The 57,671-nt window shown below is 70.5% G+C and carries 43 protein-coding genes and 2 pseudogenes (1 of these 45 running past the window's edge); 21 read left to right on the top strand and 24 right to left on the bottom strand.

The annotated features are described in order from the left end of the window. From ACFWVP_RS14515 to ACFWVP_RS14475, 9 genes are all read right to left on the bottom strand, one after another. Positions 1 to 744 carry the 5' portion of an ABC transporter permease gene (locus ACFWVP_RS14515; protein WP_384496608.1) on the bottom strand. The gene continues 180 nt to the left of window position 1, outside the view, so the window shows 744 of its 924 coding nt (coding positions 1–744); it begins with the start codon at positions 742 to 744; the stop codon falls past the left edge of the window. 109 nt (positions 745 to 853) lie between these two features. Further along, complete coding sequence (locus ACFWVP_RS14510; RefSeq protein ID WP_384496607.1) at positions 854 to 2,485, bottom strand: ABC transporter substrate-binding protein; 1,632 nt, start codon at positions 2,483 to 2,485, stop codon at positions 854 to 856. Positions 2,486 to 2,644: 159 nt separating this feature from the next. Continuing rightward, a complete protein-coding gene (locus tag ACFWVP_RS14505; RefSeq protein ID WP_384496605.1) occupies positions 2,645 to 3,787 on the bottom strand; it encodes an ABC transporter ATP-binding protein in 1,143 nt (380 codons plus the stop codon). Further along, positions 3,780 to 4,838: an ABC transporter ATP-binding protein gene (locus ACFWVP_RS14500; protein ID WP_384496604.1), complete on the bottom strand. Its 1,059-nt coding sequence runs from the start codon at positions 4,836 to 4,838 to the stop codon at positions 3,780 to 3,782. Before ACFWVP_RS14500 ends, ACFWVP_RS14505 begins: the two co-directional genes overlap by 8 nt. 11 nt (positions 4,839 to 4,849) lie before the next feature. Then, positions 4,850 to 5,794 (bottom strand): ABC transporter permease, encoded by a 945-nt coding sequence (locus tag ACFWVP_RS14495; RefSeq protein ID WP_384496602.1) that lies wholly within the window; start codon positions 5,792 to 5,794, stop codon positions 4,850 to 4,852. Beyond that, positions 5,787 to 6,716: an ABC transporter permease gene (locus tag ACFWVP_RS14490; RefSeq protein ID WP_384496601.1), complete on the bottom strand. Its 930-nt coding sequence runs from the start codon at positions 6,714 to 6,716 to the stop codon at positions 5,787 to 5,789. The genes ACFWVP_RS14495 and ACFWVP_RS14490 overlap by 8 nt, the downstream gene beginning before the upstream one ends. Before the next feature lie 120 nt (positions 6,717 to 6,836). After that, complete coding sequence (locus tag ACFWVP_RS14485) at positions 6,837 to 8,465, bottom strand: ABC transporter substrate-binding protein (protein ID WP_384496599.1); 1,629 nt, start codon at positions 8,463 to 8,465, stop codon at positions 6,837 to 6,839. A 443-nt stretch (positions 8,466 to 8,908) separates the two neighbouring features. Then, complete coding sequence (gene typA / locus ACFWVP_RS14480) at positions 8,909 to 10,783, bottom strand: translational GTPase TypA (RefSeq protein ID WP_384496597.1); 1,875 nt, start codon at positions 10,781 to 10,783, stop codon at positions 8,909 to 8,911. 335 nt (positions 10,784 to 11,118) lie between these two features. Further along, complete coding sequence (locus ACFWVP_RS14475) at positions 11,119 to 13,416, bottom strand: ABC transporter family substrate-binding protein (RefSeq protein WP_384496596.1); 2,298 nt, start codon at positions 13,414 to 13,416, stop codon at positions 11,119 to 11,121. A 321-nt stretch (positions 13,417 to 13,737) separates the two neighbouring features. On the opposite strand from ACFWVP_RS14475, the gene ACFWVP_RS14470 reads away from it, so the two are divergent. Then, positions 13,738 to 14,793, top strand: a complete 1,056-nt coding sequence (locus ACFWVP_RS14470) for a LacI family DNA-binding transcriptional regulator (protein WP_384496594.1) — start codon at positions 13,738 to 13,740, stop codon at positions 14,791 to 14,793. A gap of 18 nt (positions 14,794 to 14,811) precedes the next feature. On the opposite strand, the pseudogene ACFWVP_RS14465 reads toward ACFWVP_RS14470, so the two are convergent. Then, positions 14,812 to 15,768, bottom strand: a pseudogene (locus ACFWVP_RS14465) (acetylxylan esterase); the annotation flags it as partial. On the opposite strand from ACFWVP_RS14465, the pseudogene ACFWVP_RS14460 reads away from it, so the two are divergent. From ACFWVP_RS14460 to ACFWVP_RS14450, 3 genes and pseudogenes are all read left to right on the top strand, one after another. Beyond that, a pseudogene (locus ACFWVP_RS14460) lies at positions 15,681 to 16,118 on the top strand (family 1 glycosylhydrolase); the annotation flags it as partial. The pseudogenes ACFWVP_RS14465 and ACFWVP_RS14460 sit on opposite strands and share 88 nt — an antisense overlap. 406 nt (positions 16,119 to 16,524) lie before the next feature. Further along, positions 16,525 to 18,651: a TPM domain-containing protein gene (locus ACFWVP_RS14455; protein ID WP_384496850.1), complete on the top strand. Its 2,127-nt coding sequence runs from the start codon at positions 16,525 to 16,527 to the stop codon at positions 18,649 to 18,651. A gap of 147 nt (positions 18,652 to 18,798) precedes the next feature. Next, complete coding sequence (locus ACFWVP_RS14450) at positions 18,799 to 19,512, top strand: PspA/IM30 family protein (protein ID WP_384496593.1); 714 nt, start codon at positions 18,799 to 18,801, stop codon at positions 19,510 to 19,512. Between the two features lie 558 nt (positions 19,513 to 20,070). Here ACFWVP_RS14450 and ACFWVP_RS14445 read toward each other — a convergent pair. From ACFWVP_RS14445 to ACFWVP_RS14425, 5 genes are all read right to left on the bottom strand, one after another. After that, on the bottom strand, positions 20,071 to 22,653 hold the full coding sequence (locus tag ACFWVP_RS14445) for a SpoIIE family protein phosphatase (protein WP_384496849.1): 2,583 nt from the start codon (positions 22,651 to 22,653) through the stop codon (positions 20,071 to 20,073). A gap of 192 nt (positions 22,654 to 22,845) precedes the next feature. Then, positions 22,846 to 23,283, bottom strand: coding sequence for an ATP-binding protein (locus ACFWVP_RS14440; RefSeq protein WP_384496591.1), 438 nt, complete (start codon positions 23,281 to 23,283; stop codon positions 22,846 to 22,848). Between the two features lie 122 nt (positions 23,284 to 23,405). Beyond that, positions 23,406 to 23,807: an NUDIX domain-containing protein gene (locus ACFWVP_RS14435; RefSeq protein WP_384496848.1), complete on the bottom strand. Its 402-nt coding sequence runs from the start codon at positions 23,805 to 23,807 to the stop codon at positions 23,406 to 23,408. Positions 23,808 to 24,466: 659 nt separating this feature from the next. Next, positions 24,467 to 24,667 (bottom strand): SPOR domain-containing protein, encoded by a 201-nt coding sequence (locus tag ACFWVP_RS14430; RefSeq protein ID WP_384496589.1) that lies wholly within the window; start codon positions 24,665 to 24,667, stop codon positions 24,467 to 24,469. 381 nt (positions 24,668 to 25,048) lie between these two features. Continuing rightward, the gene (locus tag ACFWVP_RS14425; RefSeq protein WP_384496588.1) at positions 25,049 to 25,801 is read right to left on the bottom strand and encodes a GntR family transcriptional regulator; all 753 of its coding nucleotides are present in this window, start codon (positions 25,799 to 25,801) and stop codon (positions 25,049 to 25,051) included. Between the two features lie 230 nt (positions 25,802 to 26,031). Here ACFWVP_RS14425 and ACFWVP_RS14420 point away from each other — a divergent pair, with 230 nt between their 5' ends. Next, positions 26,032 to 27,438: a glycoside hydrolase family 18 protein gene (locus ACFWVP_RS14420; protein WP_384496587.1), complete on the top strand. Its 1,407-nt coding sequence runs from the start codon at positions 26,032 to 26,034 to the stop codon at positions 27,436 to 27,438. Between the two features lie 76 nt (positions 27,439 to 27,514). Here the strand turns inward: ACFWVP_RS14420 and ACFWVP_RS14415 are convergent, their stop codons facing one another. Further along, the gene (locus ACFWVP_RS14415; RefSeq protein ID WP_384496585.1) at positions 27,515 to 29,098 is read right to left on the bottom strand and encodes a S8 family serine peptidase; all 1,584 of its coding nucleotides are present in this window, start codon (positions 29,096 to 29,098) and stop codon (positions 27,515 to 27,517) included. 552 nt (positions 29,099 to 29,650) lie between these two features. Then, complete coding sequence (locus ACFWVP_RS14410) at positions 29,651 to 30,133, bottom strand: cupin domain-containing protein (RefSeq protein WP_384496583.1); 483 nt, start codon at positions 30,131 to 30,133, stop codon at positions 29,651 to 29,653. Positions 30,134 to 30,214: 81 nt separating this feature from the next. Between ACFWVP_RS14410 and ACFWVP_RS14405 the strand changes: the two genes are divergently transcribed. Next, positions 30,215 to 32,851 (top strand): discoidin domain-containing protein, encoded by a 2,637-nt coding sequence (locus tag ACFWVP_RS14405; protein ID WP_384496581.1) that lies wholly within the window; start codon positions 30,215 to 30,217, stop codon positions 32,849 to 32,851. Here the strand turns inward: ACFWVP_RS14405 and ychF are convergent. Further along, on the bottom strand, positions 32,841 to 33,929 hold the full coding sequence (gene ychF, locus ACFWVP_RS14400) for a redox-regulated ATPase YchF (RefSeq protein WP_384496579.1): 1,089 nt from the start codon (positions 33,927 to 33,929) through the stop codon (positions 32,841 to 32,843). The genes ACFWVP_RS14405 and ychF overlap by 11 nt on opposite strands. Positions 33,930 to 34,158: 229 nt before the next feature. On the opposite strand from ychF, the gene ACFWVP_RS14395 reads away from it, so the two are divergent. Next, complete coding sequence (locus tag ACFWVP_RS14395; RefSeq protein ID WP_384496578.1) at positions 34,159 to 34,767, top strand: DUF6542 domain-containing protein; 609 nt, start codon at positions 34,159 to 34,161, stop codon at positions 34,765 to 34,767. 49 nt (positions 34,768 to 34,816) lie between these two features. Here ACFWVP_RS14395 and ppgK read toward each other — a convergent pair whose 3' ends face one another. Both ppgK and ACFWVP_RS14385 read right to left on the bottom strand, forming a co-directional pair. Next, on the bottom strand, positions 34,817 to 35,554 hold the full coding sequence (ppgK, locus tag ACFWVP_RS14390; protein ID WP_384496576.1) for a polyphosphate--glucose phosphotransferase: 738 nt from the start codon (positions 35,552 to 35,554) through the stop codon (positions 34,817 to 34,819). Between the two features lie 29 nt (positions 35,555 to 35,583). Next, positions 35,584 to 36,591, bottom strand: a complete 1,008-nt coding sequence (locus ACFWVP_RS14385) for a 4-hydroxy-3-methylbut-2-enyl diphosphate reductase (protein ID WP_384496574.1) — start codon at positions 36,589 to 36,591, stop codon at positions 35,584 to 35,586. Between the two features lie 78 nt (positions 36,592 to 36,669). On the opposite strand from ACFWVP_RS14385, the gene ACFWVP_RS14380 reads away from it, so the two are divergent. From ACFWVP_RS14380 to ACFWVP_RS14365, 4 genes are all read left to right on the top strand, one after another. After that, positions 36,670 to 38,013, top strand: a complete 1,344-nt coding sequence (locus tag ACFWVP_RS14380; protein WP_384496572.1) for an APC family permease — start codon at positions 36,670 to 36,672, stop codon at positions 38,011 to 38,013. A 95-nt stretch (positions 38,014 to 38,108) separates the two neighbouring features. Further along, a complete protein-coding gene (gene xseA / locus ACFWVP_RS14375; protein ID WP_384496571.1) occupies positions 38,109 to 39,320 on the top strand; it encodes an exodeoxyribonuclease VII large subunit in 1,212 nt (403 codons plus the stop codon). Positions 39,321 to 39,371: 51 nt separating this feature from the next. Beyond that, the gene (locus ACFWVP_RS14370; RefSeq protein ID WP_384496569.1) at positions 39,372 to 39,623 is read left to right on the top strand and encodes an exodeoxyribonuclease VII small subunit; all 252 of its coding nucleotides are present in this window, start codon (positions 39,372 to 39,374) and stop codon (positions 39,621 to 39,623) included. A gap of 171 nt (positions 39,624 to 39,794) precedes the next feature. Further along, positions 39,795 to 40,385 carry a malonic semialdehyde reductase gene (locus ACFWVP_RS14365; RefSeq protein WP_384496567.1) on the top strand — a complete coding sequence of 197 codons (591 nt, stop codon included), beginning with the start codon at positions 39,795 to 39,797 and terminating at the stop codon, positions 40,383 to 40,385. A gap of 70 nt (positions 40,386 to 40,455) precedes the next feature. Here the strand turns inward: ACFWVP_RS14365 and ACFWVP_RS14360 are convergent, their stop codons facing one another. Then, the gene (locus ACFWVP_RS14360) at positions 40,456 to 40,977 is read right to left on the bottom strand and encodes a DUF4245 domain-containing protein (protein ID WP_384496566.1); all 522 of its coding nucleotides are present in this window, start codon (positions 40,975 to 40,977) and stop codon (positions 40,456 to 40,458) included. A gap of 144 nt (positions 40,978 to 41,121) precedes the next feature. On the opposite strand from ACFWVP_RS14360, the gene glpX reads away from it, so the two are divergent. After that, a complete protein-coding gene (gene glpX / locus ACFWVP_RS14355) occupies positions 41,122 to 42,153 on the top strand; it encodes a class II fructose-bisphosphatase (protein WP_384496565.1) in 1,032 nt (343 codons plus the stop codon). Positions 42,154 to 42,211: 58 nt separating this feature from the next. Here glpX and ACFWVP_RS14350 read toward each other — a convergent pair whose 3' ends face one another. After that, a complete protein-coding gene (locus ACFWVP_RS14350) occupies positions 42,212 to 42,583 on the bottom strand; it encodes a WhiB family transcriptional regulator (protein WP_384496564.1) in 372 nt (123 codons plus the stop codon). A gap of 162 nt (positions 42,584 to 42,745) precedes the next feature. Next, complete coding sequence (locus ACFWVP_RS14345) at positions 42,746 to 43,417, bottom strand: DUF1707 domain-containing protein (protein ID WP_384496562.1); 672 nt, start codon at positions 43,415 to 43,417, stop codon at positions 42,746 to 42,748. A 192-nt stretch (positions 43,418 to 43,609) separates the two neighbouring features. On the opposite strand from ACFWVP_RS14345, the gene ACFWVP_RS14340 reads away from it, so the two are divergent. The 4 genes from ACFWVP_RS14340 to ACFWVP_RS14325 all read left to right on the top strand — a co-directional run bounded on the left by ACFWVP_RS14340 (position 43,610) and on the right by ACFWVP_RS14325 (position 50,012). Beyond that, complete coding sequence (locus ACFWVP_RS14340) at positions 43,610 to 45,277, top strand: fumarate hydratase (RefSeq protein WP_384496560.1); 1,668 nt, start codon at positions 43,610 to 43,612, stop codon at positions 45,275 to 45,277. 287 nt (positions 45,278 to 45,564) lie between these two features. After that, complete coding sequence (locus ACFWVP_RS14335; protein WP_384496559.1) at positions 45,565 to 46,968, top strand: class II fumarate hydratase; 1,404 nt, start codon at positions 45,565 to 45,567, stop codon at positions 46,966 to 46,968. Positions 46,969 to 47,012: 44 nt separating this feature from the next. Beyond that, positions 47,013 to 47,720, top strand: coding sequence for a DUF402 domain-containing protein (locus tag ACFWVP_RS14330; RefSeq protein WP_384496557.1), 708 nt, complete (start codon positions 47,013 to 47,015; stop codon positions 47,718 to 47,720). A 381-nt stretch (positions 47,721 to 48,101) separates the two neighbouring features. Continuing rightward, positions 48,102 to 50,012 (top strand): SpoIIE family protein phosphatase, encoded by a 1,911-nt coding sequence (locus tag ACFWVP_RS14325; RefSeq protein ID WP_384496556.1) that lies wholly within the window; start codon positions 48,102 to 48,104, stop codon positions 50,010 to 50,012. Between the two features lie 188 nt (positions 50,013 to 50,200). On the opposite strand, the gene ACFWVP_RS14320 is transcribed toward ACFWVP_RS14325, so the two are convergent. Beyond that, entirely contained in the window at positions 50,201 to 52,429 is a 2,229-nt protein-coding gene (locus tag ACFWVP_RS14320; protein ID WP_384496554.1) for a transglycosylase domain-containing protein, read from the bottom strand. Between the two features lie 223 nt (positions 52,430 to 52,652). On the opposite strand from ACFWVP_RS14320, the gene ACFWVP_RS14315 reads away from it, so the two are divergent. From ACFWVP_RS14315 to ACFWVP_RS14295, 5 genes are all read left to right on the top strand, one after another. Further along, on the top strand, positions 52,653 to 53,624 hold the full coding sequence (locus ACFWVP_RS14315; RefSeq protein WP_384496846.1) for an SPFH domain-containing protein: 972 nt from the start codon (positions 52,653 to 52,655) through the stop codon (positions 53,622 to 53,624). Continuing rightward, the gene (locus ACFWVP_RS14310) at positions 53,621 to 53,908 is read left to right on the top strand and encodes a hypothetical protein (RefSeq protein WP_384496553.1); all 288 of its coding nucleotides are present in this window, start codon (positions 53,621 to 53,623) and stop codon (positions 53,906 to 53,908) included. The genes ACFWVP_RS14315 and ACFWVP_RS14310 overlap by 4 nt, the downstream gene beginning before the upstream one ends. A gap of 198 nt (positions 53,909 to 54,106) precedes the next feature. After that, positions 54,107 to 54,631: a PadR family transcriptional regulator gene (locus ACFWVP_RS14305; protein WP_384496551.1), complete on the top strand. Its 525-nt coding sequence runs from the start codon at positions 54,107 to 54,109 to the stop codon at positions 54,629 to 54,631. Continuing rightward, positions 54,628 to 55,314 carry an ABC transporter ATP-binding protein gene (locus ACFWVP_RS14300; protein ID WP_384496549.1) on the top strand — a complete coding sequence of 229 codons (687 nt, stop codon included), beginning with the start codon at positions 54,628 to 54,630 and terminating at the stop codon, positions 55,312 to 55,314. Before ACFWVP_RS14305 ends, ACFWVP_RS14300 begins: the two co-directional genes overlap by 4 nt. Next, a complete protein-coding gene (locus ACFWVP_RS14295; RefSeq protein ID WP_384496548.1) occupies positions 55,311 to 57,650 on the top strand; it encodes an ABC transporter permease in 2,340 nt (779 codons plus the stop codon). Before ACFWVP_RS14300 ends, ACFWVP_RS14295 begins: the two co-directional genes overlap by 4 nt. The last annotated feature ends 21 nt before the right edge of the window (positions 57,651 to 57,671 follow it).

The following is a 57,671-nucleotide window of genomic DNA, read 5'->3' as shown; positions in this document are numbered from 1 at the left end:
GATCGCCCCGCCCATCAGGGCGCCCACGTCCGTACCGATGAAGGTGATGACGGGGATGAGGGAGTTGCGCAGCAGGTGCCGTACGACCACCCGGCGCCGGGGAAGTCCTTTGGCCACGGCGGTGCGTACGTAGTCGGCGCGGGCGTTCTCGGCGATCGAGGTCCGGGTGAGCCTGGTGACGTAGGCCAGCGACACGGAGGCCAGCACGAGTCCGGGGACGATGAGCTCGTCGACCGGTGCCTCCGGGGACACGGACGGTTTGATGACGCCCCACTCCACCCCGAGGAGGAGCTGGAGCAGCAGACCGGTGACGAACGTCGGTACGGCGATGACGATCAGGGTCAGGATCAGCACCCCGGTGTCCACGGGCCGCCCCCGGCGGAGTCCGGTGACGACGCCGAGGCTGATGCCGATGACGATCTCGAACACGATCGCGATGACGGTGAGCCTGATGGTGATCGGGAAGGCGGTGGCCATCAGCTCGGTGACCTCCTGCCCGTTGAACGCGGTGCCGAAGTCGCCGGTGAAGATGTTGCCCATGTAGGTCAGGTACTGCTGCCACACGGGCTTGTCGAGGCCGAATTCGGTGCGCAGCCGGGCGGCGGTCGCGGGGTCGCACTGGCGGTCGCCGCAGAGGCCCGCGATGGGGTCGCCCATCACGTTCACCATGAGGAAGATCAGCAGTGTGGTGCCGAAGAAGACGGGGATCATCTGCAGCAGCCGCCGGATCACATAACGTCCCATGAGGAGCTCCGGGGGTCGGGGCGAACGGGCGAACGGCGTGGGTCCTCCGGGGACCGGAAAGCCGGGTGGCCGGTGCGGTACGCCGCACCGGCCACCCGGCCTCAGCGGGTCACTTGACCTTGATCTGGTCGTACACCGGGACGCTGAAGACGTTCAGCGCGACGTTCTCGACGCGGTCCGAGTAGCCGGCGCTGCCGTTCTGGTACCAGAGCGGGATGACGGGCATCTGCTCGGCGAGGACCTTCTCCGCGTCCTGGAAGGTGCTGACGGCGGTGGCCTTGTCGGTCTCGGCGTTGGCCTTGTCGACCAGCTCGTCGAACTTCTCGTCGCTCCACTTCCCGTCGTTGGACGGGGCGTTGGTGTAGTACAGCGGCTGGAGGAAGTTCTGGATCAGCGGGTAGTCCATCTGCCAGCCCGCACGCCATGCGCCGGTCAGCTTCTGGGTGGAGACCTGGTTGCGGAAGTCGGCGAAGGTGCCGACCGGGCTCCCGACGCAGGCCTTGTTGTCGCCCATGACGCTGTTGATGCTGTTGCAGACGGCGTCGACCCACTCCTTGTGGGAGCCGGTGTCGGCGTTGTACGAGATCTTGAGCTGGCCGCCGGGGATGCCGCCGCCCTCGTCGATCAGCTTCTTGGCCTGCGCCTTGTCGTACTCGCACGGGGAGCCGCAGAGGCCCTTCTTGAAGCCGCCCTCTGCGCCGAGGACCGGGGAGGTCCAGTCGGAGGCGGGGGTGCGGGTCTTCTGGAAGATCTGGCCGGTGATCTGCTCGCGGTTGATCGCCATCGACAGCCCCTGCCGGACCTTGACCGCGTCGGGGGTGTCCCACGCCTTCACGAAGAACGGGAAGGCGAGCGTCTGGATGATGCCGGCCGGGGTGTTGATGTACCGGTCGCCCAGGTCGCCCTCGACGTTCTTGAGCTGCGACGCGGGCACGTCGTCCACCAGGTCGAGGTTGCCGGCCGTCAGGTCGGTGTAGGCGGTGTTGTTGTCGGTGTAGACCTTGAGGTCGATGCCGCCGTTCTGCGCCTTGTCCGCACCGGGGTAGTCGTCCCACCTGCGCAGGTTCATCGAGGAGCCCTTGGCGTACTCGTCGATGGTGTACGGGCCGTTGCCGACCGGCTTGGACAGCCAGGCGTCGTGGTCCGAGAAGAAGGTCTCGGGAAGCGGCACGAAGGCCGCGTAGCCGAGGGTGTCGGGCCAGAGCGAGAACTTCTGCGACAGCTTGACCGTGAAGGTCGTGTCGTCGACCACCTTCAGGCCGGAGAGCGTGTCCGCGGTGGCCTTGCCCGAGTCGGGGTGGGCTTTGTCGTAGCCGTCGATATAGGCGAAGAAGTACGCGTTCTTCTGGTTGTTCTTCAGTGCGGCGCCGTAGTTCCAGGCGTCCACGAACGACTTCGCGGTCACCTTCTCGCCGTTGCTGAAGGTCCAGTTGTCCTTGATGGTGATGGTGAAGTTCTGCGAGTCCTTCGACTCGATCTTCTCGGCGATCTCGTTCTTCGCCTCGCCGGTCTTCGGGTCGTAGCGAACGAGCCCGCGGAAGACCATGTCCAGAACCTTGCCGCCCTGCACCTCGTTGGTGTTCGCCGGCTCCAGCGGGTTCTGCGGGTCACCCCAGGAGGAGCTCACGATCCCGTCGGCGCCACCGCTGTCGCCGCCACTGTCCCCGCCGCCGCAGGCCGTCGCCGTCAGAGCGACGGCCACCGCGCATGCGGCCCACCTGGCCTGTGTGGCTCCGCGCATGGAGTGCCTCCTAGGGTTCTTGAGTAGCTCAATGCCTCATATCACCTCATATGACACTTCGTCGCATGTTCACGTCCGCCGTCCGGGGCCGCCGGAACGCGAGGACGCCCGGCCCCCTGGATCAGGGGCCGGGCGTCCTCGTGCGGGCGGTGTGACGGGCTAGGCCGCGTGCACGACATCCTTCTCTTCGGCGAAGTGGCAGGCCGACTCGTGCGCGGCCGGCGTGTCCGAGGCCTTGAAGCGCTCGGGGATCGCCAGCAGCGGCACCTCGGTGGCGCACTTGTCCTGGGCCTTCCAGCACCGCGTACGGAAGCGGCAGCCGGACGGCGGGTTGGCCGGCGACGGGACGTCACCGGAGAGGATGATCCGCTCACGTCCGTCACGGGCGTCCGGGTCCGGGACCGGGACCGCCGACAGCAGCGCCTGGGTGTAGGGGTGCGTCGGGTGGTCGTAGATCTGCGTGTCCGTACCGATCTCGGCCATCTTGCCGAGGTACATGACGCCGACCCGGTCGGAGATGTGCCGGACGATCGACAGGTCGTGCGCGATGAAGAGGTAGGAGAGGTTGAACTCGTCCTGGAGCTTCTCCATCAGGTTGATGACCTGCGCCTGCACCGACACGTCGAGCGCGGAGACCGGCTCGTCGCAGATGATGATCTCCGGGTTGAGCGCGAGGCCGCGGGCGATGCCGATGCGCTGGCGCTGACCGCCGGAGAACTGGTGCGGGTAGCGGTTGATGTACTCCGGGTTCAGGCCCACGACGTCCAGGAGGTCCTGGACCTTGCGGCGCCGCTCGCCCTTGGGGGCCACCTCGGGGTGGATCTCGAAGGTCTCCCCGATGATGTCGCCGACCGTCATGCGCGGGTTCAGCGAGGTGTACGGGTCCTGGAACACCATCTGGATGTTGCGGCGCACGGCCTTCAGCGCACGGCCGGACAGCTTGGTGATGTCCTGGCCCTTGTAGAAGACCTCGCCGGCGGTGGCCCGCTCCAGCGTCATCAGGAGCTTGGCGACCGTGGACTTGCCACAGCCGGACTCGCCCACGATGCCGAGCGTCTCGCCCTGGTAGAGATCGAACGAGATCCCGTCCACGGCCTTGACCGCGCCGACCTGCTTCTTGAACAGGATGCCCTGGGTCAGCGGGAAGTGCTTGACCAGGTTGCGCACCTGGAGGATCGGCTCACCCTGCGGGGCCGGTGCCTCGATGGCCGCGACGGCCTCGGTCTCGGTGCTCGCGTTGACCGTCGCCACTTCGGTGACGTTCGGGGTGGCGTCCACGGACTCCTTCTTGATGTCAGCCATGGATCGTCTCCTTCCAGAAGTGGCAGGCGCTGCCGCGGCCGACCAGCTCGGTACCGTCCTGCTCGGTGACCGGGCGAAGCGCCGGGATCTCCGTACGGCAGATATCCTGCGCCATCCCGCAGCGCGGGTTGAAGGCGCAGCCGGACGGCACGTGCAGCAGGTTGGGCGGCAGGCCCTTGATCGCGTAGAGCTCCTGGCCCTTCTGGTCCAGGCGCGGTATCGACTCCAGCAGGCCCTTGGTGTAGGGGTGCGCGGGGCGCTTGTAGATCTCGTGGACCGGGGCGGTCTCGACGATCCGGCCCGCGTACATCACGGCGATCTTGTCCGCGACGTCGGCCACCACGCCGAGGTCGTGCGTGATCAGGATCAGACCCATGTTGAAGTCGCGCTGGAGCTCCGCGAGCAGGTCCATGACCTGCGCCTGGACCGTCACGTCGAGCGCCGTGGTGGGCTCGTCCGCGATGATCAGGTCGGGCTCCAGGGCCAGCGCCATCGCGATCATGATGCGCTGGCGCATACCGCCGGAGAACTGGTGCGGATAGTCGTTGATCCGCTCCTTCGCCGCCGGGATGCGCACGCGGTCCATCAGCGCGATCGACTTGGCCTTGGCGTCCTTCTTGGAGAGTCCCTGGTGCACACGGAACATCTCGCCGAGCTGGTAGCCCACGGAGAGCACCGGGTTGAGCGAGGAGAGCGCGTCCTGGAAGATCATGGCGATCTTCTGGCCGCGGATCTGCCGGCGCTCCTCGTTGCCCATCTTGAGCATGTCCTGGCCGCGGAAGAGGATCTCGCCCTTCGGGATGCGGCCCGGGGGCATGTCCAGGATGCCCATGATCGCCTGCGCGGTCACGGACTTGCCGGAACCGGACTCGCCGAGCACGGCGAGGGTCTCGCCCGCGCTGACGCTGTAGTTGACCCCGTTGACGGCCTTGGCGACACCGTCCCGGGTGTGGAACTCCACGTGCAGGTCACGGACTTCGAGCAGCGGACCGCTCGAGTCGTTCGAACCACGCGGAGCAGGAACATCCGCCGTCTTGTCGATGATGGTCATGTACGCCTCCCTCAGCGCAGCTTGGGATCGAGGGCGTTGCGTACCGCATCGCCGAGCATGATGAACGCCAGAACGGTGATCGACACCATGACCGACGGGATGATCAGCACGAACGCGGCGTTACGCAGCTGCTCCTGGCCGGAGGAGATGTCGACACCCCACGACACGGTCGGCTCGGCGAGACCGATGCCCAGGAAGGACAGCGTGGCCTCGGCCGAGATGTAGCCGCCGAGCGCGATGGTCGCGACGACGATCACCGGGGCGATCGCGTTGGGCAGGATGTGACGGAGCAGGATGCGGCTGGTCGAGGCGCCGAGCGCCTTGGCCGCCATGACGTAGTCGGCCTGCTTGATCGTCAGCACGGAGCCGCGCGCGACACGGGCGATCGAGGTCCAGCCGAGGAAGGCCAGCGCCAGGATGACGACCCAGATGTGACGCTCCTCGAACGAGGTCAGGACGACCATCGCGCCGAGGATGAAGGGGACGCCGAAGAAGATGTCGGTGACCCGGGAGAGCAGCGTGTCGATCCAGCCGCCGAAGTAACCGGCGAGCATGCCGACCACGGTGCCCAGGATCGTGACCAGGGCGGTGACGACGACGGCGACGGTGATCGAGGCGCGGGCGCCGTAGACGACACGCGCGTAGATCGAACGGCCCTGGATGTCGTACCCGAACCAGTCCTCCTGGAAGAAGTTCCCCCACTTGGGCTTCTGCAGGTAGTGGTGGGCCAGGTCCGCGTAGCGCGGGTCGGCACCGGTGAACAGGCCGGGGAAGACCGCCATCACGAGCAGGAAGAGGATCAGGATCCCGGAGACGACGAACAGCGGGCTGCGCCGCAGGTCGTGCCAGGCGTCCGACCACAGGCTGCGCGGCTTGCCCACGGGCGCGGGGGCGGCCTGGGCGGCCGTCTCCTCGGCGGGCTGGTCCGCGGCGGTTTTCTTGAGCGTCTCAGGCATAACGGATCCTCGGGTCCAGGACCGCGTAGAGCAGGTCGACGATCAGGCTGGCTGCGAGATACACGATGACGATCAGCGTCACGATGCCGACGACGGTGGCGCCCTCACGGTGCCGGAGCGCGTCGAAGACCGCGGAGCCGACACCCTTGACGTTGAAGATGCCCTCGGTCACGACGGCGCCGCCGAGCAGGGCGCCGAGGTCCGTGCCGAGGAAGGTGACCACGGGGATCATCGAGTTGCGCATCAGGTGGACACCGATGATGCGGCGTCGGGGAAGCCCCTTGGCCACGGCGGTGCGCATGTAGTCGGAGCGCAGGTTCTCGGCGACCGAGGTGCGGGTCAGTCGTGCGACGTACGCGAGGGAGAGCGACCCGAGGACGACCGCGGGCAGGAAGAGCTCGCTCCAGTTCGCCTCGGCGCTCACGTTGGGATCGACCCAGCCGAGCTGGAAGGCGAAGAAGTACTGGCCGAGGAAGCCGAGTACGAACGACGGGACGGAGATGAGCAGGAGCGTCAGGACGAGCAGTCCGCGGTCGCGGAACGTGTCCGCCTTCAGGCCGGCGAAGATGCCCATGGAGATACCGACGACGACCGTGAAGATGAAGGCAAACAGGGCCAGCCGAACCGTGATCGGGAACGACTCCGTGATGATGTCGGCCACCGGTCGCCCACTGGCGATCTGCGTTCCGAAGTCGCCCTGGAACAGATTCACGAGGTAGTTCCAGTACTGGTGCCAGAACGGCAGGTCCAGACCGAGTTCCTTCTTCATCGCCGCGATCTGCGCGGGGTCGACCGTCTGTTCGCCTGCGAGTGCGCGCACGGGATCGCCGGGCAGCAGATACATCATGGCGAAGACCAGCGCGGTCGACCCGAGGAAGACCGGGATCATCTGGAGCAGTCGCCGCGCGACATAACGCCCCATGTTTGCCTCCGAAAGGGATAAAGCAGCCCGAAGGGCCGCTCTCCGGGTACGGAGAGCGGCCCCCCGGGACCTACTGCCTGTGTGGGCGGCTGATGGCCGAGTGGGGGCCCTCAGGCGTTACTACTTGACGACGGTGACTTCGGTGATGTTGTAGTCACCGTGGAAGTCGATCGTCACGTTCTCGACAGCCTTCGAGTAGCCACCGTTGGTCTTGTACTCCCAGAGCGGGATCGCCGGCATCTTCGTGAGGACGAGCTTCTCGGCCTCCTGGTAAGCCTTGATCGACTCGTCCAGGGTCTTGGCGTTGTCGCCCTTCTTGAAGGCCGCGTCGACCTCCTTGTCGGAGAACCGGCCGTTGTTCGCCTCGGCGGTGGTGCCGTACAGCTCCCGCATGAAGTTGACGTTCAGCGGGTAGTCGGCGACCCAGCCACCGCGGTACATGGCCTTGACCTGGTCGTTGTCACGCGCTTCCAGGTCGGTCTGGAAGTCCGGCTTGGCGTCCGGGACGCACTCGACGCCGGTCGAGTTGCGGATGGACTCGCAGACCGCGGTCACCCACTCCTTGTGGCCACCGTCGGCGTTGTACTGGATCCAGATCTTGTTGTCCGGAACACCGCCGCCCTCGGTGACGAGCGCCTTCGCCTTGGCCGCGTCGAACTTGAACACGTCGGTGCCCAGGTCCTGGTTACCGGCGACGCCCGGAGGCGTGAAGCTGGTGGCGGGCTTGCGGGTGCCGTTGAGCACGGTCTTGGTGATCGTGTCACGGTCGATCGCCATCGACAGACCCTGGAGGACCTTCGGGTCGATGTCCTTGAAGGTCTTCGAGTAGAAGGTCGGGACGAGCGACTGGATGGCCGCGTACGGCTCGTCGATCGCGCGGTCACCGAGGTCCTGCTTGTACTTCGGCAGGTCCTTGGGGCCGACCTGGCGGATCATGTCCAGGTTGCCGGACAGGAGGTCCTGGTACGCGGCCTCGACGGTCGCGTAGTTCTTGAAGAGGACACCCGCGTTCTTGGCCTTGTTCGGACCCTGGTAGTCAGGGTTGGCCTTGACCTGGATGAGCTTCTTGTGGTCCCACTTCTCGAAGACGTAGGGACCGTTGCCGACCGGCGCCTGGCCGAAGGCCTTGGTGTCCTTGTAGAACACCTCCGGCAGCGGGGCGAAGGTGGAGTAGCCGAGCTTGTACTCGAAGTACGGGACGGCGCTGTTGAGCTCGATCGTGAAGGTGGTGTCGTCCACCAGCTTCAGACCGGACATCTCCGTGCCCTTGGGGTCACCCTTCTCGGGGTGGACGTCCGCGTAGCCCTTGATGTCCTCGAACCAGAACGAGTTCTGCTGGGCGTTCTTGACGTTCGCGTACCAGTTCCACGCCTTGATGTACGACTCGGCGGTGACGGGGGTGCCGTCGTGGAACTTCCAGCCGGGCTTGAGCTTGACCGTCCACGTCTTGGAGTCGGTGGTCTTCACCGACTCGGCGTTCGTGTAGACGATGTTGCCATCCGCGTCGAAGTCCAGCAGCTGGGTGAACAGCGACTGGATGACGTAGCTGCCGAGCGACTCGTTGGTGTCGGCCGGGATCAGCGGCTTCTGCGGCTCACCGACGTCGATGGACACGTAGCCCGCAGGCTTGCCCTTCTCCTTCGAGGCCGAGTCGCTGCCGTTGTCACTGTCGCCGCCGCCGCAGGCAGTCGCGGCCAGGGCGATGATTGCCGCTCCCGCGACCCACTTGGCGCTCTTGGCACCGCGCATGGGTTTCCTCCTCATGAGTCCACTTTTGACTACAAGAGGGGCACTGTAGAGATCCACCGACACCCCTGACGGCGATCGTTTGCAGTGCCCCGAGTGTGCTCGTGAGTCGGCACTCCCCACAGTGCGCTGACCCATTGACCCGAGCTCAATGGAGCCAACTATTAAGGAACACCGGGCTGTAAACCACACTTAAAGGGTCTCGGTTTGACAACATCAGGAACCCATGGTTGCCCGAAATCCGGACAAAGTGATCCCAGACAGACACGCCCGAAACGGACCGTTAACACATGTTCCGGAGAGCGACGCCCGATATCCGGACAGCTCGGTCAGAGAAATCGGTTGACGAAAGGCCCGGACCTCCACAGTGTCTGCGGGGGTCCGGGCCTCATGTCAATGCCTCGTGCCGACGGTTCGTCGGACGTCGCCGACGACGTGGATCAGGGTCAGTTGTTCTTCGCGCGCGAAGCCGTACGGCCGCGCTGCTTCTGGTCCAGGACGACCTTGCGGATACGGACCGTCTCCGGGGTCACCTCGATGCACTCGTCATCGCGGCAGAACTCGAGGGACTGCTCCAGGGAGAGCTTGCGGGCCGGCACCACGTTCTCCGTGGTGTCCGCGGAAGCCGCACGCATGTTGGTGAGCTTCTTCTCCTTGGTGATGTTCACGTCCATGTCGTCGGCGCGGGAGTTCTCACCGATGATCATGCCCTCGTAGACCTCCGTGGTGGCCTCCGTGAAGATGACACCGCGCTCCTGGAGGTTGACCATCGCGAACGGCGTCACCACGCCTGCCCGGTCGGCCACCAGCGAGCCGTTGTGACGAGTGCGCAGCTCCCCGAACCACGGCTCGTGGCCCTCGAAGAGGGAGTGGGCGATGCCCGTGCCGCGGGTCTGGGTCAGGAACTCCGTACGGAAGCCGATGAGGCCACGGGACGGGACGATCCACTCCATGCGGACCCAGCCCGAACCGTGGTTCGTCATCGTCTCCATACGGCCCTTGCGGGTCGCCATGAGCTGCGTGATGGCGCCGAGGTGCTCCTCGGGCGAGTCGATGGTCATGCGTTCGATCGGCTCGTGCGTCTTGCCGTCGACCTGCTTGGTGACCACCTGCGGCTTGCCGACGGTGAGCTCGAAGCCCTCGCGGCGCATGGTCTCGATGAGGATCGCCAGCGCGAGCTCACCGCGGCCCTGGACCTCCCAGGCGTCGGGACGCTCGGTGTCCAGGACGCGGAGCGAGACGTTACCGACCAGCTCGCGGTCCAGACGGTCCTTGATCTGGCGGGCGGTGACCTTGTGGCCCTTGCCTCCCTTGCCGACGAGCGGCGAGGTGTTCGCACCGATGGTCATCGAGATGGCCGGCTCGTCGACCGTGATCAGCGGCAGCGCGATCGGGTTCTCGGGGTCGGCGAGGGTCTCGCCGATCATGATGTCCGGGATACCGGCGATGGCGCAGATGTCGCCCGGGCCGGCCTTCTCGGCGGGCTTGCGGGTGAGCGCCTCGGTCATCAGCAGCTCGGTGATGCGCACGTTGGACATCGTGCCGTCGCGCTTGATCCACGTGACCGTCTGGCCCTTGCGGAGCTCGCCCTGCTCGACGCGGCACAGCGCGATACGGCCGAGGAAGTTGTCGGCGTCCAGGTTGGTGACGTGGGCCTGGAGGGGCGCCTCGGCGTCGTACTCCGGGGCCGGGACCGCGGAAAGGATCGTGCTGAAGAACGGCTCCAGGCTGTCGCTGTCCGGCGGAACCGTGCCGTCCTCCGGCTTGGTCAGCGAGGCGACACCGTCACGGGCGCACGCGTAGACGATCGGGAACTCGATCTGGTCCTCGTCGGCGTCCAGGTCCAGGAAGAGGTCGTACGTCTCGTCGATGACCTCGGCGATCCGGGAGTCCGGGCGGTCCGTCTTGTTGATGCAGAGGATGACCGGCAGCCGGGCCGTGAGCGCCTTGCGGAGCACGAAGCGGGTCTGCGGGAGGGGCCCCTCGGAAGCGTCGACGAGGAGGACTACCGCGTCCACCATCGACAGGCCGCGCTCGACCTCACCACCGAAGTCGGCGTGGCCAGGGGTGTCGATGATGTTGATGGTGATGACGTCGCCGCCATCTTTGGGGTGGTACTTCACGGCCGTGTTCTTGGCCAGGATCGTGATGCCCTTCTCACGCTCCAGGTCGTTCGAGTCCATCATGCGTTCGTCGAGGTTCTCGGCGGCGTGAGCGGCGAAAGCGCCCGCCTGCTTGAGCATGGCGTCGACCAGCGTGGTCTTGCCGTGGTCGACGTGGGCGACGATGGCGACGTTACGGATGTCGTGGCGCGTGGGCATGGGTGGCTTGCGCTTCTCTCGGGTCGGGGATCAGGCGTCTCAGTCGGTCTCATGTCCTCGTACGCCCCGCCGGGCGGACACGCCACGGCTAGTCCAATGGTACGGGCCCGACGCGCCCGGGGCTTCCCGGCCCGATCCGCGAGACCGGTCTCCAGCCACTGTTCAGCCGATATTCAGCAGGTATTGCGCCATCGTCCGGCGTCCGGCCGGGCGGACGCGGGGGTGTGGGGTGGGGGGTGCGGCCCGGGTCCAGGCAGATCCGACCTTGCCCGCCGGGGGCGCCGACGGGCAAGGGAATTGAGCTGGTCCTGAGCTTGGCATACGCCCTTGACCTGCTACTTCTTACGATTCGCGGGGGAACCTGCCGCTTGTCGCCCGGTGAATCCGATGTCCTCGTAGCGGGGCGCGGCGAAGCCGAAGGCGCCGACGTTGGCGAGCTTCTTGTCGACGGCGACCAACTGTGGCCTCTGATACAGCGGAATCGATCCGGCAGCGGCCCAGATCCGGGCATCGGCCTGCTTCAGCAGATCCCTGGAGGTGTTCGCGTCGAGCTCGGAGACCGCGCGGTCGAACAGCTGGTCGATGTGGTCCGAGCCGACCCGGGTGTAGTTCTGCTCGACGAGCAGCGATCCGTCGGTGGCGGGTTCCGGCTTGGCGAAGATCGGGCGGCCGTCGGTCGCCGGGTAGGCGGTGGCGGGCCAGGAGTACAGCGCGAGGTCGTAGTCGCCGGAGGCGACGTGGTCCTTGAAGTAGCTGTCGTCGGCGACCTTGGTGATCACCGTGCCGACACCGATCGAGTCGAGCATCTCGACGATCTTGTCCCCGACGCTGCGCAGCGACTGCGAGCCGGGCCCCGCCGGGAGGACGAAGCGCAGGGTGAGCGGCTTGCCGTCCTTGCCGAGGCGGCCCTTGAGGGAGGCGGGTGCGGGGGCCGCGGTGCCCGCGGGGGCGTAGGCCCCGGCGGCTCCGCCGGGCTGCTTGTCCTGGGCGGTGGCCTCGGGGGTGTCACCGGTGCGGGTGTCGGCGGGGCGGTCGCCCGGCTTCTCGTCGCCGACGATGTACATCCCCTCGTCGCGGGAGGCCTTGTCCTCCTTCTTCGTGGCCGCCCCCTTCTCCTTCTTCTCCGTCTCCTCGGTCTTCGCGTCGGCCTTCTTCTTCTCGGCGCCGGTACCGTCCGCGTCGGCCCCCTTGTCCGCCTCGGCCTTCTTCCCGGCGTCCGTCCTGTCGGCCTCGCTGCCCGCCTTGGTGTCCTTCGGCTTCTGGACGGCCCCGCCGAGCGTCCAGCCCGCGTCCGCCAGGAGCGCCTGTGCCTCCTTGGTGTCCTGCTCGCCCAGCGCACCGCTGCCGTCCTTGTACGCGGGCTGCCCGGCCAGGGCCAGGTGGCTGCCGGGCGGCTTCGCGGGCAGGCCCAGCGGCTTCAGCACGGTGTCGGCGAGCTCTTGGCGGTTCAGGGCGCGGGCGACCGCCCGGCGGACCCGGTCGTCGGAGAGGGGCCCGGACCCGCCGTTCAGCGCGAGCTGCGTGTAGGCGGGCTCCAGGGACTTGCGTACGGCGAAGCCGTTCAGCGACTTCTGCTCGGCCGCGTACGCCGCGACGGCCTTCCGGGTCTCGGCGCGGGCGGCCTGCGCCGTCTCGGCGGCCTCCTCGTCCGAACCATGGGCCAGCGCCCATGAGCGCAGGGCGGCCGCGGGGGTGATGTCGGCGCCGGGGCCGTGGGCGGGCGGCTGCCCGTTGCCGCCCTGGTGGCGGGCGGCGCGGGCGACACGGTCCGCCGTGGCCGGGTCGATGTCGGCGACGTCGACCGTGCCGCCGGTCAGTGCCTTCGTGCGGTCCTCGGGCTTCACGGCGCGGAAGACCAGCGATTCGAGCTTGGCCTCGTCACCCCACCAGCGCGGGTTCCGGTCGAGCGTGACCGTTCCACCGCCCTTGCTCACCTCGCGGAGGCGAAACGGTCCCGCGGTGTTCTTGAGCGTGCTCCTCGCGCCGTCGTTGAAGGTGCCGGGCGAACCGGTGACCTCCTTGGGGTACAGCGGGGAGAAGAGGGCGCGCCAGTCGGCGTAGGGCTTGGAGAAGGTGACCCTGACCTGCAGGTCGTCCTTCCCGCGTTCGATCTTCTCGATCCGCTCGTAGCCCGCGTTGCGGGCGGTCCAGAACGCGGAGTCCTTGCCGCTGAGCGCGCGCCACTGGGCGACGAAGTCCGGGGCGCCGATCTCCCGGCCGTCGCTCCACACGGCCTGCTGGTTGAGCTTGTAGAGGACGATCTGCTTCGGTTCCCGCTCGATGACCTTCGCGGACTCCAGGTAGTCGGGGTTGAGCCGCGGCTCGCCCCGCGCGTCCATGGGGAAGAGCGAGGGCAGCAGGGCGCCGGTGATACGCGTGGTGGCGCTGTCGGCGTCCGCCTGGAAGGCGTTGAGGGTGGCGGGCACCGCGTCGATCGCCCAGGTGAGCGTGGCCCCCTCCTCGACCCGGTCCCGGGGGGCCGGGGCGATGTCCTGCGGGACGGCCACCGCGACGGGGCCCCCGTCGTTCGAACTGCACCCCGCCAGTACCGGGATCGTGAGCACTCCCGTCGCCAGGAGCGCGACCGAGCGGCGCTTTCGGGCTGTCCCGCGCGGGACGCCGACGTGGGCCATGGCTGATACCTCCGGGGCCGGCCCGGACCACCCCGTACCGGAATGGACCGGAAGATGCTTATTGGTGGCATTTGCAGTTGATCACACTGGTTCGCTGATCCACTGAACTCACCTCCACGCGCGAGGGCCCGCAGGCACGGCCGTCCAAGCCGCCGATGTCACCCGTGCGGCCCCGTCGGGGCGCCCCCTCGGCGCGCGGCGAACCGGTCGGCCTTGCTCCTCCGCAGGCCCGCGATCTAGGGTGAATGCGCTTTCAGAAGAGGGTCGGTACATGCAACAGCACGTGCTTCGGTACGGAAGAAGAAGCGGACGGTCGGTCGAGTGAGCGCCCCCACGGTGTACGACGTCGCCGAGCGGTCGGGCGTCTCCATTGCCACGGTCTCCCGGGTGTACCGCAACCCTGATTCGGTACGCGCCCAGACGCGCGAGCGGGTCCTGGAGGCGGCCCGGGAGCTTGGCTACGTACCGAGCGGGAACGCCCGCGGGCTGGCCAGTCGCACGACGGGGGTGCTGGGGCTCTGCTTCCCCGACTACGCGGATCCGGACGCCGAGGCCGACGCGGAGGCCGACAGCGACGCCGACGACGCGGTGATGCTCTACTCCGACCAGATCATCCGCGGCATGGAACGGGCCGCGCGCCGCCACGGCTACGCACTGCTGATCGCCGCCTCGCTGGAGGGCGGGCCGGAGAGCCTGGTGGCGAAGGTGGCGGGGCGGGTGGACGGCTTCGCCGTCCTCGCGCAGACCGTGCCGACCGAGGACCTGGAGGTGATATCGCGCCGGCTGCCGGTGGTGATGCTCGCCGGTCCCCGCGAGATCGACCACCTGGACCACCTCGTCGTCGCGAACGCCGACGGCGAGCGCGAACTGGCCCGCCACCTGATCGACGACCACGGGCTGCGCAGGCTCGTCTTCGTCGGGGGCGACCCGGACTCCCCGGACGCCGAGGCGCGCTTCCGCGGGTTCCGGGAGGCGTGCCGTGAGGCCGGGCTCCCGGTCCCGGACGCCCCGGATCTGCGGACGGCGATGATGACGCAGGCGGAGGGCGCACGGGCCGCCGAGACGCTGCTGGACCGGGGGGCCGAGCGGCCCGAGGCCATGCTCTTCGCCAACGACCAGATGGCGGTGGGCGCGCTGCGCGCGCTGGAGCGGCGCGGGGTCCGGGTGCCCGAGGACGTGGCGGTGACCGGCTTCGACGGGATTCCGCTCAGCCGGATCGTGCGCCCGTCACTGACGACCGTTCGGCAGCCGATCCGCCAACTGGGCGAGCAGGCCGTGGAATTGCTGGTGCAACGCCTGGCCGACCGGACCCGCGACCCCGTGTCGCTGGAGCTGCCCGTCTCGCTGGCCCGCCGGGCGAGCTGCGGCTGCGGCTGACCCGCCTGGGTCGCGGGGTCACCGCCCGAGCCACGTCCCGAAGAAGCGGGTGCGCCGCGCGTCCAGCTCCGCGAGCTCCCGTTCGCGTCCGTCGTGGGCGAAGTGCCCGGCGCTCAGCACCTGGAGTTCGCGGGGGCCGGGCAGCGCGTTGTGTACGGCGAACTGCCCCGGCGGCGGCACCACGGGGTCGAACAGCGCCGCGGCGACGAGCGTGGGCAGCTCCAGCCGTGCGGCGGCCGTCGCCGCGTCGAAGTACCGCAGCACCTCGCTCACGCCGGGGTGCTCGCGGTGACGGGCGCGCACCGGCTCACCGCTGCCCGTGGAGGGCAGGGTCAGCCGCAGCGGGTGGTTGCCGAACGTCGGGACCGTGAGCTGCGCGGCGCCGAACCGGTCGTCCCAGGGCAGCGCGAGCGCGCCGAGGCCGCCCCCGAAGCTCTCCCCGAGATAACCGAGGCGCCGGGTGCCGGCGAGCCGGGGCAGCAGTTCCTGGAGCGCGGAAGCCGCGCACCACAGGTCGGCCACGCAGTCGCCGATGACGTAGGTGTCGCGTGAACCGATGCCGTGCAGGACGTGTGCGTCGGCTTCGCCGGGGATGTCCGGCCGCAGTCCGCGGCTGCCCATGCCGCGCACGCAGGGCAGGATCGCGGCGGACCCGGGCAGCGGCAGGGGGACGTCGGGGCCGGCCGTCCACCGGCCGCCGTAGCCGTGGCCGACGACGAAGCCGTGCTCCGCGGGGCCGTCGGCGGGCAGCGCCAGCCAGCCGCCGAGGCGTACGCCTCCCACGGAGGTGAAGGACACCCCGTGCAGCCGGACCCCGTCGCGTTCCTCCTCGGCGGGCCCGGCCTCCGGGGCGGTGTCGACGGCGCGGGCCTCCTCGTACCGCGTCCTCCAGAACGCGTCGAAGTCCTCCGGGGCCTCCGGCGCGGGTATGCGCAGCAGCTCGTCGAGCGTCCGTCCGTGGGCCGGGTCGAAGGGAGTACTACCCCGCCGCCGTCGGTCACGCCCTGCGCCACACCGCCGAGGTCATCGGGCCCGACATGCCGCTGATCGTCACGGAGGACGGCATCGCCACCTCCGACGACAGCCGCCGTGCCGACTACTACGCGGGCGCGCTGAACGAGGTGGCCACCGCGCTGCGGGACGGCCTCGACGTCCGGGGCTACCTGGCCTGGAGCGCCCTGGACAACTACGAATGGGGCTCGTTCACACCGACGTTCGGGCTGATCGCCGTGGACCGGGAGACGTTCGAGCGGACCGCGCGGCCCTCGGCCGTCTGGCTGGGCTCGCTCGGCCGCTCCCGCGAGCTGCCCCTCTCCGCCGGCTGAGACCGGCCCCCAGGACAGGGAGCCACCTGACGGCTCCCCTGGTACGGGTGCCGACGGCACCTGACGGCCCGCCGGCACCCGTACCGCACACCGCGGTTCCCGCACGCCTGCCCCGCCCCGCTTCAGTGACAGCAGACAACTCCCTTCGAGGGGTTCTGATGGCCGTCGCACGTTTCTCACCGCTGCGGGGACCGGGGCCGCCGTCCTGTCCCTGGGTGCCCTCACCACTCCGTCCGCCACCGCCGGGCCGGCCTCCACGGCCGTGGGCACGGACACCGCGCAGCTCCTGGCCTGGTTCCGCGACACGTACCGCTCGATCGAGGCGTCGCGGGGTCCGGGTCGCGGGGCCGGGTCGCGGGGCTCCGGGTCGCGGGCGACAGGGGGTGGACATAGCCTCCCAAATGTGATGCCGCTTGCACGCCGTACCCGGAACTCCCGGCTTTCGATACCCGGCAGGGCGCTCCTCGCCGCACTGACCGTGCTGTGCTGGATCGCCCTTCCGCCGGCAACGGACGCCCGGGCCGAGGACCCCGTCACCCTGTCCCGCGACGGGCAGATCACCGACAAGGTGGGGGCGCTGGGCGACCGCGAACCGCAGGTCGAAGCCGCGCTCGACCGCTTGTTCGACGAACGTCGCGTTCAGCTGTTCGTGGCGTACGTACGTGACTTCTCCGGCCGCGACGCGCAGACCTGGACCGACGAGACCGCTGACCGCAACGGTCTCGGGCAGGAGGACGTGCTGCTGGCCGTGGCCACGCACGACCGGCAGTACGCCTACTCGGTCGACCAGGACTCACGGCTCACGGACGGGCAGCTCCAGGACGTGGCGAGCACCGCGATCGAGCCGGCCCTCAGGGAGAACGACTGGGCGGGTGCCGCGATCGGTGCCGCCGACGGCTACACCGCGGTGCTGGGCGGTGACCCCCTACCCACCCCGGCGATCACTCCGGGTCCCGCGGATCCCGGGACGGGCGGCGACTCCGACAGCGGTGGCTCCACGAACCTCGTCGTGCCCTTGGCCGTCGTCGTGGTCGCGGGCGCCGTCGCGGCCTTCGCCTTCACCCGCCGCAGGCGGCGTACGACGACCCGGACGACCCCGGCGGCCGGCTGGGGCGGAGGCGGCGCGGGAGCGGCGGAGCCACCGGTCGCTCTGCCCGAGCTCGATGCCCGGGCCGAGGCGGACCTCGTGGACACGGACGACGCCGTGCGCACCAGTGAGGAGGAGCTCGGCTTCGCCACCGCCCAGTTCGGCGAGGAGGCCGCGGCCCCGTTCGCCCAGGCCGTCGAGCACGCCAAGTCGGAGCTGACTGCCGCGTTCCGGCTACGGCAGCAGCTCGACGACGCCTTCCCGGAGGACGACGCGACGCGTCGACGCATGCTCGACGAGATCGTCCGGCGCTGCGCGGACGCCAACGATCGGCTGGACGCCGTGTCGGAGGACTTCGACGGGCTGCGCGCCCTCGAACGTACGGCCCCCGAGGCCGTGGCCACTGCCGAGACCACGTTCCGCGAGCTCACCGCGCGCGTCTCCACGGCGGACGCCACGCTCACCGGGATGCGGAGCCGGTATGCGGAATCAGCCGCCGCGCCGGTGGCCGATGATGTCGAACAGGCGAAGGACCGGCTGATCTTCGCGACCACCGGCCTCAACAAGGCGCGCCAGGCCGTGGACAGCGGGAACAACGCAGAGGCCGCGGTGTACGTGCGTGCGGTCGAGGGGGCGATCGGCCAGGCGGCCACCCTCATCGACGCCGTGGACCGGCGGGCCGTGGAGCTGGCCGAGGCAGCCGGGAAACTGCCCGGCGCGCTCACCGAGACCGAGACGGATCTGGCCGAGGCCGGAGGGCTGCTCGAAGGTACGGCCGACGGGGTGCCGACGGCCGATCTGCGGGGCAGGATCGCGCGCGCCGAGTCGGTGCTCCGTGATGTGAGCAGTGATCTGCGGGCCGGTCCGTACGACCCCATCGACGCGCTGCGCAGGGTGGAGGAGGCCGACGCGGCTCTGGACGAGGCCCTGGCGGGGGCCCGTGAGCAGGAGCACGGCAACCGGCGGGCGAGCTCGCTCCTCGATCAGTCGATGCTCACCGCGCGTTCGGGGATCGGTGCCGCCGCGGACTACATCACGACCAATCGCGGGGCGGTCGGCAGCGGGGCCCGTACCCGGCTGGCGGAGGCCCAGCGCCGCTGGGAGAGGGCCAGGGAACTGTCGGAGGCGAACGATCCTCAGGGCGCGCTGGCCCAGGCGCAGCAGGCGGACGCACTGGCGGCGCAGGCGCAGGGCCTGGCCGAGCAGGATGTGCGCGAGTACCGCAACCGGCAGGGCCCCGGCGGACCTCAGGGTGGCGGCATGGGCGGCGCCGTACTGGGCGGCATCATCCTCGGCGGGCTCTTCGGCGGGGGTGGCCGGGGCGGGGGCATGGGCGGCGGGTTCGGCGGCGGGCTCGGTGGCCTGGGCGGCGGCGGATTCGGCGGGCCCGGCAGCTTCGGCGGCGGGGGGACCCGTGGCCGAAGGGGTGGCGGTGGCCGCTTCTGACACCTGGCCACCGGTTGCGTACGTCCCGCACGTGCCGCACGTCCCGGTCGTTCCGCACTCCGTTTGCCGTGCGCCGCGTCGCGCTCTCGCCGTGCCGTCCGCATGTCCTACGTCGTATATGCCGTCTGTCGCACAAGGAGAGGTGCCATGACCAAGCAGACAGTCCTCGGCCGCGTCACTCAGCTGGCGCGTGCCAACATCAACGCCCTGCTCGACCAGGCCGAGGACCCGCAGAAGATGCTGGACCAGCTGATCCGCGAGTACACCGCCAACATCGCGGAGGCCGAGCAGGCGGTGGCCGCAACCATCGGCAACCTCCGGCTGATGGAGCAGGACCACCGCGAGGATGTCGACGCGGCTCGGGAATGGGGTCAGAAGGCTCTGGCGGCCAGTAGGAAGGCGGACGAGCTGCGCGCAGCGGGATCGGCGGCGGACGCCGACACGTTCGACAACCTCGCCAAGGTCGCGCTGGGCCGGCAGCTCCATTCGGAGCAGGAGGCGAAGACCGCCGAGCCGACCATCGCGTCGCAGACGGTGGTGGTCGACAAGCTGAAGTCGGGCCTGGAGCAGATGAAGACCAAGCTGACCCAGCTGAAGTCCAAGCGCGACGAACTGGTCGCGCGCGCCAAGTCGGCCCAGGCGCAGAACCGGATGATGGACGCCGTCAAGAGCATCGACGTCATGGACCCGACCAGCGAGCTCGGCCGCTTCGAGGACAAGGTGCGGCGCGAGGAGGCACGGGCGGTGGGCAAGCAGGAGCTCGCCGCGTCGTCCCTCGACGCGCAGTTCGAGCAGTTGGACAGCCTCGGGGACAGCGCGGAGATCGAGGCCCGGCTCGCCGCGCTGAAGTCGGGCACCTGACGTCGGGGACCTGACGGGGAGCGCACACCTGCCGTGCGGGGGCCCTCGCGGAGGACCCATCCACCCCGGGCGGGGTGGGCACGCCTGTCCGGCCGACGCCGACGCCGCCAGGTCGGTCGGGGCGCCGCCCACGGTCGGTGCGCCGGCCCGGTCGGACGGGGCGTCCGGACGGGCGGAGCGTCCGGACGGGCGGAGCGTCCGGACGGGCGGAGCGTCCGGACGGGCGGAGCGTCCGGACGGGCGGAGCGTCCGGACGGGAGACCGCTCCCGATCAGGTGTCTGTGACCTGACGGCCGGTGCGTCCGGGCCGACCGCGCACCCCGCCGGTCCGGGCCGATCCGAGGCCGATGCACCGCCCGGCCGGGGTTGGCACGTCACCACCTGCCGGGTGCGCCGCTCCCGACAAGGAGCACCGCTCTCGGAGACGTGCACCGCTCCTGAACAGGTGCACCGGTCCAGTCAGTCACTCCGGCCGGTCGGCCGGTCGAAGTCCGTCCCGTCCGGCCGTCTCGGACCAGTCCGGACAGGTGCGTTCTGTCCGGCGGCGCGCCCGTCCGGTCAGTACATGCTCAAAAGCTGTTCGACCGAGAGCTCGGCGGCCGGCTCCCCGGCGGGCAGTGCCAGCTCGAACCACACCGTCTTGCCGCGCGGGGTGCGCCGTGACCCCCAGGCCGCGCTCAGCAGCCCGACCAGTTGCAGTCCGCGCCCGCCCTCGTCGGTGTCCCGCGCTCGTCGCCGCCTCGGCTGGACCAGTCCGGCGTCCCACACCTCGCAGACGAGCGTGCGGTCGCGCAGCAGCCTGAGCCGTATCTCCCCCTCCCCGTAGCGAAGGGCGTTGGTGACGAGCTCGCTGACGAGGAGTTCGGTGGTGTCCACGAGGTCGTCCAGGCCCCATGCCGTGAGCTGGATCCGGGCCAGCTCGCGGGCCCGGCCGACGGACCGGAGCTCGCGGGGCAGCCGCCAGTCGCCCACCGCGTCCACGGGAAGCCCCTGGATGCGGGCCATCAACAAGGCGATGTCGTCCTCGCCGTGCCGGGTGTCGAGCGTCGTCAGCACATGGTCGCAGACGTCCTCCAGCGGCTCGGTGGGGGTGGCGAGCGCCTGCCGGAAGGCTTCGAGGCCCTCGTCGAGCGGGTGGTCGCGGGACTCGACGAGCCCGTCGGTGTAGAGGGCGAGGAGTGCGCCCTCCTTGAGCTCCACCTCGACCTCCTCGAAGGGCTCGCCGCCGACGCCGAGCGGCATGCCGGGCGGTACGTCGAGCAGCAGGGCGGCTTCGCCCGGCTCGACCACCACGGGAGGGAGATGACCGGCGTTGGCGAAGGTGCACCGTCGGGTGACGGGGTCGTACACGGCGTAGACGCAGGTCGCCAGATAGACCTCGGAGAGGTCGGCCTCACGTGACTTGTGGGCCGCCCGGGACGGCCACTGCGCGCCGCCGCCCCCGCCGAACCCGGCGCTCCGCTCGCCACCGCCCGGGGTGCCGAGCCCGCGGGCGACCTCGTCGAGGGCGGAGAGCACCTCGGCGGGCTCCAGGTCCAGGAGGGCCAGCGTCCGTACGGCGGTGCGCAGTTCGCCCATGGCGACGGCGGCCCGCAGTCCGCGGCCCATGACGTCACCGACGACCAGGGCCGTGCGGTGACCGGGGAGTTCGATCACGTCGAACCAGTCGCCGCCGACCTCGGTGGCCGTATTGCCCGGGAGGTAGCGGCAGGCGATGTCGAGGCCCGCGGCCTCGGGGTCGCCGGGTGGCAGGAGGCTGCGCTGGAGTATCAGCGCCCGCTCGTGCTCCCGGCGGTAGAGGCGTGCGTTGTCGATACAGACGGCGGCCCGTGCGGCGAGCTCGGTGGCAAGCGCCCGGTCCCGCTCGCCGAACGGCTCGCTGCCCTTCGTACGCGAGAACTGGACGAGGCCGACGACGATGTCGTGCGCCACCATCGGCACGGCGAGGGTGGAGTGGACCAGGCCGCGTTCGTCGCCCGGCACGTCCGCGACCCGGCTGGTGCGCAGGGCCACGGCGCAGGGTGAGTGGAACGGGTAGCGGTGGACCGAGCCCAGCGCGGGCGGGCCCGTGTCCTCGCCGGTCTCCGTGCCGCCGCTCCGCCCTGTGCCGCGCAGCACGCCCGGTACGGCGTCGGACACGGCGCTGGCCTGGGCGACCCTGCGCAGCTCCGCCGAACCGCTGCCGGACTCCTGGTGGTGACGGCCCCAGCTGCCGGGCGAGGCCTCCTCGCCGGTGAGGAGCCCCTGGTACAGGTCGACGGAGGCGAGGTCGCAGAAGCCGGGCACGGCGACGTCGAGCAGTTCCCGGGCGGTGGTCTCCAGGTCCAGGGAGTTGCCGATGCGGGCGCTGGCCTCGTTGAGCAGGGCGAGGTTGCGGCGGGCGCTGGCCGCCTCGCGGGCGGCGATGTGCCGTTGGGTGACGTCGGTGGCGAGTCCGGCGATGCCGATCGGCCGCCCGGAACCGCTGTGCACCCGGTAGAGGTTCATGGACCAGTGGCGCCGGTCGCTGGATCCGGGTGCGGTGCCGACGAGCTGGAGGTCGGTGACGGACTCGCCCGTCTCCAGGACGCGCTTGAGCGTGAGGGTGAGCCTGTCCGCCTCAGGGCCGGCCAGGTAGTCGTGCACCGTGCGGCCGCGGTGGTCCTCGGCCTCGCCGCCGAAGACGGTGGCGAACCGCTGGTTGGCGCGTACGACGGCGAAGTCCGTGCCGAAGAGCACGAAACCGAAAGGAGATTGGCCGAAAATCGCCTGCGAAGCCGCCAGGTCGGTTTCGATGCGTCTCAAGGCTTGGACATCGACGACGATGCAGAGCGCGGCCCGCTCGCCGCTTTCCGTCTCACTCGGCATGACGTAGATCTCGGCGAGCCCCCGGAAGCCGTTCTCACCCGGCATGCGGAACGGGACGAGGCCCGTCCACTCCTTGCCGTCGAGGATCTCTCCGACGCTTCGGCGGGCATAGGGGCGCAGCTCGTCGGGCATGAACGCCTCGACCGGATCCTTGCCGACCGCCTCGTGGGAGGCCATGCCGAAGAGACCGGCGGCCCGCCGGCTCCACTGCTCGATCAACCCGTCAGGCCCGATCGAGAAGGAGGCGACCCTGATGTAGTCGTAGATCGAGCCAGGCGGGCTGCTCTGCCACACGACGTCGCCCGCTGTCCCAGGTATTTCGCTCACGCGACCGTCCCCTCCAGCTCACACACCGGACCGGTCCTGCCCGCAGTATTCAGCACTACGGCCCGTACAGGCACGGCGTTCACGATCACAGCACGGTCTCAGTCCCTTTCGGCCAGGATCTGCCCGACTTCTGCGATCGCTGTGCGTCCCCTCCCACTCCTAACCAGGGAGAGCGAGCTCGAACCACACCGTCTTGCCGCTCTTTCCGCGCCGAGTCCCCCAACGGCGCGCAGAACAAGCCACGAGCTGCAGTCCCCGCCCGCCCTCGTCCTCGGGTCCGGCAGTACGTTCGGTGGGCGGATCCGGAAGCGGGTCGGAAACCTCCACGAGCAGTCCCCGCCCGTCCGAGCCCGCGTCGGCCCCGACGACCCCGGCATGCGGCCGTACCAGCCGGACGCCGATGGGGCCGGACGCGTAGCAGAGGGAGTTGGTCACCAGCTCGCTGACGAGCAGCACGGCGACATCGCCCACGGACCCGTCGAGCCCCCAGGAGTGCAGTGCGTCACGGACCGCGTGCCGGGCGCTGCGTACGGAGCCCGGCACCGCCGGAAAGCTCCACTCGGCACAGTCGCCTTCGGTATCGGTCACGCCGATCACTTCCCAGGGGCCGACAGCGGGGTCTCAGCCCCGTCACAAGGGGCTAATCAGCACATACCCGATATTTAGGGCAGCTATCGCGTGAAGTCCGGGGTGGGGCGTACGGGTGGCGGAGCCTCGGCTCAGCGCAGCTCGCCCGATGCCCTGAGATCGTCGAAGAGCAGTTGGTCGACCGGAGGGACGAGAGGGCGGTCCGCGAAGGAGAACCAGGACATCTCGTCGATCTCGCCACTGACGGCCAGTGTGCCGCGGTAGTCGCCGTAGTAGCAGCTCATGCGCACCACCACTCCGTCCGGATGGCCGTGCGCCTGTGCCTCGTAGGTGCCGGCGTGGCGGACGCTCGACGGGACGATGCCGACCGTCAACTCCTCCTCGACCTCCCGCAGAAGCGTCTGCAGATCGGTCTCTCCCGTCTCCCGCTTACCCCCGGGGATGTAGAACACGTCCTTCCCCTTCGGTCGCGCACAGAGGATCCTGCCGTCCTCCACCCGGACCCAGGCCACCGTGTCGATCAGCACCGGCATCGTTCCGTCCTCATTCATCGGTCGTCGCCGCCTCGGACGTGGTGGCGTACCGCTCGGCCAACGGGCCCTCGGTCGGCGGCTCGTTCGCACAGCCGAGGGGGTCCGGGGTCCGGGGGTGCGGCGGAGCATCAAGTGCAGAAAGCCTATGTGGCGGTGCGTTCGACTCCCGCTCCGCCTCGGTCGCCGCGTTCGGGATGTTCGGCGCCTCGGCCTGGAGCAGCACCCGGCTCGAAGCCTTCCGCCCGCCGCCGGGCAGCTCGCATTCCACCCGAAGCCGCGCCATGATGCCGTTCGCCTCTCCGACGGCATCGCCCGTCCGGTGGCGGCCGACCTTCCGCCACCGCTCCCCCCGCACCTCGGTTCGTCCGCCCGCACCCGAACCGCTTCTGTCGCTGGGCGATCGTGGCCCGACCGTCGCGGGCGCACCCGCTCGCCCCGCGGATCACCACCGAGGGGGCCCGCGCCGTATCGGGGGGCGATGCCGGGGCACCGGGGCCCGAAGCGCGGCTGAGACACTGCCCCATGCCCCACCGAAGGGGGCCGGGGGGCTTCGGCGGCGCGCACGCGCATCGTGCGCCGCGCTGGGCCCAGATGCGGCCCCGGCAACAGACGGCGGCCGAAGGCGTCCCCCGCGAAGGGCCGCCCGGGTCCCGCAGGTGTCAGGGGCGTGCGGTCTGGCCCGCGCGCTCCACCCAGTAGAGCTGCTCGTGTCCGTGACGGTGCAGGCCGTCCGCGATCTTCTGCGCCTCGTCCTGCGTCGCATAACGGCCGACGCGGTACCGATTGCCGTTGTCGTCCTGCCTGATCACCAGCCAGGGGAGCACGGCGCCGCCGTCGGTCATCGTGTTCCTCCCCGGCATGTCGCCACTCCCCCTGCCGCCGTGCACGTCTCTAAGGATCCCCAGGAAACCGCAGTACGCATATGCCCGAGCGTACGCCTGACCTTCACTCAGCGGATGCGTGTTTGCACAAAGAGATACGCATCCGGCCATACCAAAGGGGGCGCACCCGGCCGAATGCGCCCCTGGACGCCGCACACCGGGCCCTCCCCGGGCGCTTGCGGCCACCCTGTCCGCACCGCCGCACGACCGGTGGACCACGCCGCGCCCAGCACTCCCCGCCAGGCATGATCCGCCACCCGACGGGCACCCACCCTGCCCTCCCGAGGCCCTTCCGAGGCCCTGACGAGGCGTCGGCCGGGCCTCAGCGGGAGGGGCGATCACAGCCGCGGGGCGCGCGCCTCATTTGACCGGCAGGTGGTAGGCGATCCGGTAGCGGTCGGCGGGGACGACCACATCGGCCGTCTCCACGGCACGCCCGGACGCGTAGTACGTCCGCCCGATCACGATCACCACATGACCGGGTACGCCGCCGAGAGCCAGGAGCTCCTCAGCCAGCCCCGGGCGGGCGCCGACCTCCTCCGCCACGTTGTCCACGACGACGTCGATCGCGGCCATCCGGTCGACCACCCCGCAGCCGCCCAACGGGCCTTCCTCCGGCAGCATCACCGGCGTACGCCCCGTGACCGCCAGGGGCTCCCAGGAGGTGGAGAGCATCATCGGCTCGCCCGACTCCCGGAAGAGGTACCTCGTACGCATCACGCGGTCCCCCGGCTCGATGCCGAGGCGCTCGGCGACCTCCGGGCCGGCCCCCTCCTGCTCACTGCGGGACTCCCAGGTCCCCCGCACCCCGTCCGCCGTCTGCTCCTGGCGGAACGGGCTCGCTCCGGCCCCCGGCCGGTAGCCGGAGCGGGCGATCCTGCGCGGGACCGGCCGCTCCCTCACGTATGTGCCCGAGCCCGACCGCCCCTCGACGAGCCCCTCGGCCATCAGCACCTTGCGCGCCTCCAGCGCGACGGTGTCCGAGACCCCGTACTCCTCGCGGATGCGGGCCTGCGAAGGCAGGCGGGTGTGGGGCGGCAGCGCGCCGTTGACGATCTTCTCCCTGAGATCGCTCGCCACGCGCAAATAGGCGGGCTGCTCACCGAAGGACACAGGCCACTCCCAACAGGTTGACAGACAGCAACAGCGTCGCAACCGTCGGTTCATTCCCGCAAGCACGGGCCAAGGTTTCACCCGAAGTGATGATTCCTCGCCGACCAGCGCATACCTCGCACCGGCGTGCACGAACCCTTGACCGTTTTTGGTCCAGACCAATACCTTCCTGTGCACAGCACGGCTCCAGCTGTCCCTCCAGCCACGGAACACGCACAGGAACGAGCCCCATGCGCCGAAGAACCTTTTCCAGACTGACCATTGCCGCCTGCGCGTTCACGCTGCTGGCCGGTATCGCGCCCGCAGCCACGGCGGACGGATCCGGCGGTGGCGGCGACCGCGGTGACCGCGGACGTCACGACCGCGCGTACAGGACCGTCGGTTACTTCACCCAGTGGGGCGTCTACGGACGCGACTTCCAGGTCAAGGACCTGGAGACGAGCGGCACCGCGGCCCGGCTCACCCACATCAACTACGCCTTCGGCAATGTCAGCGCCGAGGGCAGGTGCTTCACCGGCAACGTGCCCGGCGAGGCCGACGCCTGGGCGGACTACGCCCGGCCGCTGGACGCCGCCGGATCGGTGGACGGGGTCGCCGACACCGACACCCAGCCCCTGGCGGGCAACTTCAACCAGCTGCGCGAGCTCAAGGCCGCGCACCCCGGCCTCAAGGTGATGATCTCCCTCGGCGGCTGGAGCTGGTCGACCCACTTCTCGGACGCCGCCCGTACCGCCGCCTCCCGCAAGGCACTCGTCTCGTCCTGCATCGACCTGTACATCAAGGGGAACCTCCCCCAGGACGGCGTGCGCGGGGGTGAGGGCGCCGCGGCCGGGCTGTTCGACGGCATCGACCTCGACTGGGAGTGGCCCGGTTCCGCCGGCGACACGGACACGGTGTACCGCCCCGAGGACAAGCGGAACTTCACCGCCCTGGTGCACGAGTTCCGTACGCAGCTCGACGCCTACGCGAAGACGCAGCACGCGAGGAAGCAGCACGCGAGCACGGGCGGCACCGAGGCACGGAAGGGCAAGGGCAGGGCGAAGCACTACGAGCTCTCGGCCTTCGTCCCCACCTCCCCCGAGAAGATCGACGCCGGTTTCGACGTCCCGCGCATCATGCGGGACTTCGACTTCGTCAACCTCCAGGGCTACGACTTCCACGTCTCCGGCGAGAAGACGACCGCCCAGCAGTCCGCGCTCCACGCCAAGGGCGACTTCAGCGTCGACCAGACGGTCCGCGACTGGATCAGGCGCGGCGCTCCCGCCCGCAAGCTGGTGATGGGCATGCCGTTCTACGGTCAGGGCTGGACCGGGGTCACCGGCGGCGGTGACGGTCTCGGACAGCCGGCGACGGCACCCGCACCGGCCACGTACGCCGCCGGCTACGAGGACTACAAGGCCCTCAAGAAGCTGGCCGACTCCGGGCAGTACACCGTGCACCGGGACACCAGGAACGGCCACGCCTGGCTGTTCGACGGCACGACCCTGTGGACGTACGACGATCCTCAGGTGCTGCGTGCCAAGACCTCGTACATCCGGGACCGCGGTCTCGGCGGTGCGATGTTCTGGTCGCTGGACGGCGACACGGACGACGGAGAGCTGATGGCCGCCGTCGACCGCGGGCTGGGCCGGCGCTAGCAGGCACCACGGTCGCGGGGCGGCTGCCGTCGGCAGCCGCCCCGCTCGTGTTCACCGGCTCAGGGAGCGGTACGCGTCAGAACTGCAGGGCCCAGGAGTTGATCCTCCCGGTGTCGGCCGCGTAGTTGTCGCTGACCCGGAGCTTCCAGACGCCGTTGGCGACCTCCGACGAGGCGTTCACCGAGTAGGTGGTGATCACGTTGTCGGTGCTGCCGCCGGTCCCGTAGGCCTTCAGGTTGTAGACCGAGCCGTCGGGCGCGACCAGGTCGATCCTCAGGTCGCCCGAATAGGTGTGCGTGATGTTCACGGGAACGCTGAGCGCGGACGGCGCGTTACCGGTGACACCGGAGACGGTGATCGGCGACTCCACCGTGGAGTTGTCGGAGATCGCGTAGGAGGTCGTGTTCTCGAACTTCTTGCCGGGCGGCGGCGTGGTGCCGCCGGTGCCGACGTTCAGCAGCTTGTTCGGCGAGCCGGTGCCCGGGTTGGTCACGACACCGCTGGTGGCGGCGGCGACGAGTCCGGCGGAGACCTGTGCCGGGGTCCTGCCGGGGTTGTCGGCCAGGTACAGGGCTGCCGCACCGGCGACGTGCGGGCTCGCCATCGACGTACCGGAGATGGTGTTGGTGGCGCTGTCGCCGGTGTTCCACGTCGAGGTTATCGAGGAGCCAGGGGCGAAGATGTCCACGATGCTGCCGTAGTTCGAGAAGCTCGAACGGGCGTCGGTGCTGGTCGTGGAGCCGACCGTGATGGCGTCGGCGACGCGTGCGGGCGACTTGGTGGAGGCGTTGGTCGACTCGTTGCCCGCCGCGACGGCGAAGGTGATGCCCGAGTTGATGGCCTTCTGCACGGCCGCGTCCAGGACGGAGTCCGCGCCTCCGCCGAGGCTCATGTTGGCGACGGCGGGCTTGACGGCGTTGGCCGTCACCCAGTCGATGCCCGCGACGACACCCGCGGTGGTGCCGGAACCGTTGTTGTCGAGGACGCGCACGCCGACGATCTTCGCCTTCTTGGCGACGCCGTGGGCGGTTCCCGCCACGGTGCCGGCGACATGGGTGCCGTGGCCGTTGCCGTCCTGCGCGACGTTGTCGTTGTCGACGGCGTCGTAGCCGTTCGAGGCACGACCGCCGAAGTCGCTGTGACTGATGCGCACACCGGTGTCGATGATGTACGTGGTGACGCCCTCGCCCGCCTTGTCGGGGTACGTGTAGCTGTTGTTCAGCGGCAGGGCCGACTGGTCGATCCGGTCCAGACCCCAGGAGGGCGGCGACGGCTGGGTGGCGGAGATCGTGAACGTCCGGTTCTGCACGACGGACTCGACGGCCGGGTCCGCGGCGAACTTCTTCGCCTGCGCGGCGGAGAGTTCGACGGCGTATCCGTTGACGGCCGCGCGGTACGTCCTCTTGATCTTCGCACCGTACTCCGCGGCCAGCGCCTTGCCCTCGGCCGAGCCGGCTTCGGCGGCGGACTCGTCGAGCGTGACGATGTAGCTGCCGCTGATGGTGCCCGGCGCGCCCGCGTTCTCGATCACGCCTTCGGGTGCGCTCTCGGACGCGAGGGCGGGGAAGGCCGCCGCGGTCGAGAGGGCGAGTGCGGCGCCGGTGATGACGCTGGTCGCGACCAGTCTTCGCGCGTAGCGCGCCTTTCGCTTCTGTGCCATGTGAGGGGTCCTCCTCGGTTGCGGTGCGCTGGTGGGGGATGCATGGGGGTGCATGTCCTGCATCGCTGTGCATGGGGGTGCAAGGGGGTGCGCAGGGTGAAACAAATCATGAGCATGACAATTCAGACATCGGGATACCGCGCTCCATGTGGGCCATGGGAGCGGCACGCCCTGCCGTCAGCGAAAGATTGGCGGATCCATAGGAATCGCACAAGAGTGTCTTCGCCCAGGCAATACATTCGACATACACCTGCCGTGTCGACGCCCAGGGCCGCCCGCCTCCGCCCGCGGGACGGACCCGCCCCCGCACGGACGCTCTGACCTGGGGCTGTCCTGTCCGCGGCGGACCGTGGGCTCTCGACGCGGGTGTCCTGTCACCGGGCCTTACCAACTCGCTGACCGGACGCGTCAATTCACTGTGCCGTTACGAAGGGGCGCCACCCCTCGGCGCGGTGATCCGGCCGAACCGGCCCGAAGTGGACCGTCGGGGGCAGCACCGCGGAACCCGGCCCCGGCCCGCCGCGACCGCCGTCAGTCCATCCCGTACACGTCTCAGTCCGTCCAGTACGTGTCGTGCCTGATGAAGAACTCCGCCCGCTCCTCCTCCGGCCAGTCGCTGACCTTCGCCACCTTCTCGAAGTACTCCTCGCGCGGGGCTCCGGGGGTGAAGAGCAGCAGCATGGAGGCGGGTGCGTCGGCGTCGTTGCGGAAGGCGTGCAGGCCGCCCTGCGGTACCTGGACGAAGTCGCCCTCGGTCGCGTCCACCCAGCGCTCCCCGTCGTAGATCCGCACCGTCCCTTGGAGGATGAAGAACGACTCCGAGATCGACCGGTGGAAGTGGGTGGCGGGGCCGCCGGCCCTGGGCCCCATGTTGATCCGGTACAGCCCGAACTCACCGTGGGTCTGCTCCGTCGTCGCCAGGTAGTGCGTGGTGCCGCCGCCGCGCGTCAGCAGATTCGGAGCCGTGCCGGCGGGGCGGTACCGCGCGCTGATCTCCCCCTGGCCGTCCGTGTACGTCGGTTCCGGATACGACATGCGACTCTCCCTGCCCTTGTCCTTGCGCCGGTCCGCGCGCCGTAACCGCTCCGGCGCACTCGTCTTCCCTACCTTCGTACGGTGAGCCTCAAGCGCAACTCCCTCCTCACGTCCCTGGTCGCCGGCGCACTGATCGCGCCCCTGCCGCCGCTCTCCCACGCTGCCGCCGCGCCGCCGCCGTCCGGCGCCGTGTGCGGCCGGCCGCACACCCCCGGCGCGTCGTCCCCCGATGCCTCCTGGGCCCCGACGTCCACCGTCTTCGGTGAGGCCGAGGGGTACGACCCCTATGTCGGGAACGGATATCTGGGTCACCGGGTGCCCGCCACGGGTGCCGGCTACGCGGTGACGGGCGGGAAGACCGGCTGGCCGCTCTACACCCCGCGCTACGACGGCGCTTTCGTCTCCGGGCTCTACGCCCGCGACCAGGACCTCGCCGAGGGCCGCGAGGTGATCGCCGCGCTGCCGAGCTGGACCACCCTCGACGTACGCGTCGGCTCGGAGACGTACGACGCCTCCACCCCCGCGGGGCGCGTCTCGCACTACCGCCAGACGCTCTTCCTGCGCTGCGGTGTCGTGGTCACCTCGCTGCGCTGGACCACCGCCGACGGCCGGGTGACGGACCTCACGTACGAGGTGCTGACCGACCGCTCCGACGTGCACGCCGGTGCCGTACGCCTGCGGATGACCCCGCGTTGGAGCGGCACGGCGACGGTCACGGGCCGGCTGGACGAGCGCGGGGCGCGCCGGGTCACGGTCGCCGGCGACGGTACGTTCCGCACCCTCGGTACGGGCACGGAGGGCGCGGTCGTCCAGACGGGGTCCGGTGCGGGCGCCCGCACCACGCGGGTCGAGGCGGGCCGCTCGTACACCTTCGAGAAGTACGTGGGTGTCGACACCGCCCTCACCTCCCGCGCGCCGCTCACCTCCGCGCGTGACGCCTCGCGGCGGGCGGCGCGGCGCGGCTGGTCCGGGGTCCTCGCCGACAACGCGGCGGCCTGGCGGACGGCCTGGGCGTCCGACATCGCCGTGCCGGGCAGTCCGGATCTGCAGGCCTGGCTGCGGGCCGCGCAGTACGGGCTGCTCGCCAACACCCGGCCCGGTTCCTCGGACAGCATCGCCCCGGCCGGGCTGACCAGCGACAACTACGCGGGGATGGCGTTCTGGGACGCCGAGACCTGGATGTTTCCCGGGCTGCTCGCCACCCGCCCCGAGCTGGCCCGCTCGGTCGTCGAATACCGGTACCGCACCCGGGGCGCCGCCCGCGCGAACGCCGAGAAGCTCGGCCACGAGGGCCTGTTCTACCCCTGGACGAGTGCGAGCAGGGGCCGGCTGGACTCCGAGTGCCAGAGCTGGGACCCGCCGCACTGCCTCACCCAGAACCACCTCCAGGGTGACATCGCGCTCGCCGTCTGGCAGTACTACCTCGCCACCGGCGACCGCGCCTGGTTGGCCGGCCGGGGCTGGCCCCTCCTGAAGGGCATCGCGGACTTCTGGCGGTCCCGCGCCACGGCGAACACCGACGGCAGCTACTCGGTGAAGAACGTCGCGGGCCCCGACGAGTACAGCAACGGCGTCACGGACGGCGTGTTCACCAACGCCGTGGCCGCCACCGCCCTGCGCAACGCCACCCGCGCCGCCCGGCTCCTCGGACACACCGCACCCGCCGGGTGGACCCGGGTGGCCGACGGGCTCCGCATCCCGTACGACGCCGAGCGGAAGCTGTACCTCCAGTACGCCGGGTACAACGGCTCGACGATCAAGCAGGCCGACACCGTCCTGCTCGTCTACCCGCTGGAATGGCCGATGGAGGAGGGCGCCGCCGCCGCGACGCTCGACTACTACGCCGCGCGCACCGATCCGGACGGCCCGGCGATGACGGACTCGGTGCACGCGATCGACGCGGCGGCGATCGGGGAGCCGGGCTGCGCCACGTACACCTATCTCCAGCGCGCCGTACGCCCGTTCGTCCGCGGCCCGTACAGCCTGTTCTCCGAGGCGCGCGGTGAGAAGTCCGGTGCGTCGGATCCGCTCTCCGGCTTCCCGGCCGAGGATTTCGTCACCGGCAAGGGCGGTTTCCTCCAGGTGTTCACCCACGGCCTGACCGGCCTGCGGCTACGCGAGGACGGGGTGCGGCTCGACCCGCTCCTGCCGCCGCAGCTCCGCGATGGCGTGGAGCTGACGGGGCTGCGCTTCCGAGGCCGTACGTACGACATCTCCGTCGGCGCCCGGAGCACCACGGTCCGGCTCGCGGAGGGCGCGCCCTTCACGGTCCACACCCCGGCCGGCCCGCGCCTGCTCTCCACCACCCTCACGCTCCCCACCCGGCGCCCCGACCTCACCCCGACGTCCGACGCCGCGCGCTGCCACCCCGCCACGGCCACCTCGGAGGCCCCCGGCCTGTACGCCGCGGCCGCGGTGGACGGCAGCCCGTCGACGGCCTGGTCGCCGGGCGGCGCGACGGGCACGCTGACCGTGGACCTGCGCGGGGGGCACCGGATCGCCTCCCTCACGCCGCGGTGGACGGACGTCGCACCGGCCTCCCACACCCTGGAGACGTCGCTGGACGGCCGGACGTGGCGCCCCTTCCGGGCGGGGGACGCCGCCCGGAAGGTGCGGGTGACCGTCACCTCCCAGGACGCCGAGAAGCCGACGGGGGTGACCGAACTGACCGTCGGCACCCAGGATTGGCTTGCGGTGGCGAAACCGCTCACACGTTGAAGCGGAACTCCACCACGTCGCCGTCCTGCATCACGTACTCCTTGCCCTCCATGCGGGCCTTGCCCTTCGCGCGGGCCTCGGCGACCGAGCCCGTTTCGACCAGGTCCTCGAAGGAGATGATCTCCGCCTTGATGAAGCCCTTCTGGAAGTCGGTGTGGATCACACCGGCCGCCTCCGGGGCCGTGGCGCCCTTCTTGATCGTCCAGGCGCGGGCTTCCTTCGGGCCTGCCGTGAGGTAGGTCTGGAGGCCCAGGATGTCGAAGCCGACGCGGCCGAGGGTGGCCAGGCCGGGCTCTTCCTGGCCCATGGACTGGAGGAGTTCGAGGGCCTCGTCGTCGTCGAGTTCGATCAGCTCGGACTCGATCTTGGCGTTGAGGAAGATGGCCTCGGCCGGGGCGACCAGGGCGCGCTGCTCGTTCTTGAAGTCCTCGTCGACCAGCTCGTCCTCGTCGACGTTGAAGACGTACAGGAAGGGCTTCGTCGTGAGCAGGTGCAGCTCGTGGAGCAGGCGGCCCTTCTCCGTGCCGGCGGTGATGCCCTTCGAGAAGAGGGTGTCGCCCGCTTCCAGGATCTTCTGGGCCTCCTCGACCGCGGCGAGGACGGCGACCTTCTCCTTCTGGAGGCGGGACTCCTTCGTCAGGCGCGGGACGGCCTTCTCGACGGACTGGAGGTCGGCGAGGATCAGCTCGGTGTTGATCGTCTCGATGTCGTCCTTCGGCGAGACCTTGCCGTCGACGTGGACGACGTTCTCGTCCTTGAAGGCGCGGATGACCTGGCAGATCGCGTCGGACTCGCGGATGTTCGCGAGGAACTTGTTGCCCAGGCCCTCACCCTCGCTCGCGCCGCGCACGATGCCCGCGATGTCGACGAAGTCGACCGTGGCGGGGAGCAGCTTCTGCGAGCTGAAGATCTTGGCGAGCGTGTTCAGGCGGGGGTCCGGGACGCCCACCACGCCGACGTTCGGCTCGATGGTGGCGAACGGGTAGTTGGCCGCCAGCACGTCGTTCTTGGTCAGGGCGTTGAACATGGTCGACTTGCCGACATTCGGCAGACCGACGATTCCGATCGTGAGCGACACTTTGGCGACTTCCTGAAGTGAGGAGGAGGGGCTGTGCGGGCGGGCCTGGAGTGGACCGATTCTCCAGTTTACGGGCGGGTCGGGGCGGCCGGTCACGGGTGCGGGGCGGGGTGGCCGTCCGGGGCCGGACGACGGGTTTCGTCCCCGTGATATCGAACTCAGTGCCAAGGTCGGCCAAAGCGCGTGTCCAACGCCCGAAAGAACACGCCCCGCGACCTAGGTTGTCCAGGTGGAGCAGCACAGGACACGTACCCCGCAGCGCAGGCAGCCCGCGCCGCCGAAGCAGGCCCCGGTGTCGGTGGCGGTCGCGCCGGTGTCATCGGTCACGCCGGTCGCGGTGGGGCCGCGACCGGGCGGCACGCGGCCACGATCCCGGGCCGGGGCGGTCGCGCCCGTCGTCCTGGCGCTGCGCAGATTCCCCAACCCCCGGCTGACCGGCATCGGCGCGGGCCTCTTCGCGGCCCTGACCATGTTCCTGCTGGCCTGTGCGGACCGGCTGCTCCTGGACGGATCGGCGGTCGCGTTCGGGCTGCTGTTCCTGCCCGTCAGCGCGCTCACCGCGCTCTGGGTGCGGCCCGCCGACCTGGTCACCGCGCCGATCAGCGTGCCGATCGCCTTCGCCGTCGGTGTCATCCCGATCGCCGGGGGGGCGGGCGGCTTCGGCGGTCAGACGATGGCGGTCGTCACCGCGCTCGCCGTCCACGCGGGCTGGCTCTACGGCGGCACCCTCGTCGCCGGACTCATCGCCACCGTACGGAAGGTGCGGCAGATGCGGGAGCGGCAGCGCCACCTGCTGCGGTCCGCCCAGGGCCAGGGCGTACGCCGCCCCCGCCCCTGACGGACCGCCCTCGCAGCTCCCGGTCACCCCCGCACCGGCCTCCTCAGGGTTACTTGCCCGCTGCCGCCATGGCCGCGCCGACGATGCCCGCGTTGTTCTGGAGCTCCGCCGGGACCATCTCGGCGCGTACGTGCTCGATCAGCGGCAGGAACTTCTCCGCCTTGCGGCTGACGCCCCCGCCGATGATGAAGAGCTCGGGCGAGAACAGCATCTCCACGTGGACCAGGTATTTCTGCACCCGGTGCGCCCAGTGCTGCCAGCTCAGGTCCTCGTCCTCCTTGGCCCTCGTGGAGGCGCGCTTCTCCGCGTCGTGACCGTGCAGCTCCAAATGGCCGAGCTCGGTGTTGGGGACCAGCTGCCCGTCGGTGAAGACCGCGCTGCCGATTCCCGTACCGAGGGTCAGCATGATCACCGTGCCCTTGCGGTCCCGTCCCGCGCCGAAGGTCATCTCCGCGATCCCGGCCGCGTCGGCGTCGTTGAGGATCGTGACGGGCTGCCCGATGCGGTCGCTGAGCAGCGCACGGGCGTCCTTGCCGATCCATGCCTTGTCGACATTGGCCGCGGTACGGGTGATGCCACCGGTGACGACACCGGGGAACGTGATGCCGACCGGACCCTGCCAGTCGAAGTGGCCGACGACCTCGGCCACACCGTCGGCCACGCCCTCGGGCGTGGCCGGATGCGGTGTCAGTACTTTGTGGCGCTCCCGCGCCAGCTCTCCGCGGTCCAGGTCCACGGGAGCACCCTTGATCCCTGAGCCGCCGATATCCACACCGAAGATCTCCATGGATCCACGGTACGGGCAGGTGGCGCGGATCACTTCCCGGGGATGGCCTGTCCCGCGGAGAGTGCCGCCGCTTCGGCGCGCAGGTCGCGGCGGAGCTCCTTGGGCAGCGAGAAGGTGATCGACTCGTCCGCGGTCCTGACCGTCTCCACGTCCGCGTAGCCCCGCTCGGACAGCCATTCCAGGACACCGTCGACCAGGACGTCGGGGACGGAGGCGCCCGACGTGAGGCCGACCGTGGTGACGCCCTCCAGCCAGGCCTCGTCGATCTCGGCGGCGAAGTCCACCAGGTGCGCGGCGGGTGCGCCCGCGTCCAGGGCGACCTCGACCATGCGGATCGAGTTCGACGAGTTCTTCGAGCCGACGACGATGACCAGTTCGGCGTCCTCGGCCAGCTTCTTCACCGCGATCTGGCGGTTCTGCGTGGCGTAGCAGATGTCGTCGCTGGGCGGGGAGATCAGCTGCGGGAACTTCTCCTTGAGCGCGTCGACCGTCTCCATCGTCTCGTCGACGGAGAGCGTGGTCTGGGAGAGCCAGACGACCTTCGACTCGTCGCGCACGGAGACGTTGGAGACGTCCTCGGGGCCGTCGACCAGCGTGATGTGGTCGGGGGCCTCACCGCTCGTGCCGATGACTTCCTCGTGGCCCTCGTGGCCGATCAGGAGGATGTCGTAGTCCTCCTTGGCGAACCGGACGGCTTCCTTGTGGACCTTGGTGACCAGCGGGCAGGTCGCGTCGATCGTGGCGAGCCTGCGCTCCGCGGCCTCGGCGTGGACGGTCGGGGCGACTCCGTGCGCGGAGAACATCACGATGGAGCCCTCGGGCACCTCCGCCGTGACGTCGACGAAGATCGCGCCCTTCTTCTCGAGCGTCTGGACGACGTACTTGTTGTGCACGATCTCGTGACGGACGTAGATCGGGGCCCCGTACTGCTCCAGGGCCTTCTCGACGGCGATCACGGCACGGTCCACGCCCGCGCAGTAGCCACGGGGTGCGGCGAGCAGGACACGGCGGGCAGGAGTTGCAGTCATGCGCCCCATCGTAAGGCCGTACCGAACAGGCGCGGGATCGGCGGGGTCGGGAGACTGATGCGGACGCCGGACAGCGACGGAGGGCTCATGACCGGAAGCAGCACGGACCGGGGAGGACTGCGGCGCACACTGGGGTTCCGTGACCTGGTGGTCTACGGGCTCCTGTTCATCGCCCCCATGGCCCCGGTCGGCGTGTTCGGCACGCTGGACGCGAAGTCGGACGGCGCCGTCGCACTGGTGTACCTCGTGGCGACGGCGGTGATGGCCTTCACCGCCTTCAGCTACGCCCAGATGGTGCAGGTCGCCCCACTGGCCGGTTCGGTCTTCGCATACGCCCGCAAGGGGCTCGGCGAGGGCCCCGGTTTCGTCGCCGGGTGGATGGCGATGCTCGACTACCTGCTCATCCCCGCGGTCGCCTACCTGTTCTCCGGGATCGCGATGAACGCGCTGGTCCCGGAGGTGTCGCGGTGGGTGTGGACGGCGATCGCGGTCGTCGTGACCACCCTGCTCAACCTCTGGGGCGTCCGGGCGGCGGCCCGGGTGGGCTTCGCGGTGCTCGCCATGGAGATCGTGGTGCTGCTCGTGTTCGTGGTGTCGGCGGTGGTGGTGCTGGCCAGGGACGGGGCGCAGCGGGGCTGGCTGACGCCGCTCACCGGGGACACCGGGTTCTCGATGACGGCGGTGCTGGGTGCGGTGTCCGTCGCGGTGCTCTCCTATCTGGGCTTCGACGCGATCGCCTCGTTCGCGGAGGAGGTGACGGGGGGTTCGGCGAAGGTGGCGCGGGCGGTGCTGTTCTGCCTGGTGCTCGCCGGGGTGCTGTTCGTCGTCCAGTCGTATCTGGCGGCGCTGCTGGAACCGGTGAGCTCCGCTGAGCTGGCGGCGGATCCGGTCAGGCAGGGGTCGGCGTTCTACGACGCGGTGGACGCGTCGGTCGGGACCTGGCTGCACGACCTGGTGGCCGCGAGCAAGGCGGTCGGGGCGGCCTTCGCCGCGCTGGCCGGGCAGGCCGCGGCCGGCCGGCTGGTGTTCGCGATGGCACGGGAGGGGCGGCTGCCGTCGTTCCTGTCCCGGGTCGACAGCCGGTCCGGGGTGCCGCGCGTCGCGATCACGTGTGCCGCGGTCGTGACGCTGGTGGCGGCGGTGTGGGCGGCCCGGCGGGACGACGGTCTCGACCATCTGGTGTCGGTCGTGAACGTCGGCGCGCTCACCGCGTTCGTGCTGCTGCACGCGTCGGTGGTCGGCTGGTTCGCGGTGCGCCGCATGGAGGGGCCGCCGAGCTGGTGGCGCCATGTCGTGGTGCCGGTGGTGGGCGCGGGCGTGCTCGTCGCGGTGATCCTGGAGGCGACGGTGACCGCCCAGCTGGTCGGGGTGTGCTGGCTGGGGATCGGCCTGGTGGTGCTGGCGCTCCAGTGGGGGCGGCGGGCGGTCTGAGGGGGCGGGCGGCTCCCGGCCGCACGTGCACCCGCACCCTGGCGTCGCGCCGGATACGCGGTTCGTTGTCGGCGCCGGCCGATACGCTCGCCCGTATGGCACTCACTACGTCCCCGGAAGCGCCGCTGCCCGTCGGCGACGTGTCACGGCTGATCGGCGGGTGGATCGACCGGCTCGGCGCGGTCTGGGTCGAGGGGCAGATCACCCAGCTGTCGCGGCGGCCGGGCGCCGGTGTGGTCTTTCTGACGCTGCGCGATCCGTCGCACGACATCTCGGTGAGCGTCACCTGCTTCCGGCAGGTCTTCGACCGGATCGCCGACGTGGTGACGGAGGGCGCGCGGGTCGTCGTCCTCGCCAAGCCCGAGTGGTACGCGCCCCGTGGCCAGCTGTCACTGCGGGCGACGGAGATACGTCCGGTGGGGATCGGCGAGCTGCTGGTCCGGCTGGAGCAGCTGAGGAAGTCGCTGGCCGCCGAAGGGCTCTTCGCCCTGGACCGCAAGCGCCCGCTGCCGTTCCTGCCGCAGCTGATCGGCCTGGTCTGCGGGCGGGCGTCGGCGGCCGAGCGTGACGTGCTGGAGAACGCCCGGCGCCGTTGGCCCGCGGTGCGCTTCGAGGTGCGCAACACCGCCGTGCAGGGGGTGCACGCGGTGAACCAGGTGGTCCAGGCGGTGCGGGAGCTCGACGCCCTGCCCGAGGTCGACGTGATCGTCGTGGCCCGGGGCGGCGGGAGCGTGGAGGATCTCCTGCCGTTCTCCGACGAGCAGCTGATCCGGGCGGTGGCCGCGTGCCGTACGCCTGTGGTCTCCGCCATCGGCCACGAACCGGACTCGCCCCTGCTCGACCTGGTGGCAGACCTGCGGGCGTCGACCCCGACGGACGCGGCGAAGAAGGTCGTGCCGGACGTGGGTGAGGAGCTCGACCGCGTACAGCAGCTCCGGGACCGGGCGCTGCGGACCGTACGGGGGCTGCTCGACCGGGAGGAGCGGGGGCTGGCGCACACGCTGGGCCGGTCCTCGATGGAGCACCCGCAGCGGATGGTCGACGAGCGGGCCGCGGAGGTCGACGCGCTGGTGGGGCGGAGCCGCCGGGTGCTGGGGCATCTGCTGGACCGCGCCGACTCGGAGCTCGCGCACACCCGGGCCCGGGTCGTCGCGCTGTCGCCGGCGGCGACGCTGGAGCGGGGTTACGCGGTGCTGCAGCGGCCGGACGGGCATGTGGTGCGGTCCCCCGCGGACGCCGGGGCGCCGGGCGAGGTGCTGCGGGCCCGGGTGTCGGAGGGCGAGTTCACGGTGCGGGTCGCGGAGTGACGGGCGCGCGACCGCTCCTCGTTGTCGGACCTCACGCTTAGGGTGGATCACATGACGGACGACGGGACGACCACGGCTGCCGCGACCGGCACGCTCGGGTACGAGCAGGCGCGGGACGAGCTGATCGAGGTCGTGCGCCGCCTGGAGGCGGGCGGCACGACGCTCGAGGAGTCGCTGGCCCTGTGGGAGCGCGGCGAGGAGCTGGCGAAGGTCTGCCGGCGCTGGCTGGAGGGTGCGCGGGCCCGCCTGGACGCGGCGCTGGCCCGCCCCGAGGAGCCCGCGGAGGGCACGGGCACGGCCTGAGTCCGCGGCGACGACGGACGGCGGTGGCGGGGGCCCGGCACGGAGGGCGGGGCAGCCGGGGCGCTGTGCGGTGGATCACCACCGGACCGATTTAGTTGAAAGTTAATCAATATCGGGGTTACGGTGATCGTGTCGCCCGACATCTCATCCACCCGGAAGGCAGCTCCACCGATGTCCCTCGTTCTTGACCCCGCCGCCCAGGACCTCCTCTTCCGTGAGGCCCGCACCTCCAACACGTTCACCGACGAGCCGGTGACCGACGAGCAGGTCCAGGCGATCTACGACCTGGTCAAGTACGGCCCCACCGCGTTCAACCAGTCGCCGCTGCGCGTCGTCCTGGTCCGCTCGGCCGAGGGCCGCGAGCGCCTCGTGAAGCACATGGCCGAGGGCAACAGGCCCAAGACCTCCACCGCCCCGCTGGTCGCGCTCCTCGTCGCGGACAACGAGTTCCACGAGGAGCTCCCGGCGCTCCTGCCGCACTTCCCGCAGGCCAAGGACGCGTTCTTCTCCGAGCGCCCGGTCCGCGAGCGGTCCGCCGCGCTCAACGCCTCGCTGCAGGCCGCCTACTTCATCATCGGCGTCCGCGCCGCCGGCCTGGCCGCCGGCCCGATGACCGGTTACGACGCCGCGGGCATCGAGAAGGAGTTCCTGGACGGCGACCACAAGCTGCTCATGGCCGTCAACATCGGCAAGCCGGGCGAGGACGCCTGGTTCCCCCGCCTGCCGCGCCTGTCCTACGACGAGGTCGTCACGACCGTCTGATCCGGGACCACCCGCACGGAGAAGCCCCGCTACGCCGAGCGTCGCGGGGCTTCTCCGTGCGCGGGGAGGGTCAGGAAGCTGTCCGCAGCGCCGCGGCCATCTCCGCGAGCCGCTCCATGGGTGCCGAGCCGGTGACGACGGTGGTCACACCCTCGGCGTGCAGCACGAGGGCGTCGTACTTCGGGCCCTCCCAGCGCTGCCACGCCTCACCGGCCACGTCGTACGTGCTCCCGGTGTCCTCGGCCCGCTGGCTCACCGCGGGCACGTACTTCCTCGCCGGGGACGTGGACTGCTCCACCGCGACGTACCTGCCGTCCGGGTCCAGGAAGCCCAGGTGCCAGCCGGCGCCGTTGTGACCCTCGTACGAGACGGAGGTCGGCTTCCACTTCTCCGACAGCCCGGCCGGGGCCGCCACCGGGTACGGCGCGGCGCGCCGCGCCGTCGCGAGTTCGACCCGGTAGTCGACGGCCTTGATCGGATCGGCCGTGTCGTCGTGCGGGATGAAGATGTAGATGACGCCCGCCAGTGCGGTGATCACGAGCATCGACAGGAACATGTCCCGGACGGTCTGCTTGCCTCGCTTGCTTGCCACGGACTCAATGGTGGCACGGGCCCTCACACGCCCGACCGGCGGGCACCCGCTCATCCGTGACCCGCCCTGCTCATTTTATCGGCCTACCGATAGAGTCACAGCACCCTCTTTTCCGGTCGTCGTCGTACAGAAAGGTGCGCTCCGATGTCCGAGCATCATCTGCCGTCCCAGCTGGAGGTCTCTCCGGAGGCCCCCGACCGCAACCTGGCCCTGGAGCTGGTCCGGGTGACCGAGGCCGCCGCCATGGCCGCCGGGCGCTGGGTCGGCCGCGGCGACAAGATCGGCGCCGACGGCGCCGCAGTGAAGGCCATGCGGACCCTCGTCTCCACCGTGTCGATGAACGGCATCGTCGTCATCGGTGAGGGCGAGAAGGACGAGGCCCCCATGCTGTTCAACGGCGAGCGGGTCGGTGACGGCACCGGCGCCGAGGTCGACATCGCCGTCGACCCGATCGACGGCACCACGCTCAACGCCAAGGGCATGCCCAACGCGATCGCCGTGCTGGCCGCCGCGGACCGGGGCGCCATGTTCGACCCGTCCGCCGTCTTCTACATGGACAAGCTGGTCACCGGCCCCGAGGCCGCCGACTTCGTGGACATCAACGCTCCGGTGTCCGTGAACATCCGGCGCGTCGCCAAGGCCAAGAGCTCGACCCCCGAGGACGTCACCGTCGTCATCCTCGACCGCCCCCGGCACGAGGGCATCGTCCGGGAGATCCGGGAGACGGGCGCCCGGATCAAGTTCATCTCCGACGGCGACGTGGCCGGTTCGATCATGGCCGCCCGCGAGGGCACCGGCGTCGACCTGCTCATGGGCATCGGCGGCACCCCGGAGGGCATCATCTCGGCCTGCGCCATAAAGTGCCTCGGCGGTGTCATCCAGGGCAAGCTCTGGCCCAAGGACGAGGCCGAGCGGCAGCGTGCGCTGGACGCCGGGCACGACCTGGACCGGGTGCTGTCGACGGACGACCTCGTCAGCGGGGACAACGTGTTCTTCGTCGCCACCGGCATCACCGACGGTGAGCTGCTGCGCGGTGTGCGGTACCGCTCGGAGACGGCGACCACGGAGTCCCTGGTGATGCGCTCGAAGTCGGGAACGATCCGGAGGATCGACTCCACGCACCGGCTCTCGAAGCTGCGTGCCTACAGCGCCATCGACTTCGACCGGGCCAAGTAGGACCGGAGGTCGTGAGGGGCCGCCCCGCCGGGTGGCCCCTCACTCCTCGCCGCGGGCCTCAGCCGGCCGCGGCGATGTGCTGCTCCGCCTGGGTCGCCTTGAGCTCGATGTCGCGCCTGCGCCGACGGGCGAGCACCACGCGGCGCTCGGCGGCGGTGAGGCCGCCCCACACCCCGTAGGGCTCGGGCTGTATGAGTGCGTGTTCCCGGCACTCCACCATGACCGGGCACCTCGCGCAGACCTGCTTCGCGGCCACCTCGCGGGACAGCCGGGCAGCAGTCGGCTCCTTCGACGGGGCGAAGAACAGCCCGGCTTCGTCCCGGCGGCACACCGCCTCCGAATGCCAGGGTCCCGCCTGGTCCTCCCGCGCGGGAGAGCGCTGGGACGGCACGGCGGCGACCTGCAGGGGCTGATGCGGCAGTTGCAGCACGGTCTACTCCTGACGACGGCTTCGGCTTCGCGAGCGAGAGACGATGCAGCAGTCCCTACCCGCTGTGCGCACGCCTATGCACTGAGTGGCCTTGTCGCACGGCCCCGCGAAGGCCCACGGTCGCCTTTTGGCCGGAATACGCGCGGAACCGGCCGACCGCACTCAGCGGCCGAGATGTTTCCGCAACTGGTCGTGCAGGTTGGCGATGAGCTTGCCACGCTTGGGCTTCGCCTCGACGTTCCCGAAGACGGAATAGCCGTTCACCACGACCACCGGGGCCTCCGGGTCGGCGGATTCCAGTGTGTCGACTTCGAAATTGCCGAAAATGCCCGTACCGCTGCCGCGCAGTGAAATGTTCTCCGGCACCCGGATTTCGACGCTGCCGAAGATGGACGTCGCATTGATGACGGTCAGACGCTGGCCGAAAAGAGCCTCGGTCAGGTCGATCTCGACGCTGCCGAAGAGCGAGAAGGCGTTCGTACGGCCGCCGACGCGCCAACGCCCCCTGCGGGTGGAGCTGCTGAAGACCGCCACGAGGTTCTCGGCGGGCCCCGCGGGCCCCTCGGGGCCGTATCCGTAGGGTGCCTGGGCCGGCCGGCCGGCGGGCCCGGCCGCCGGGAGGTCCCGCACCAGCGGCTCCAACTCGCCCACGGTCTTGGCCCGGTAGACCAGGTCGACCCGCTCGGCGTGCTCCTCGGCGGTCAGCCGGCCCTCGGCCATGGCCTCCCGGAGGATGTCCGCGATCCGGTCGCGGTCCGCGTCGGAGGCGCGGATTCCGGCGGGCGCGGGACCGGCCGGAGCGACGGGCTGCTGGGGCTGCTTTTCGAGGTCCACCGCACCAGCCTACCCAAACGCGATAGATCGCGACCAGTACCCCGACGGCGTGGGGGCAGGAATCCGGCCCTCCTGTCGAGCCGCCCCCGGTGAGCCTTACCTCACAGGCCCGGCGCGTCGTCGGCGTTCTACCCTGGTGGATGCGCTGCCCGAGGGAGGTCAGCCGCTGTCGCCGAGTGAGGAATGGCCGTAATGCCAGAGTTTGCGTACTCCGATCTGCTCCCGCTGGGAGAGGACACCACGCCGTACCGGCTGGTGACCGCCGAGGGCGTCTCGACCTTCGAGGCCGACGGCCGTACGTTCCTCAAGGTGGCTCCGGAGGCCCTGCGCACGCTCGCCGCCGAGGCCATGCACGACATCTCGCACTACCTGCGGCCGGCCCACCTGGCGCAGCTGCGGCGCATCATCGACGACCCCGAGGCCTCGTCCAACGACAAGTTCGTCGCGCTCGACCTCCTGAAGAACGCGAACATCGCCGCCGCGGGTGTCCTGCCCATGTGCCAGGACACCGGTACGGCGATCGTCATGGGCAAGCGCGGCCAGAACGTCCTCACCGACGGCGGTGACGAGGAGGCCCTGTCGCACGGCATCTTCGACGCGTACACCGAGCTGAATCTGCGCTACTCGCAGATGGCCCCGCTGACCATGTGGGACGAGAAGAACACCGGCTCGAACCTCCCGGCCCAGATAGAGCTGTACGCGACCGACGGCGGCGCGTACAAGTTCCTCTTCATGGCCAAGGGCGGCGGCTCGGCGAACAAGTCCTTCCTCTACCAGGAGACCAAGGCGGTCCTCAACGAGGCCTCCATGATGAAGTTCCTGGAGGAGAAGATCCGCTCCCTGGGGACGGCCGCCTGCCCGCCGTACCACCTGGCGATCGTCGTCGGCGGTACGTCGGCCGAGTTCGCGCTGAAGACCGCGAAGTACGCCTCCGCGCACTATCTGGACGAGCTTCCGGCCGAGGGTTCCCCGACCGGTCACGGCTTCCGTGACCAGGACCTGGAGCAGAAGGTCTTCGAGCTGACGCAGCGGATCGGCATCGGCGCGCAGTTCGGCGGCAAGTACTTCTGCCACGACGTGCGCGTCGTCCGCCTCCCCCGCCACGGTGCGTCGCTGCCCGTCGCCATAGCCGTCTCCTGCTCGGCCGACCGCCAGGCCACCGCGAAGATCACCGCCGAGGGCGTCTTCCTGGAGCAGCTGGAGAAGGACCCGGCGCGCTTCCTGCCGGACACCACCGACGAGCACCTCGACGAGTCGGGGGACGTCGTCCGGATCGACCTGAACCGGCCGATGGACGACATCCTCGCGGAGCTGACCAAGTACCCGGTCAAGACACGGCTGTCGCTGACCGGTCCGCTGGTCGTGGCGCGTGACATCGCGCACGCCAAGATCAAGGAACGGCTCGACGCGGGCGAGGAGATGCCGCAGTACCTCAAGGACCACCCCGTGTACTACGCGGGCCCGGCGAAGACCCCGGAGGGTTACGCGTCGGGGTCCTTCGGGCCGACGACGGCCGGCCGGATGGACAGCTACGTCGCGCAGTTCCAGGCGGCGGGCGGCTCCAAGGTGATGCTCGCCAAGGGCAACCGGTCCAAGCAGGTCACCGACGCGTGCGACGCCCACGGCGGCTTCTACCTGGGCTCGATCGGCGGCCCGGCGGCGCGTCTGGCGCAGGACTGCATCAAGAAGGTCGAGGTCGTCGAGTACGAGGAGCTCGGCATGGAGGCGGTCTGGCGGATCGAGGTCGAGGACTTCCCCGCGTTCGTCGTCGTCGACGACAAGGGCAACGACTTCTTCACGGAGCCCGCCCCGGCACCGACCTTCACCAGCATTCCGGTCCGCGGCCCCGGTCTCGGCTGATCCAAGCGCGGTTCACCGGTCCCGGCTCGGCTGACCGACGCGCGATCGCGGGTCCCGGTCCGGGCTGATCCACGCACGGTTCCAGGGGCGTTCCGGCCACGGCCGGGGCGCCCCTGCGGCGTTCCCGCGGGTCCGGAAAGCAGCTCCCGGGACCACGCCCGCCGGTCCGGGCGGTCCCCGGCCGCGGACCGCGCCGGGTATGTACTGGCGTATTCACCGGCGGACCCCGATGCCGGGGAATACGGGCAAGGCGCCACGCGCTCATCTTCACCAGGAGGTTGGAACAGATGAACGGATCGGCCGAGGACACGCAGTACCGCGTCGAGCACGACTCGATGGGTGAGGTGAAAGTACCCGCGCACGCCAAATGGCGGGCCCAGACGCAGCGCGCCGTGGAGAACTTCCCCATCTCCGGTCAGCGCCTGGAAAGGGCCCACATCGAGGCCCTGGCCCGGATCAAGGCCGCCGCCGCCAAGGTCAACGCCGAGCTGAAGGTGCTCGATCCGGACATCGCCGAGGCGATCCGGTCGGCCGCCGCCGAGGTGGCCGAGGGCCGCTGGGACGAGCACTTCCCGGTCGACGTCTTCCAGACGGGTTCCGGCACCTCGTCCAACATGAACACCAACGAGGTCGTGGCCACGCTCGCCACCGAGCGGCTCGGGCGTGAGGTCCACCCCAACGACCACGTCAACGCGTCGCAGTCCTCCAACGACGTGTTCCCCTCCTCCATCCACATCGCCGCGACCGCCGCGGTCACCGCCGACCTGATCCCGGCGCTCGACCACCTGGCCTTGGCCCTGGAGCGGAAATCGGCCGAATTCGCGGAGGTCGTGAAGTCGGGCCGTACGCATCTGATGGACGCCACACCCGTCACCCTGGGCCAGGAGTTCGGCGGCTACGCGGCTCAGATCCGCTACGGCGTCGAGCGGTTGCGTGCCTCGCTCCCGCGCCTCGCCGAACTCCCGCTGGGCGGTACGGCGGTGGGCACCGGGATCAACACCCCGCCCGGCTTCTCCGCCGCCGTGATCGCCGAGGTGGCCCGCACCACCGGGCTGCCGCTCACCGAGGCCCGTGACCACTTCGAGGCCCAGGGCGCCCGGGACGGACTCGTCGAGACGTCCGGGCAGCTCCGTACCGTCGCGGGGTCGCTCACCAAGATCTCCAACGACCTGCGCTGGATGGCGTCCGGTCCGCGCACGGGCCTGGCCGAGATCAACCTGCCCGACCTGCAGCCCGGTTCGTCCATCATGCCCGGCAAGGTCAATCCGGTCGTCCCGGAGGCCGTGCTCATGGTCGCGGCCCAGGTGACGGGGAACGACGCCACGGTCGCCGCCGCGGGCGCGGCCGGCAACTTCGAGCTCAACGTGATGCTCCCGGTGATGGCGAAGAACCTGCTGGAGTCGGTGCGCCTGCTCGCCAACGTCTCCCGGCTGCTCGCCGACCGCACGGTCGACGGCATCACGGCCGACGTGGAACGGGCCAGGCGGTACGCGGAGTCCTCGCCGTCGGTGGTGACCCCGCTGAACAAGTACATCGGGTACGAGGAGGCGGCGAAGGTCGCCAAGAAGTCGCTGGCCGAGGGCACCACGATCCGGGAGACGGTGCTGGCCGGGGGCTACGTCGAGCGCGGCGACCTCAGTGCGGAACAGCTCGACGAGGCCCTGGACGTGCTGCGTATGACCCGGCCGTGACGCATTTCGCAGCGGGCGGGGGGGCCCGTACCTAAGATCTCTTCATGACAGCCACGGAAGCGGGTACGGGAGCAGACACCGGGGCGAGTGCGGGCAACGGCACACGCTGGGCGCCGGGGGACCGGATCCTCTGGCGCTACCGCGACAACGGCGACGACGACCGGCCCGTGCACATCTGCCGGCCGGTCACCGTCGTCCAGGACACCGACGAACTGCTGGCCGTCTGGCTGGCGCCCGGCACCGAATGTGTGAAACCGGTCCTCGCCGACGGCACCCAGGTGCACGCCGAGCCGCTGGCCACCCGCTACACGCGCCCGCGCACGACAGTGCGTTCCCGGTGGTTCGGAACAGGTGTGCTGAAGATCGCCCGGCCGGGCGATCCCTGGTCGGTGTGGCTGTTCTGGGACCGCGGCTGGCTCTTCCGCAACTGGTACGTCAATTTGGAGGAGCCCCGTTCGCGCTGGGCCGGAGGGGTCGACTCACAGGACCATTTCCTCGACATCGCCGTGCATCCCGACCGCAGCTGGGAGTGGCTCGACGAGGACGAGTTCGCCCAGGCCCAGCAGGTCGGGCTGATGGACGGGGCCACCGCGCAACGCGTACGGGAGGCGGGCCTGGCGGCGGCCGACGTCGTCCGGGGCTGGGGCACGCCGTTCAGGGACGGATGGGAGCACTGGAGGCCCGATCCGCAGTGGCAGGTTCCGGCACTGCCCGATGACTGGGACCGCACCCCCACCCCCAACTCGCCGTGAGACCCTTGATGCACCCCAGGGGGGCGAACGTAGGATCGCCCTCCACGGACTGCGCGGCCGGTATGTTTCGTCACAACCGGCGTAGGCAGCACAGGGCCTGACCACAAGTCACCGCACGAACCGCATGAGTCACACGGACCACGGAGCCGGGTGGGTCGTGCGGTCGCATGAACCACGACGAGGGGGTGGAGACGTGCTCGCTGTCCGCTGCCCCGTCGCCGGAGTGACCGATATCGGCCCACCGATCGACGGTACGGTTTCGGCCCCGCTCCTGAGGGCATCCGGTGACAGCCGTTGTTCTCACCGCTCTTGCCGGGGCACAGTGGCGCCCCACGAGGTGATTGCCTCATACAACCGGCCCGGACGGACGGAATCCCACGCGTGACGGAGCATCCCACCTCCCACGAAGGCCGGCAGCCCCTCGCCGCCCGGCCGCAGGAACGCGCCCGGCCCCGGCAGCAGGAGGCCGTACCGGGCGTCGCTGCCACGGCCGCGATCCCCGGCCCCTCCGCGGCGCCGAACCCGGGCCCGGCCACCTCGGCGGATCCCGCCGACACGCAGGCCGTCGCCCGCCGCGAGGGTGACCGGCTGCGCTTCGTCGGCGCCGCGACCCGCCGGATCGCCCGGGGCATAGACCTGGACGAGATCGTGCTGGGCCTGTGCCGGGCCAGCGTGCCCACGTTCTCCGACGCCATACTCGTCTACCTCCGCGACCCGCTCCCGGTGGGCGACGAGCGCCCGGTCAGCCCCTTCGTGCTGCGGCTGCGCCGCACCGACAGGCTGCGTCTGACCGACGAGGAGAGTGAGATCGGGCCGGAGGGCGAGCGGCTGCTGCGGCTGCCCGTCACCGACCCGCAGGCGGGTCTGCTGCCGGCCGCCGACCTGTGCGAGGTCCTGGCGGGCGGTGCGCTCGCCGAGGTGCTGCGCGGGGTGCGGCCCGTCTTCGGGGACTCCGCCGCGGCCCGTGCCGCCCTGCCCGAGCTGCTGGGTGTCGGTCGCACGGTGCCCACGGGACACCGCGCGATCCTGGCACCGCTGCGCGGGCGGCGCCGGGTGATCGGCGCCGCGGTCTTCCTGCGCGGCACGGAACGCCCGCCGTTCGAGGCCAACGACCTGCTGGTCGCGGCCCAGCTGGCGACGCACACCGCGCTCGGCATCGACAAGGCGGTGCTGTACGGCCGCGAGGCGTACATCGCCGACGAGCTGCAGCGCACGATGCTGCCGGACTCGCTGCCGCAGCCCACCGGCGTTCGCCTGGCCTCCCGCTACCTCCCGGCGGCGGAGACGGCCCGGGTGGGCGGGGACTGGTACGACGCGATCCCGCTGCCCGGCAGCAGGGTCGCCCTGGTCGTCGGCGACGTGATGGGCCACTCCATGACCTCCGCGGCGATCATGGGGCAGCTGCGCACCACCGCGCAGACCCTGGCCGGTCTCGACCTGCCGCCGCAGGAGGTCCTGCACCATCTGGACGAGCAGGCGCAGCGGCTCGGCAGCGACCGCATGGCGACCTGCCTGTACGCGGTGTACGACCCCGTCGCGCACCGCATCACCATCGCCAACGCCGGCCATCCGCCGCCCGTGCTCCTGCACCTGGGCGGCCGGGCGGAGGTGCTCCGGGTTCCGCCGGGCGCCCCGATCGGCGTCGGTGGGGTCGACTTCGAGGCGGTCGAGCTGGACGCCCCGGCCGGGGCCACGCTGCTGCTGTACACGGACGGGCTCGTCGAGTCCCGGCTGCGGGACGTCTGGACCGGGATCGAGCAGTTGCGGGAGCGGCTGGCCGCCACGGCCCAGCTGACCGGGCCGGACCACTCGCCGCCGCTGGAGGCGCTCTGCGACGACGTGCTCGACATGCTCGGTCCGGGCGACCGGGACGACGACATCGCGCTGCTGGCCGCCCGTTTCGACGGGATCGCGCCGAGCGACGTGGCGTACTGGTTCCTGGAGCCGGAGGACGCGGCCCCGGGCCGGGCCCGCAGGCTGGCCCGCAGGGCGCTCAGCCGGTGGGGTCTGGACGATCTCGCGGACGAGGTGGAGCTGCTCGTCAGCGAGGTGGTGACGAACGCGGTGCGGTATGCGGAGCGCCCGGTGACGCTGCGGCTGCTGCGCACGGACATCCTGCGCTGCGAGGTCGGTGACGACTCCCCGCAGCTGCCCAGGCAGCGCCGTGCCCGGGAGACGGACGAGGGCGGACGCGGGCTGTTCCTGGTCAACCGGCTGGCCCGCAGGTGGGGGGCGACCCGGCTCTCCACGGGCAAGGTGGTGTGGTTCGAGATGGCCACTCCCGGCCCGTAGCCCTTCTCCCCTCTTCGGAGCGGCGTGCACGAAGCGGTCTGACCGACATCCCGCGCCGACGCGAGCGCTCGTGACCGGGGAGCCCGGGTGGTGCACGCCGGGGGCTCCGGGGCCGAACGGCGGCTGACGTGGCGCGTACGCGTGAGGGGCGGTGTCCGTGGTTCACGGACACCGCCCCTCACGCGTGCTCACTGCCCCGACAGGCCGTCCCCTGGCCCGTCACCCGGGGGCTGCTCGCCGTCCTCGGGGTCCTGCGTGGTGCTGGGCTCCCCGCTCGGCGTCACCGAGGGCTCCTGGCTCGGCGGCGCGCTGGGGGTCGTCTCGTCGCTCGGCGTCGCCGAGGGGGTCTCCGAGGGGGTCTCCGGCTCCGCGGACGGGGTCGGTGAGGGCTCCTCGGTGTCGGACGGTGTGACCGAGGGGCTCTCGGTCACCGTCGTCTCGCCGCGTTCGACGCCCTCCAGGTCGAAGGTGGCGTCCGAGCCGCCGCCGAGGGCGCCCAGGGTGTAGTCCGCCCAGATCTTCGCGGGGAAACCGCCACCGTTGGCCCGGCCCGAATTGGCCGTACCGGTCAGCGTGACCTGACCGCCGCCCTCCTTGGTGGACTCGCCGAACAGGGCCACGACCGTCGAGAGCTCCGGGGTGTAGGCCGCGAACCAGGCCGCCTTGTTGTTCTCCGACGTACCCGTCTTGCCCGCCGCGTCGTAGGCCGTGGTGTCGGCCTCGCGGCCGGAGCCGATGTCGACCACCTCGGTCAGCGCGTGCGTCACGGTGTCGGCCGAGCCACGGCTGATCACCTGGCCGCCGATGCCGTCGACCGGCTCCATGGCACGGTCGCGGTGCTCCGCCGACTTGACGATGGTCGGGGTGACCTTCTTGCCGTGGTTGTCGAGGGTGGCGTACACCCCGGCCATGTCCCACGTCGAGGCGTTCATGGTGCCCAGGGTGATGGCGGGGCGCTCGGGGAAGTTCTTGTCCGGTACGCCCATGGCGAGCGCGGTCTTCTTCACGGCGCTCGGGGTGACGTCGACGACCATCTGCGCGAAGACGGAGTTGATCGACTTGTCCATCGCCCGCTGGACGGTCGGGCTGTCGTAGCTGATGTCGTCCTCGTTCTGCGGCGCGAACGGGGTGTCGCTGCCCACGACGGGGCGTTTGCTCGTTCCGTCGTAGACCGTGTTGAGGCCGATCCGGTCGCCGCCCTGGGTCACCGACTCGTTCTCCAGGGCGGAGGCGAGCACGAGCGGCTTGAAGGTGGACGCGGGCTGGTAGTCCTGCCGGGTGGCGTTGGATATCCAGTGTTCGGTGGCACCGACACCGCCGTAGAGCGCGACGACCTTGCCCGTCCTCGGGTCCACGGAGGTGGCGCCGGCCTGGACGGTCGCGTCGATCTTGTTGCCCTTGCGGTCGAGCTGGTCCTCCAGCTGGTCGTCGACCGACTTCTCCAGCTGCTTCTGGCGCTTCTTGTCGATGTTGAGGGTGATCGTCCAGCCGCCGGCCTCCCGCATCTCCTCGGTGACGCCCTGCCGCTCCATCTCCTCGTTGGCGGCCTCGACGAGGTAGCCCGTCTGGCCCTCCATACCGGGGGCGGCCTTGGGGGGCTTCGGGACGGGGAACGTCAGCTTGTCGCGCTCGGCCTGGTCGAGCCAGTTCTCGTCGACCATGTTGTCCAGGGTGTAGGCCCAGCGCTCCTTGACGAGCTTCTTGCCGGTCGGTGAGGCGACGGCCCAGTCGTACTGGCTGGGGGCCTGGAGCAGGGCCGCGAGGTAGGCGCCCTGGGAGACGTCGAGATCCTTGGCGTCGACACCGTAGTAGGCCTGCGCCGCCGCCTGGACGCCGCTCGCACCGCGTCCGTAGTACACGGTGTTGAGGTATCCGGCGAGGATGTCGTCCTTCTTCGTGCTCCGGTCGACCTTGAGCGAGATGACCAGTTCCTTGAGCTTGCGGGTGACCGTCTGGTCCTGCGTGAGGTAGTAGTTCTTCACGTACTGCTGGGTGATCGTGGAGCCGCCCTGCTTGCCCTTGCCGGAGAGGGTGTTGAACAGGCCGCGGGCGGTGCCCTTGAGGTCGACGCCCTGGTCCCGGTAGAACGACTTGTTCTCGGCGGCGACGAAGGCGTGCTGGACGCCCTTGGGTACGACGGCGAGGTCCACGATCTCCCGGTTGGCGCCCCTGTCGTCGCGGGCCAGGAGGGTGCCGTCGCTGTACTTGTAGACGTTGCTCTGCTTCTTGGCCTGGGCGTTGGCCGCGGGCACGTCCACGTACACGTAGAGCGCCACGAAGGCGCCCATCACCAGCAGGCAGAGCCCGAAGAACGTGCCCAGGATCTTCCGCCAGGTGAAGAGTCCGCGTATGCCGCCGCCCCTCCCGGCGCGGCGCGCCGCCCGCCCCTGAGCTCGTCGCGCATCCGCTCGACCCATCGCTGTCGTGCTCCTGTTCCTGTGCTCGTTCCGCTCCGGTCAGATCAATCAGCTAACACCGAAGGAGCGGACAAATGGCAAGCGATCCGGTCTTTTCCGGACGTGACAATCAGCACCCGCTCTCCCAGGAACCGACTCACCAGGGGTGCACAAGGTTGCGAAGTCCGATAATGTGAAATCACATTGCTAGCGTGGCGCTATGCCGCACGAGACGGGGGACCCCATGACCGCACCGCACGACCGTCCCGGCACCACCGACCCGGCCGCCGACCTCGTCCCGGACGCACCCGAGATGCCCGCCCCGCAGGTCAGGGAGACGACGGCACACTCCATCCCGGGTGGCTTCGGGCTGCTGCTGACCGTGCTCGGGGTGCTCCTCGGCATCGGCCTGGCGATCGGAGGCGGCGTCCTCGGCGCCAACGGGCACAACGGCACCGGTGTCCCGCTCCTCATCCTCGGACTGCTGCTCACCGTCGCCTCGTTCTTCTGCATGACCGGTGTGAAAATGGTCGCTCCGGGCGAGGCGCGGGTCATCCAGCTCTTCGGCCGGTACGTCGGCACGATCCGCGCGGACGGACTGCGGTGGATCAACCCGCTGACCTCCAGCCGCAAGATCTCCACCCGGGTCCGCAACCACGAGACGGCGGTCCTGAAGGTCAACGACGCGTACGGCAACCCGATCGAGCTCGCCGCGATCGTCGTCTGGAAGGTCGAGGACACCGCGCAGGCGCTCTTCGAGGTCGACGACTTCCTGGAGTTCGTCGCCACCCAGACCGAGGCGGCCGTCCGGCACATCGCGATCGAGTACCCGTACGACGCCCATGACGAGGGCGGGCTCTCGCTGCGCGGCAACGCCGAGGAGATCACCGAGAAGCTCGCGATCGAGCTCACGGCGCGGGTCCAGGCGGCCGGTGTGCTGATCATCGAGTCGCGTTTCAGTCACCTCGCGTACGCCCCCGAGATCGCCTCGGCGATGCTCCAGCGGCAGCAGGCGGGGGCGGTCGTCGCGGCCCGTCAGCAGATCGTCGAGGGCGCGGTGGGCATGGTCGAGATGGCGCTGGCCCGCATCGCCGAGCAGGACATCGTCGAGCTCGACCCCGAGCGCAAGGCGGCGATGGTCAGCAACCTGATGGTGGTCCTCTGCGGTGACCGTGCGGTGCAGCCGGTCCTGAACACGGGCACGCTCTACCAGTGACGGACGACGCCTCCACTCCTGCCGGCAGGCGGCCGCAGCGCAAGCAGATGCTGCTGCGGCTGGATCCGGCGGTGCATGACGCGCTGGCCCGGTGGGCCTCGGACGAGCTGCGCAGCGCGAACGCGCAGATCGAGTTCTTGTTGCGGCGGGCGTTGGCGGAGGCGGGGCGGCTGCCGGGGGGTGCGGGGCCGATCCCTCGGCGGGGGCGGCCACCGAAGCCGGTGTCGGGGGCCGCGGACGAGTCGGCGCCGGAGGCGGAGCCGGAACCCGGCGCCGAGGGGTGAGGCCGGACCCCCGGGGGCTCCGTCCCCGAACCCCCGGTCCTCAATCGCCGGACGTGCTTGGAATGCGGGCCCGCACCGCCCGAGGGGCCTCCCGGACGGGCTTGGACTGCGGGCCCGCACCGCCCGCAGGGACCCGCGGTTCGGGCTTGGTCCGGGCTGTATACACGCGAGGTATACACAGCATGTAGAGTGCCTCGCATGTCAATCGGTCACACCCTTCTCGGGCTCCTCGAGTCCGGCCCCCGTCATGGTTACGACCTCAAGCGGACCTTCGACGAGAAGTTCGGCCATGATCGGCCGCTGCACTACGGTCAGGTCTACGCGACCATGTCCCGGCTGCTGAAGAACGGTCTCGTCGAGGTCGACGGCGTGGAGTCCGACGGCGGGCCCGAGCGCAAGCGGTACGCGATCACCGAGGCGGGGGTCACCGATGTCGCCGCCTGGCTGGGCCGGCCGGAGAAGCCGGAGCCGTATCTGCAGTCGACGCTCTACGCGAAGGTCGTCCTGGCGCTGCTGACCGGGCGCAGCGCCTCCGGGCTGCTGGACGCGCAGCGGTCCGAGCATCTGCGGCTGATGCGCGTCCTCACCGAGCGCAAGCGCGAGGGCGATCTCTCCGACCAGCTGATCTGCGACTTCGCTCTCTTCCATCTCGAAGCCGACCTGCGCTGGCTGGAACTGACCGGTGCGCGGCTCGACCAGCTGGCCGAGGTGGTCGCCCCGTGACCCCCGACGGTTCCCTGCTCGTCGCCCGGGGCCTGCACAAGACCTACGGCTCGACGCCCGCGCTCGACGGCGCCTCGTTCTCCGTCCATCCCGGCGAGGTCGTCGCCGTGATGGGCCCCTCCGGTTCGGGCAAGTCGACCCTGCTGCACTGCCTCGCGGGGATCGTCGTCCCGGACTCCGGCACCGTCACCTACGCGGGCCGTGAGCTGTCCGCTATGTCCGACGCCGAGCGCAGCGCCCTGCGCCGCAGTGATTTCGGCTTCGTGTTCCAGTTCGGCCGGCTCGTCCCCGAGCTGACCTGTCTGGAGAACGTCGCACTGCCGCTCCGGCTGAACGGCGTGAAGCGCAAGGCGGCCGAGCGCACCGCCCTGGAGTGGCTGGAGCGCCTGGAGGTGGACGGGATCGCCGGCAAGCGTCCCGGCGAGGCCTCCGGCGGTCAGGGGCAGCGCGTCGCCGTCGCCCGCGCCCTGGTCGCGTCGCCGAAGGTGGTCTTCGCCGACGAGCCGACGGGTGCGCTGGACTCCCTCAACGGCGTGCGGGTCATGGAGCTGCTCACCGAGTCCGCCCGGTCGGCCAACACGGCCGTAGTCCTCGTGACGCACGAGGCGCGGGTGGCCGCGTACTCCGACCGGGACATCGCCGTACGCGACGGCCGGACCCGGGACCTGGAGTTCGCCGTATGACCTGGCTGCGCGACCTCGGCCTGGGCATACGCTTCGCCGCGGCGGGCGGCCGTGAGGGCTGGGCGCGGACCGCGCTCACCGCGGTCGGCGTCGGGCTGGGGGTGGCGATGCTGCTCGTCGCCTCGTCCGTGCCGCACCTGCTGGAGCAGCGGTCCGTGCGCACGCAGGCCCGCGAGGAGGCCCCGGTGTCGCGGAACGACGACGCCGTCCCGAAGTCGGACACCACGGTCCTGCGGATCAGTACGGCGACCGAGTACCGCGGCAGCGCCGTCGAGGGCTTCCTGATGCGGGCGGAGGGCGCCCGTCCGGTCCTCCCGCCGGGGGTCGCGGCGTTCCCCGGGCCGCGTGAGATGGCGGCCTCCCCCGCCCTCCGGGACCTGCTGGCCTCCCCGCGGGGCGCGCTCCTCAAGGAGCGGCTGCCGTACCGGATCACGTCGACGATCGCCGACGCGGGCCTGCGATCCCCGAACGAGCTGTACTTCTACGCGGGCAGCGACTCGCTGACGCGGGCCGACGGCGGTCACCGGCTGGCCGGTTACGGCGACGGCACCGGGGACTCGCCTCTCTCACCCGTCCTGGTCGTCCTCGTCATCATGATCTGTGTCGTGCTGCTGGCCCCCGTCGCGATCTTCATCGCCACGGCCGTACGGTTCGGCGGCGACCGCCGCGACCGCCGGCTCGCCGCGCTACGTCTGGTCGGTACGGACATCCGGGCGACCCGTCGGATCGCGGCCGGTGAAGCCCTGTTCGGCTCCGTGCTCGGACTGCTGGCCGGGGTCGTCTTCTTCCTCGTGGGCCGCAGGTTCGTCGGCCACATCGAGGTGTGGAACCACAGCGCGTTCCCGTCCGACCTGGCCCCCGCGGCCTGGGCGGCGGCGCTGATCGCCGTCGCGGTGCCCCTGTCCGCGGTACTCGTCACGCTGGTCGCCATGCGCTCGGTCGTCGTCGAACCGCTGGGCGTCGCACGCGACTCCGGCAGCCGCAGGCGCCGGCTCCGGTGGCGTCTGCTGATACCGGTCGTGGGCCTGGCCGTGCTGGGGCTGACGGGCCGGGTGGACGAGTTCACCCCCGTCGACCCGTACCCGATCGCGGGCGGCGCCGTACTGGTCCTGTTCGGGCTCGCGCTGCTGCTCCCCTGGCTGATCGAGGCCTGCGTGAACCGGCTGCGCGGCGGCCCGCTGCCCTGGCAGCTCGCCGTCCGCCGACTGCAGCTGAACAGCGGGGCCGCGTCCCGCGCGGTCAGTGGCATCACCGTGGCCGTCGCCGGAGCGGTGGCCCTGCAGATGCTGTTCGCCGCGGTCGGCGACGAGTTCGAGACGATGACGGGACAGGACCCGTCGCGCGCCCAGTTCCACACCTTCTCGGAGAAGGTCGGTGGGGACGCGGCCACCCGGACCATCAAGGCGTTCCGGGCCACCGAGGGCGTGGAACGCGTCATCGGCACGGTCGATACGTACGTGACCAGGCCGGGGACGTACAGCGAGGACGAGGTCACGCCGACCACCACCCTCAGCATCGGCGACTGCGCCACGCTGAAGGAGCTCGCCGAGATCGGTTTCTGCAAGGAGGGCGACGTCTTCGTCGTCCACCCCGCGAACGACAAGGAGTTGAGCGACTGGGTCGACGAGACGGCCCGCAAGGGCGAGGAGATCGAGCTCAACCCCACGCTCGACTGGAAGCCGGGCGCGAAGTCGGTCCTCTGGACCCTGCCCGCGGACGCCAGGACCGTCACCGCCGCCCGCAACCCGCTCGGCGAGGAGAACTACGGCATCATGGCGACGGTCGGGGCCGTCGACCCCCGCATACTCCCGAGCGCCCAGACGATAGCGCAGATCAAGGTCGACAAGGGCGTGAAGGACGTCGCCGAACACGTACGGAACACGGCCGCCAGGATCGACCCGGGCATGCGGGTCGGCACCCTGACCTCGGTCACCCGCGACCGCCAGTACGCCAGTGTGCAGACCGGCCTGCGCTTCGGCGCGGCGGCGACACTGCTGCTGATCGCCGCGTCGATGCTCGTCTCCCAGCTGGAGCAGCTCAGGGAGCGCAAGCGGCTGCTGGCGGTCCTGGTCGCCTTCGGTACCAGGCGCGTCACCCTCGCCTGGTCGGTGCTCTGGCAGACCGCCGTGCCGGTGGTCATCGGCCTCCTGGTCGCGACCGCGGGCGGCCTCGGGCTCGGCGCCGTGATGACCTGGATGCTGGCCAAGACCGTGACGCGGTGGTGGCTGTTCCTGCCGATGGCGGGTGCGGGCGGGGTCCTCGTCGTGGCCGTGACCCTGCTCTCGCTGCCCCTGCTGTGGCGCCTGATGCGCCCGGACGGGCTGCGCACGGAGTGAGGCCGCGGAGGGGTGAGCGCG

Origin of the sequence: Streptomyces sp. NPDC058637 (assembly GCF_042717325.1) — a bacterium.
Taxonomy (GTDB): domain Bacteria; phylum Actinomycetota; class Actinomycetes; order Streptomycetales; family Streptomycetaceae; genus Streptomyces.
This window is presented reverse-complemented; position numbering and strand designations above follow the sequence as displayed.

Bases quoted from the DNA above. Each gene is read 5' to 3' on its own strand.
- ACFWVP_RS14505 (WP_384496605.1), bottom strand. From the start codon at position 3,787: ATGGCTGACATCAAGAAGGAGTCCGTGGACGCCACCCCGAACGTCACC.
- ACFWVP_RS14490 (WP_384496601.1), bottom strand. From the start codon at position 6,716: ATGGGGCGTTATGTCGCGCGGCGACTGCTCCAGATGATCCCGGTCTTC.
- ACFWVP_RS14295 (WP_384496548.1), top strand. From the start codon at position 55,311: ATGACCTGGCTGCGCGACCTCGGCCTGGGCATACGCTTCGCCGCGGCG.
- ACFWVP_RS14410 (WP_384496583.1), bottom strand. From the start codon at position 30,133: ATGTCGTATCCGGAACCGACGTACACGGACGGCCAGGGGGAGATCAGC.
- ppgK (WP_384496576.1), bottom strand. From the start codon at position 35,554: ATGGAGATCTTCGGTGTGGATATCGGCGGCTCAGGGATCAAGGGTGCT.
- ACFWVP_RS14430 (WP_384496589.1), bottom strand. From the start codon at position 24,667: ATGCCGGGGAGGAACACGATGACCGACGGCGGCGCCGTGCTCCCCTGG.
- ACFWVP_RS14315 (WP_384496846.1), top strand. From the start codon at position 52,653: ATGACCGCACCGCACGACCGTCCCGGCACCACCGACCCGGCCGCCGAC.
- ACFWVP_RS14340 (WP_384496560.1), top strand. From the start codon at position 43,610: ATGCCAGAGTTTGCGTACTCCGATCTGCTCCCGCTGGGAGAGGACACC.
- ACFWVP_RS14335 (WP_384496559.1), top strand. From the start codon at position 45,565: ATGAACGGATCGGCCGAGGACACGCAGTACCGCGTCGAGCACGACTCG.
- ACFWVP_RS14435 (WP_384496848.1), bottom strand. From the start codon at position 23,807: ATGCCGGTGCTGATCGACACGGTGGCCTGGGTCCGGGTGGAGGACGGC.
- xseA (WP_384496571.1), top strand. From the start codon at position 38,109: ATGGCACTCACTACGTCCCCGGAAGCGCCGCTGCCCGTCGGCGACGTG.
- ACFWVP_RS14510 (WP_384496607.1), bottom strand. From the start codon at position 2,485: ATGCGCGGAGCCACACAGGCCAGGTGGGCCGCATGCGCGGTGGCCGTC.
- ACFWVP_RS14320 (WP_384496554.1), bottom strand. From the start codon at position 52,429: ATGGGTCGAGCGGATGCGCGACGAGCTCAGGGGCGGGCGGCGCGCCGC.
- ACFWVP_RS14370 (WP_384496569.1), top strand. From the start codon at position 39,372: ATGACGGACGACGGGACGACCACGGCTGCCGCGACCGGCACGCTCGGG.
- ACFWVP_RS14485 (WP_384496599.1), bottom strand. From the start codon at position 8,465: ATGCGCGGTGCCAAGAGCGCCAAGTGGGTCGCGGGAGCGGCAATCATC.
- ACFWVP_RS14305 (WP_384496551.1), top strand. From the start codon at position 54,107: ATGTCAATCGGTCACACCCTTCTCGGGCTCCTCGAGTCCGGCCCCCGT.
- typA (WP_384496597.1), bottom strand. From the start codon at position 10,783: ATGCCCACGCGCCACGACATCCGTAACGTCGCCATCGTCGCCCACGTC.
- ACFWVP_RS14365 (WP_384496567.1), top strand. From the start codon at position 39,795: ATGTCCCTCGTTCTTGACCCCGCCGCCCAGGACCTCCTCTTCCGTGAG.
- ACFWVP_RS14495 (WP_384496602.1), bottom strand. From the start codon at position 5,794: ATGCCTGAGACGCTCAAGAAAACCGCCGCGGACCAGCCCGCCGAGGAG.
- glpX (WP_384496565.1), top strand. From the start codon at position 41,122: ATGTCCGAGCATCATCTGCCGTCCCAGCTGGAGGTCTCTCCGGAGGCC.
- ACFWVP_RS14475 (WP_384496596.1), bottom strand. From the start codon at position 13,416: ATGGCCCACGTCGGCGTCCCGCGCGGGACAGCCCGAAAGCGCCGCTCG.
- ACFWVP_RS14500 (WP_384496604.1), bottom strand. From the start codon at position 4,838: ATGACCATCATCGACAAGACGGCGGATGTTCCTGCTCCGCGTGGTTCG.
- ACFWVP_RS14415 (WP_384496585.1), bottom strand. From the start codon at position 29,098: ATGGCACAGAAGCGAAAGGCGCGCTACGCGCGAAGACTGGTCGCGACC.
- ACFWVP_RS14385 (WP_384496574.1), bottom strand. From the start codon at position 36,591: ATGGGGCGCATGACTGCAACTCCTGCCCGCCGTGTCCTGCTCGCCGCA.
- ACFWVP_RS14420 (WP_384496587.1), top strand. From the start codon at position 26,032: ATGCGCCGAAGAACCTTTTCCAGACTGACCATTGCCGCCTGCGCGTTC.
- ACFWVP_RS14450 (WP_384496593.1), top strand. From the start codon at position 18,799: ATGACCAAGCAGACAGTCCTCGGCCGCGTCACTCAGCTGGCGCGTGCC.
- ACFWVP_RS14380 (WP_384496572.1), top strand. From the start codon at position 36,670: ATGACCGGAAGCAGCACGGACCGGGGAGGACTGCGGCGCACACTGGGG.
- ACFWVP_RS14455 (WP_384496850.1), top strand. From the start codon at position 16,525: ATGCCGCTTGCACGCCGTACCCGGAACTCCCGGCTTTCGATACCCGGC.
- ACFWVP_RS14330 (WP_384496557.1), top strand. From the start codon at position 47,013: ATGACAGCCACGGAAGCGGGTACGGGAGCAGACACCGGGGCGAGTGCG.